The sequence below is a fragment of the Pseudomonas sp. CP-1 genome, from assembly GCF_021213715.1.
GTDB lineage: Bacteria > Pseudomonadota > Gammaproteobacteria > Pseudomonadales > Pseudomonadaceae > Pseudomonas > Pseudomonas aeruginosa.
Window position 1 is genome coordinate 167815 of record NZ_JAJQKY010000005.1, and the last position, 55053, is coordinate 222867.

The 55053-nt window shown below is 67.3% G+C and carries 54 protein-coding genes (2 of these 54 cut by a window edge); 31 read left to right on the top strand and 23 right to left on the bottom strand.

The genetic code is table 11. The annotated features are described in order from the left end of the window. Positions 1-774: the 5' portion of an acyl-CoA dehydrogenase gene (locus LT948_RS12515; RefSeq protein WP_003084682.1), read on the bottom strand. It extends 408 nt beyond the left edge of the window; the window shows 774 of its 1182 coding nt (coding positions 1-774); its start codon is at positions 772-774; the stop codon falls past the left edge of the window. Between the two features lie 220 nt (positions 775-994). Between LT948_RS12515 and gcvA the strand changes: the two genes are divergently transcribed. Beyond that, positions 995-1903 (top strand): transcriptional regulator GcvA, encoded by a 909-nt coding sequence (gene gcvA, locus LT948_RS12520; protein WP_003084684.1) that lies wholly within the window; start codon positions 995-997, stop codon positions 1901-1903. Between the two features lie 151 nt (positions 1904-2054). Beyond that, positions 2055-2459 carry an acyl-CoA thioesterase gene (locus tag LT948_RS12525; RefSeq protein ID WP_003084686.1) on the top strand — a complete coding sequence of 135 codons (405 nt, stop codon included), beginning with the start codon at positions 2055-2057 and terminating at the stop codon, positions 2457-2459. A gap of 42 nt (positions 2460-2501) precedes the next feature. Here LT948_RS12525 and LT948_RS12530 read toward each other — a convergent pair whose 3' ends face one another. Continuing rightward, on the bottom strand, positions 2502-4124 hold the full coding sequence (locus tag LT948_RS12530; RefSeq protein ID WP_019484385.1) for an inorganic phosphate transporter: 1623 nt from the start codon (positions 4122-4124) through the stop codon (positions 2502-2504). Positions 4125-4503: 379 nt separating this feature from the next. Between LT948_RS12530 and LT948_RS12535 the strand changes: the two genes are divergently transcribed. From LT948_RS12535 to LT948_RS12545, 3 genes are all read left to right on the top strand, one after another. Beyond that, positions 4504-5835, top strand: coding sequence for an NfeD family protein (locus tag LT948_RS12535; RefSeq protein ID WP_034074665.1), 1332 nt, complete (start codon positions 4504-4506; stop codon positions 5833-5835). Next, positions 5832-6626 (top strand): slipin family protein, encoded by a 795-nt coding sequence (locus LT948_RS12540; RefSeq protein ID WP_003084693.1) that lies wholly within the window; start codon positions 5832-5834, stop codon positions 6624-6626. The genes LT948_RS12535 and LT948_RS12540 overlap by 4 nt, the downstream gene beginning before the upstream one ends. Positions 6627-6733: 107 nt before the next feature. Next, positions 6734-7465, top strand: a complete 732-nt coding sequence (locus LT948_RS12545; RefSeq protein WP_003084696.1) for a substrate-binding periplasmic protein — start codon at positions 6734-6736, stop codon at positions 7463-7465. Here the strand turns inward: LT948_RS12545 and yccS are convergent. After that, positions 7462-9663 carry a YccS family putative transporter gene (gene yccS / locus LT948_RS12550; RefSeq protein WP_003084700.1) on the bottom strand — a complete coding sequence of 734 codons (2202 nt, stop codon included), beginning with the start codon at positions 9661-9663 and terminating at the stop codon, positions 7462-7464. The two genes, LT948_RS12545 and yccS, sit on opposite strands and share 4 nt — an antisense overlap. Before the next feature lie 260 nt (positions 9664-9923). Continuing rightward, entirely contained in the window at positions 9924-11300 is a 1377-nt protein-coding gene (dbpA, locus tag LT948_RS12555) for an ATP-dependent RNA helicase DbpA (RefSeq protein WP_023092317.1), read from the bottom strand. 347 nt (positions 11301-11647) lie between these two features. Between dbpA and LT948_RS12560 the strand changes: the two genes are divergently transcribed. Beyond that, a complete protein-coding gene (locus LT948_RS12560) occupies positions 11648-11857 on the top strand; it encodes a cold-shock protein (RefSeq protein ID WP_003084710.1) in 210 nt (69 codons plus the stop codon). A gap of 149 nt (positions 11858-12006) precedes the next feature. Further along, positions 12007-12531 carry a retropepsin-like aspartic peptidase RloA3 gene (rloA3, locus tag LT948_RS12565; RefSeq protein WP_003117916.1) on the top strand — a complete coding sequence of 175 codons (525 nt, stop codon included), beginning with the start codon at positions 12007-12009 and terminating at the stop codon, positions 12529-12531. 102 nt (positions 12532-12633) lie between these two features. Here rloA3 and mdtD read toward each other — a convergent pair whose 3' ends face one another. After that, positions 12634-14067: a multidrug transporter subunit MdtD gene (gene mdtD / locus LT948_RS12570; RefSeq protein WP_023092318.1), complete on the bottom strand. Its 1434-nt coding sequence runs from the start codon at positions 14065-14067 to the stop codon at positions 12634-12636. Positions 14068-14441: 374 nt separating this feature from the next. On the opposite strand from mdtD, the gene clpG reads away from it, so the two are divergent. Further along, positions 14442-17240, top strand: coding sequence for an AAA family protein disaggregase ClpG (gene clpG / locus LT948_RS12575; RefSeq protein ID WP_023092319.1), 2799 nt, complete (start codon positions 14442-14444; stop codon positions 17238-17240). Positions 17241-17341: 101 nt separating this feature from the next. Then, positions 17342-17920 (top strand): DUF2780 domain-containing protein, encoded by a 579-nt coding sequence (locus LT948_RS12580; RefSeq protein WP_003084725.1) that lies wholly within the window; start codon positions 17342-17344, stop codon positions 17918-17920. A 197-nt stretch (positions 17921-18117) separates the two neighbouring features. On the opposite strand, the gene LT948_RS12585 is transcribed toward LT948_RS12580, so the two are convergent. Continuing rightward, the gene (locus tag LT948_RS12585; RefSeq protein WP_003084727.1) at positions 18118-19005 is read right to left on the bottom strand and encodes an acyltransferase; all 888 of its coding nucleotides are present in this window, start codon (positions 19003-19005) and stop codon (positions 18118-18120) included. A gap of 142 nt (positions 19006-19147) precedes the next feature. On the opposite strand from LT948_RS12585, the gene rloA2 reads away from it, so the two are divergent. The 6 genes from rloA2 to LT948_RS12615 all read left to right on the top strand — a co-directional run bounded on the left by rloA2 (position 19148) and on the right by LT948_RS12615 (position 23850). Continuing rightward, on the top strand, positions 19148-19657 hold the full coding sequence (gene rloA2 / locus LT948_RS12590; RefSeq protein ID WP_003084733.1) for a retropepsin-like aspartic peptidase RloA2: 510 nt from the start codon (positions 19148-19150) through the stop codon (positions 19655-19657). A gap of 84 nt (positions 19658-19741) precedes the next feature. Then, positions 19742-20431, top strand: coding sequence for a two-component system response regulator CreB (gene creB, locus LT948_RS12595; protein ID WP_023092320.1), 690 nt, complete (start codon positions 19742-19744; stop codon positions 20429-20431). Then, entirely contained in the window at positions 20431-21855 is a 1425-nt protein-coding gene (gene creC / locus LT948_RS12600) for a two-component system sensor histidine kinase CreC (protein ID WP_003084735.1), read from the top strand. The genes creB and creC overlap by 1 nt, the downstream gene beginning before the upstream one ends. Positions 21856-21957: 102 nt before the next feature. Continuing rightward, positions 21958-23316 carry a cell envelope integrity protein CreD gene (gene creD / locus LT948_RS12605; RefSeq protein WP_023092321.1) on the top strand — a complete coding sequence of 453 codons (1359 nt, stop codon included), beginning with the start codon at positions 21958-21960 and terminating at the stop codon, positions 23314-23316. 49 nt (positions 23317-23365) lie between these two features. Next, positions 23366-23668 (top strand): hypothetical protein, encoded by a 303-nt coding sequence (locus LT948_RS12610; RefSeq protein WP_003084737.1) that lies wholly within the window; start codon positions 23366-23368, stop codon positions 23666-23668. Continuing rightward, a complete protein-coding gene (locus tag LT948_RS12615) occupies positions 23665-23850 on the top strand; it encodes a hypothetical protein (protein WP_023092322.1) in 186 nt (61 codons plus the stop codon). Before LT948_RS12610 ends, LT948_RS12615 begins: the two co-directional genes overlap by 4 nt. On the opposite strand, the gene LT948_RS12620 is transcribed toward LT948_RS12615, so the two are convergent. Further along, entirely contained in the window at positions 23813-24433 is a 621-nt protein-coding gene (locus LT948_RS12620) for a glutathione S-transferase family protein (RefSeq protein ID WP_023092323.1), read from the bottom strand. The two genes, LT948_RS12615 and LT948_RS12620, sit on opposite strands and share 38 nt — an antisense overlap. A gap of 18 nt (positions 24434-24451) precedes the next feature. Further along, complete coding sequence (locus tag LT948_RS12625) at positions 24452-25402, bottom strand: Vgb family protein (protein ID WP_003111755.1); 951 nt, start codon at positions 25400-25402, stop codon at positions 24452-24454. An 85-nt stretch (positions 25403-25487) separates the two neighbouring features. Between LT948_RS12625 and LT948_RS12630 the strand changes: the two genes are divergently transcribed. Further along, positions 25488-26345: a PP2C family serine/threonine-protein phosphatase gene (locus LT948_RS12630; RefSeq protein ID WP_003084748.1), complete on the top strand. Its 858-nt coding sequence runs from the start codon at positions 25488-25490 to the stop codon at positions 26343-26345. A gap of 172 nt (positions 26346-26517) precedes the next feature. On the opposite strand, the gene fiuA is transcribed toward LT948_RS12630, so the two are convergent. From fiuA to LT948_RS12645, 3 genes are all read right to left on the bottom strand, one after another. Beyond that, positions 26518-28911 (bottom strand): TonB-dependent ferrichrome receptor FiuA, encoded by a 2394-nt coding sequence (fiuA, locus tag LT948_RS12635; protein ID WP_023092324.1) that lies wholly within the window; start codon positions 28909-28911, stop codon positions 26518-26520. A 103-nt stretch (positions 28912-29014) separates the two neighbouring features. Continuing rightward, complete coding sequence (locus LT948_RS12640; RefSeq protein ID WP_023092325.1) at positions 29015-29986, bottom strand: FecR domain-containing protein; 972 nt, start codon at positions 29984-29986, stop codon at positions 29015-29017. Further along, complete coding sequence (locus LT948_RS12645; protein WP_003084762.1) at positions 29983-30501, bottom strand: RNA polymerase sigma factor; 519 nt, start codon at positions 30499-30501, stop codon at positions 29983-29985. The genes LT948_RS12640 and LT948_RS12645 overlap by 4 nt, the downstream gene beginning before the upstream one ends. A 168-nt stretch (positions 30502-30669) precedes the next feature. Between LT948_RS12645 and LT948_RS12650 the strand changes: the two genes are divergently transcribed. From LT948_RS12650 to LT948_RS12660, 3 genes are all read left to right on the top strand, one after another. Further along, positions 30670-31419 (top strand): glutathione S-transferase family protein, encoded by a 750-nt coding sequence (locus LT948_RS12650; RefSeq protein ID WP_023092327.1) that lies wholly within the window; start codon positions 30670-30672, stop codon positions 31417-31419. Positions 31420-31558: 139 nt separating this feature from the next. Next, positions 31559-31963, top strand: coding sequence for a PaaI family thioesterase (locus tag LT948_RS12655; protein WP_003084769.1), 405 nt, complete (start codon positions 31559-31561; stop codon positions 31961-31963). Between the two features lie 49 nt (positions 31964-32012). Then, entirely contained in the window at positions 32013-32582 is a 570-nt protein-coding gene (locus tag LT948_RS12660) for a TetR/AcrR family transcriptional regulator (protein WP_003084771.1), read from the top strand. Positions 32583-32615: 33 nt separating this feature from the next. Here LT948_RS12660 and LT948_RS12665 read toward each other — a convergent pair whose 3' ends face one another. Together LT948_RS12665 and LT948_RS12670 are read right to left on the bottom strand one after the other, a co-directional pair. Then, positions 32616-34343 (bottom strand): NCS1 family nucleobase:cation symporter-1, encoded by a 1728-nt coding sequence (locus LT948_RS12665; RefSeq protein ID WP_023092328.1) that lies wholly within the window; start codon positions 34341-34343, stop codon positions 32616-32618. Between the two features lie 347 nt (positions 34344-34690). After that, positions 34691-35617 (bottom strand): LysR substrate-binding domain-containing protein, encoded by a 927-nt coding sequence (locus tag LT948_RS12670; RefSeq protein ID WP_023092329.1) that lies wholly within the window; start codon positions 35615-35617, stop codon positions 34691-34693. Between the two features lie 87 nt (positions 35618-35704). On the opposite strand from LT948_RS12670, the gene LT948_RS12675 reads away from it, so the two are divergent. After that, a complete protein-coding gene (locus LT948_RS12675) occupies positions 35705-36181 on the top strand; it encodes a GNAT family N-acetyltransferase (protein ID WP_003084777.1) in 477 nt (158 codons plus the stop codon). Positions 36182-36259: 78 nt separating this feature from the next. Here the strand turns inward: LT948_RS12675 and LT948_RS12680 are convergent, their stop codons facing one another. After that, positions 36260-37198 (bottom strand): LysR family transcriptional regulator, encoded by a 939-nt coding sequence (locus tag LT948_RS12680; RefSeq protein WP_023092330.1) that lies wholly within the window; start codon positions 37196-37198, stop codon positions 36260-36262. 103 nt (positions 37199-37301) lie between these two features. Between LT948_RS12680 and pcaD the strand changes: the two genes are divergently transcribed. Both pcaD and LT948_RS12690 read left to right on the top strand, forming a co-directional pair. Further along, complete coding sequence (gene pcaD / locus LT948_RS12685; protein ID WP_003113259.1) at positions 37302-38099, top strand: 3-oxoadipate enol-lactonase; 798 nt, start codon at positions 37302-37304, stop codon at positions 38097-38099. Between the two features lie 42 nt (positions 38100-38141). Beyond that, positions 38142-38585 carry a hypothetical protein gene (locus tag LT948_RS12690; RefSeq protein WP_023092331.1) on the top strand — a complete coding sequence of 148 codons (444 nt, stop codon included), beginning with the start codon at positions 38142-38144 and terminating at the stop codon, positions 38583-38585. Positions 38586-38632: 47 nt separating this feature from the next. Here the strand turns inward: LT948_RS12690 and LT948_RS12695 are convergent, their stop codons facing one another. Further along, positions 38633-40810: a malate synthase G gene (locus LT948_RS12695; protein WP_003111109.1), complete on the bottom strand. Its 2178-nt coding sequence runs from the start codon at positions 40808-40810 to the stop codon at positions 38633-38635. A 306-nt stretch (positions 40811-41116) separates the two neighbouring features. Here LT948_RS12695 and LT948_RS12700 point away from each other — a divergent pair, with 306 nt between their 5' ends. Continuing rightward, on the top strand, positions 41117-41560 hold the full coding sequence (locus tag LT948_RS12700; protein WP_003084786.1) for a GNAT family N-acetyltransferase: 444 nt from the start codon (positions 41117-41119) through the stop codon (positions 41558-41560). Positions 41561-41591: 31 nt separating this feature from the next. Continuing rightward, complete coding sequence (locus LT948_RS12705; protein WP_003084789.1) at positions 41592-42107, top strand: glycine cleavage system protein R; 516 nt, start codon at positions 41592-41594, stop codon at positions 42105-42107. 689 nt (positions 42108-42796) lie between these two features. Here LT948_RS12705 and rarD read toward each other — a convergent pair. The 7 genes from rarD to LT948_RS12740 all read right to left on the bottom strand — a co-directional run bounded on the left by rarD (position 42797) and on the right by LT948_RS12740 (position 48263). Further along, positions 42797-43693 carry an EamA family transporter RarD gene (gene rarD / locus LT948_RS12710; protein ID WP_003103301.1) on the bottom strand — a complete coding sequence of 299 codons (897 nt, stop codon included), beginning with the start codon at positions 43691-43693 and terminating at the stop codon, positions 42797-42799. A 202-nt stretch (positions 43694-43895) separates the two neighbouring features. After that, a complete protein-coding gene (locus tag LT948_RS12715) occupies positions 43896-44870 on the bottom strand; it encodes a serine/threonine protein kinase (protein ID WP_003084794.1) in 975 nt (324 codons plus the stop codon). 61 nt (positions 44871-44931) lie between these two features. Further along, positions 44932-45690 carry a TOBE domain-containing protein gene (locus LT948_RS12720; protein ID WP_003084796.1) on the bottom strand — a complete coding sequence of 253 codons (759 nt, stop codon included), beginning with the start codon at positions 45688-45690 and terminating at the stop codon, positions 44932-44934. 67 nt (positions 45691-45757) lie between these two features. Then, entirely contained in the window at positions 45758-46084 is a 327-nt protein-coding gene (locus tag LT948_RS12725) for a YfiM family lipoprotein (RefSeq protein WP_023092332.1), read from the bottom strand. Positions 46085-46125: 41 nt separating this feature from the next. Next, positions 46126-46851, bottom strand: coding sequence for a ComF family protein (locus LT948_RS12730; RefSeq protein WP_023092333.1), 726 nt, complete (start codon positions 46849-46851; stop codon positions 46126-46128). A 138-nt stretch (positions 46852-46989) separates the two neighbouring features. Next, positions 46990-47283, bottom strand: a complete 294-nt coding sequence (locus tag LT948_RS12735; RefSeq protein ID WP_003084806.1) for a hypothetical protein — start codon at positions 47281-47283, stop codon at positions 46990-46992. Positions 47284-47336: 53 nt separating this feature from the next. Next, on the bottom strand, positions 47337-48263 hold the full coding sequence (locus tag LT948_RS12740; protein ID WP_003129068.1) for a LysR family transcriptional regulator: 927 nt from the start codon (positions 48261-48263) through the stop codon (positions 47337-47339). A 117-nt stretch (positions 48264-48380) separates the two neighbouring features. Between LT948_RS12740 and LT948_RS12745 the strand changes: the two genes are divergently transcribed. From LT948_RS12745 to LT948_RS12765, 5 genes are all read left to right on the top strand, one after another. After that, entirely contained in the window at positions 48381-49139 is a 759-nt protein-coding gene (locus tag LT948_RS12745) for a 5-oxoprolinase subunit PxpA (RefSeq protein ID WP_003111232.1), read from the top strand. Positions 49140-49215: 76 nt separating this feature from the next. Further along, positions 49216-49464: an acetyl-CoA carboxylase gene (locus tag LT948_RS12750; protein WP_003084813.1), complete on the top strand. Its 249-nt coding sequence runs from the start codon at positions 49216-49218 to the stop codon at positions 49462-49464. A 10-nt stretch (positions 49465-49474) separates the two neighbouring features. After that, positions 49475-50851, top strand: coding sequence for an acetyl-CoA carboxylase biotin carboxylase subunit (locus LT948_RS12755; RefSeq protein WP_023098381.1), 1377 nt, complete (start codon positions 49475-49477; stop codon positions 50849-50851). A 1-nt stretch (position 50852) separates the two neighbouring features. After that, the gene (locus LT948_RS12760) at positions 50853-51731 is read left to right on the top strand and encodes a 5-oxoprolinase subunit B family protein (RefSeq protein WP_021263093.1); all 879 of its coding nucleotides are present in this window, start codon (positions 50853-50855) and stop codon (positions 51729-51731) included. Continuing rightward, positions 51721-52698 (top strand): biotin-dependent carboxyltransferase family protein, encoded by a 978-nt coding sequence (locus LT948_RS12765; RefSeq protein WP_003084819.1) that lies wholly within the window; start codon positions 51721-51723, stop codon positions 52696-52698. Before LT948_RS12760 ends, LT948_RS12765 begins: the two co-directional genes overlap by 11 nt. Before the next feature lie 43 nt (positions 52699-52741). On the opposite strand, the gene LT948_RS12770 is transcribed toward LT948_RS12765, so the two are convergent. Then, positions 52742-52984, bottom strand: a complete 243-nt coding sequence (locus tag LT948_RS12770; protein ID WP_003111235.1) for a fimbrial protein — start codon at positions 52982-52984, stop codon at positions 52742-52744. Between the two features lie 313 nt (positions 52985-53297). On the opposite strand from LT948_RS12770, the gene bioB reads away from it, so the two are divergent. Next, positions 53298-54356: a biotin synthase BioB gene (gene bioB, locus LT948_RS12775; RefSeq protein WP_009315099.1), complete on the top strand. Its 1059-nt coding sequence runs from the start codon at positions 53298-53300 to the stop codon at positions 54354-54356. A gap of 105 nt (positions 54357-54461) precedes the next feature. Then, on the top strand, positions 54462-55053 hold the beginning of the coding sequence (bioF, locus tag LT948_RS12780; protein WP_073657361.1) for an 8-amino-7-oxononanoate synthase. It continues 614 nt past the right edge of the window; only the first 592 of its 1206 coding nucleotides appear in the window; the start codon lies at positions 54462-54464; its stop codon lies beyond the right edge, outside the window.

Consider the following 55053-nt stretch of genomic DNA (forward strand, 5'->3'; position numbering starts at 1 on the left):
GCCCCAGGAGATGCCGTAGCGCGCCGAGTTCAGGCAGGTGAACGGACCGCGCAGGCCGCGCACCTCGGGGAAGGCGTTCTCTTCCGGAACGAATACGTTGTCCATCACGATCTCGCCGGTGATCGAGGCGCGCAGGCCGACCTTGCCATGGATCGCCGGGGCGCTCAGGCCTTCCCAGCCCTTCTCGAGGACGAAACCGCGGATCTGCCCTTCGTCGTCCTTGGCCCAGACCACGAAGACGTCGGCGATCGGGCTGTTGGTGATCCACATCTTGCTGCCGCTCAGGCGATAGCCGCCGTCGACCTTCTTCGCCCGGGTGACCATCGAGCCCGGGTCGGAACCGTGGTTCGGCTCGGTCAGGCCGAAGCAGCCGATGTATTCGCCACTGGCCAGCTTGGGCAGGTACTTCTGCCGGGTGGCTTCGTTGCCGAACTCATGGATCGGCACCATTACCAGCGAGGACTGCACGCTCATCATCGAGCGATAGCCGGAGTCGACGCGCTCGACTTCGCGAGCGATCAGGCCATAGCAGACGTAGTTGAGGCCGCTGCCGCCGTAGGCTTCGGGAATGGTCGCGCCGAGCAGGCCGGTCTCGCCCATCTCGCGGAAGATCTTCGGGTCGGTCTGTTCGTGGCGGAAGGCTTCGAGCACGCGCGGGGCCAGCTTGTCTTGGGCGAACTGCTGGGCGCTGTCGCGAACCATGCGCTCTTCTTCGGTGAGCTGCTGGTCCAGCAGCAGGGGGTCTTCCCAGTTGAAGCTAGCTTTGGTGGCCATGCGTACATCCTCGTCAAGCGGTAGCGGAGGCTGGCGTGGGCCAGCCGGAATGGAAGCATCCTAAGAGCCTAGCGAATGGGGCGGCAAACGAGGAATTCGCACGCACTTGTGCTATTTTCTCACTCCGAGAAAATGAGTCTCGTATTTCATGCCCTTGAAGAGGCGCGAGGAATCGTGACCTGGGCGTCATAGATGCGAAACCGGCACTCCAGAGTCCTCCATGCGACGCAAGATCCCTTCCACCGCCGCGCTGGTCAGCTTCGAGTCCGCCGCGCGCCACGAGAGCTTCACCAAGGCGGCGGAGGAGTTGTCCCTGACCCAGAGCGCGATCTGCCGGCAGATCGCCACGCTCGAGGAGTTCCTCGGTGTCGAGCTGTTCCGTCGCTCGCGGCGCGGGGTCAAGCTCACCGAGGCCGGGCTGTCCTATAGCCGGCGGGTGGCGGTACGCCTCGACGCGGTGGAGCGCGACACCCTGGCGGTGATGGGGCACCAGGGCGGCGGCGCGATCGAACTGGCGGTGGTGCCGACCTTCGGCACCCAATGGCTGTTGCCGCGGCTCAAGCGCTTCCAGCGGCTGCACCCGGAGGTCACGATCAACCTGACCAACCGCACCCGCCCGTTCCTCTTCGCCGACACCGAGTTCGACGCCGCGCTGTACTTCGGCGACGCCGACTGGTCGGGTACCGTCTCGCATTTCCTGATGCGCGAGAATCCGGTGCCGGTGTGCAGCCCGGAGCTGCTGGGCGGGCGTCGAACGCTGAGCGCCGAGCAGGTCGCCGGGCTGCCGCTGATGCAGCAGAGCACCCGGCCCTACGCTTGGCGCCAGTGGTTTCACTCCCAGGGACTGAACGTCGCCCACGACATGAGCGGGCCGCGCTACGAGCTGTTCTCCATGCTTGCCCAGGCGGCCATGCACGGCATGGGCGTGGCCCTGATACCGCCCTTCCTGATCCAGGACGAGCTGGCCGACGGAAGGCTTATCGTGCCCATGCAACATGCCTATTTGAGCGAGAATGCGTATTACCTGATCATTCCCGAGCGCAGGGTCGAATCGGCGATGCTCAATGCCTTCCGCGACTGGCTGGTGGAAGAGGCCAGGCAGTACCGCGAGGCCAACGGGCTGGGCTGAACGCGCAGGAACATCGGGCGGCGCAGGCAGGACGCGCCGCCCCGGGACCGGGCCGATCCGCCGGGTCCCGCGGAGCCGCGGCGGCGATACCGCCGGGCATCCTCCACGACGGCCAGGATGGCGGCCGCGGAGCACCACACCAGGAGTTCACATGAATTTCCACACCCGCAAGTGGGTCAAGCCAGAAGATCTCAACCCCAACGGCACCCTGTTCGGCGGCAGCCTGCTGCGCTGGATCGATGAAGAAGCGGCGATCTACGCGATCATCCAGCTGGGCAACCAGCGCGTGGTCACCAAGTACATTTCCGAGATCAACTTCGTCAGCTCGGCGCGCCAGGGCGACATCATCGAGCTGGGCATCACCGCCACCGACTTCGGTCGTACCTCGCTGACCATGACCTGCCACGTGCGCAACAAGATCACCCGCAAGAGCATCCTCACCATCGACAAGATGGTCTTCGTCAACCTCGGCCCGGACGGCCTGCCGGCGCCCCACGGCAAGACCGAGATCACCTACATCAAGGACCAGTTCAAGGAAGACGAAGTCCTGCCCTGAGCGGCGCGACGAGCGGCCGGCACCCATGCCGGCCGCCGTGTTTCAGAACAGCCGGGTAAGCAGCCAGTAGAGCGAGGCCGAGAGCAGGATCGCCGCCGGCAGCGTCAGCACCCAGGCCATCAGCAGGTTGCGGATGGTCTTCCACTGTAGTCCCGAACCGTTCGCCGCCATGGTCCCGGCCACCCCGGAAGACAGCACATGGGTGGTGGAGACCGGCAAGCCATACAGGTCCGCCGCGCCAATGGTCAGCATCGCCACGGTTTCCGCCGAGGCGCCCTGGGCGTAGGTCAGGTGGGTCTTGCCGATCTTCTCGCCGACCGTCACCACGATGCGTTTCCAGCCGACCATGGTGCCCAGGCCGAGGGCGATGGCCACGGCGATCTTCACCCATAGCGGGATGAACTTGGTGGCATCGTCGATCTTCCGCTTGAACGCCTGCAACTTGCCGCGGGTGTCGGCGTCGAAGCGGCCGACGCCGTCCTTGTCCATCAGGCGGATCGCCTCGGAGGTCAGGTACATGTCGTTGCGCACGTTGCCCATGGCTTCCGCCGGTACCCGCGAGAACGCGCCATAGCCTTTCACTTCCTGGCCGATCGAGCCGGTCAGGGCGGCCAGCGCCGGGATCAGCTCAGGCGATGCCTGCTTGCTGCGCACGTAGTCGGAGAGTACCTGGCGCGGATCGGCCGGCGCCGGTTGCGGCGCGCTCTTCACCAGCGCTTGCTGGGTGACCTCGGCGACGGCGGCGAACTGCACCGCCTGGTCCGCCGGCATGGTGCGGTTCAGGGCGTAGGCCATCGGCAGGGTGCCGACCAGGATCAGCATGATCAGGCCCATGCCTTTCTGTCCGTCGTTGGAGCCGTGGGCGAAGGACACCCCGGTACAGGTCAGGATCAGCAGGCCGCGGATCCACCAGGGCGGCGGCGCCTTGCCCTTCGGCGCCTTGTACAGCGCGCGGTTCTTCACCAGCAGGCGCAGCGCCAGGAGCAACAGGGCGGCGCAGGCGAAGCCGATCAGCGGCGAGAGCAGCAGGGAGTAGCCGACCTTGGTCGCCTGGCCCCAGTCCACCCCGCTGGTGCCATCGCGCCCGTGCATCAGCGCGTTGGCCACGCCGACGCCGATGATCGAGCCGATCAGGGTGTGCGAGGACGACGCCGGCAGGCCCAGCCACCAGGTCCCGAGGTTCCACAGGATGGCGGCGATCAGCAGGGCGAAGACCATGGCGAAGCCGGCCGAGGAACCGACCTGCAGGATCAGTTCCACCGGCAGCAGGGCGATGATGCCGAAGGCCACCGCGCCGCTGGAGAGCAATACGCCGAGAAAGTTGAAGCAACCCGACCAGACCACCGCGAAGTGCGGCGGCAGCGAGTGGGTGTAGATCACCGTGGCCACCGCGTTGGCGGTGTCGTGGAAGCCGTTGACGAACTCGAAGCCGAGGGCGATCAGCAGGGCCACGCCGAGCAGCAGGAAGGGCGTCCAGGTGGTGATCGTGGAACCGACGTCATCGACGTCCTGCATCAGGCTGTAGGCGCTGAACAGCAGTCCGGTGGCGAGCACGGCGAAGAATACGAGGGCGGTGAGGCGGCCGGGACGTTGCTCGAGATGGGGCTTGTGCGCGTTGCCGGCGGCACTGGCGACGGCGTCGGCGGGAAGGACATCGGAGGTCATGGTGCGGGTCCGCGCTGGGGATGACCGGCACATGATGGGCAGGCGATTGTGACAAGTTATGTCTTGCGCATACCGGCTTCGTCTGGCGAAGAAAGGACAAGGGCCGCGGGAGGCCGCCGGAAGCCGGATGGGGTCGGGCGCCAGGCGGCCTGCCCGCTGCGGCCGCGAAGATTAATGAATTCCTGTGGCGAGTGCCATCATTTCGTCGCTAAAAAGTTGGCATGTTGAGGGATTTGCCGATCCGGACACGCGCGGGGAAGGCGAGAGCCACTGAACTAGACTGAGAAGTGCGCGGCGGGGCCGGTCGCTTGCCGGCCCGGTGCGCGGGACGAGCACCTTCGTCCCGGGGTGGCCCGGCCGGGCGGTCGGGGAGGTCGATATGGGGATGCCGTGCCGGCTCGCGCTGGCGCTGTTGCTGTGCTTCGCCGGCCCGGCCTGTCTCGCGGCCTCCGGGCCGGTTCGGGTGCTCTCGGTGGATGGTGCGATCGGCCCGGCCAGCGCCGATTACCTGGTGCGCGGCATCGAGCGTGCCGCCGAGGACGGCGCGCAACTGGTAGTGCTGGAACTGGACACGCCCGGCGGCCTGGACGCATCGATGCGGCGCATCGTCAAGGCGATCCTCGCCAGCCAAGTGCCGGTCGCCGGTTTCGTCGCGCCCAGCGGGGCGCGGGCGGCGAGCGCCGGCACCTACATCCTGTATGCCTGCCATATCGCGGCGATGGCGCCGGGCACCAACCTCGGCGCTGCCACCCCGGTGCGCCTGGGGACGCCGGACAAGCCCGCAGAGAAGCCCCCGGCGCGGGACGCCGAACCCATGGCGCGCAAGCAGGTCAACGACGCCGCCGCCTATATCCGTGGCCTCGCGCAACTGCGCGGGCGCAACGTCGAGTGGGCCGAGCGCGCGGTGCGCGAGGCGGTCAGCCTGGCGGCGCACGAGGCGGCGGCGCAGAAGGTGATCGACCTGCAGGCCCGCGACCTGCCCGACCTGCTGCGCCAGCTCGACGGCCGCAGCCTGCGCGTCGGCGAGCGCGCGCTGACCCTGGCTACCGCCGGCGCCACGGTCGAGCGCCAGGCACCGGACTGGCGCGCGCGGTTGCTGGCGGTGCTCACCGATCCCAGTGTGGCGCTGATCCTGATGATGATCGGCATCTACGGGCTGATCTTCGAACTGGCCAATCCCGGCATGGCGCTGCCCGGCGTGCTCGGCGGCATCTGCCTGCTGCTCGGCCTGTACGCCCTGCAGATGCTGCCGGTCAACTACGCCGGGCTGGCGCTGATCGCGCTGGGCCTGGCGTTCATGGTGGGCGAGGCGTTCGTCGCCAGCTTCGGCGTGCTCGGCATCGGCGGAATCGTCTCGTTCGTGGTCGGCGCGCTGATCCTGATCGATACCGAGGTGCCCGGCTACGGCATTCCGCCCGGCCTGGTGGTGGCCCTGGCGTTGCTCAGCGCCGCGCTGATCGTCGGTCTGCTGGGCATGGCCCTGCGTACTCGCCGGCAAGCGGTGGTAAGTGGCACCGCCGGATTGGTCGGCAGCCTGGCGACGGTGGCGGCGGTGGATTCCGAACAACCCTGCGCAGGCTGGGTGCTGCTCCAGGGCGAGCGCTGGCGGGTGCTCGCCGCGCGGCCGCTGGCGGTGGGCCAGCCGGTCTGGGTGCTGGCGCGCAAGGGCCTGCTCCTGGAAGTCGCGCTGGCCGATGAAGGAGGTGGATGATGGGTATTTCCTATGGTTTGGCGATGTTGCTGGTGTTCCTCGCGCTGCTGCTGTTCAGCGCGCTGCGCATCCTCCGCGAGTACGAGCGTGGCGTGGTGTTCCAGCTCGGGCGGTTCTGGAAGGTCAAGGGGCCGGGGCTGGTGCTGGTGATCCCGGCGATCCAGCAGATGGTGCGCATCGACCTGCGCACCATCGTTCTCGACGTGCCGCCGCAGGATGTGATTTCCCGCGACAACGTTTCGGTGAAGGTCAACGCGGTGGTGTACTTCCGCGTGCTCGATCCGCAGAAGGCGATCATCCAGGTGGAGAACTACCTGGCCGCCACCAGCCAGTTGGCGCAGACCACCCTGCGCGCGGTGCTGGGCAAGCACGAACTGGACGAGATGCTCGCCGAGCGCGAGCGCCTGAACCTGGATATCCAGCAAGTGCTCGATGCGCAGACCGACGCCTGGGGCATCAAGGTGGCGAATGTGGAAATCAAGCACGTCGATCTCAACGAATCGATGGTCCGCGCCATCGCCCGGCAGGCCGAGGCGGAGCGTGAGCGCAGGGCCAAGGTGATCCATGCCGAGGGCGAGCTGCAAGCCTCGGAGAAACTCATGCAGGCGGCGCAGATGCTCGGCCGGCAGAGTGGCGCCATGCAGTTGCGCTACATGCAGACCCTCGGCGCGATCGCCGGCGACAAGAGTTCGACCATCGTCTTCCCGATGCCGATCGAACTCTTCGGCGGCAAGTACGCAGGTGCCGCGCCGCGGAACGAAAAGGCCGCCGGAGAGGACGAGGAGAGGTGAACGCGCGCGGTTTGTGATGGAAATATCATCGAGCCGCGACACGGGGACATGCGTGCCCGGGGTCGGGATGGCTATGCTGTGGCGATCCACTCCCGGGACGCTCCTTCATGCTGCGATGCGCACTCCTGCTGCTGACATTGCTCCTCCCTTGCGCGCTGCCTGCCGCCAACCTGCGCCTGGTCGGCGACTCCTGGCCGCCTTTCGTCGATTCGCGCCTGCCTGGCAACGGCCTGGCGGTGGAACTGGTGACCACCGCGCTCAAGCGCGCCGGCTTCGACTCGAGTTTCCAGCAGGTACCCTGGTCGCGTGCCCTGTACGGCGTGCGCAGCGGCGACTACGACATCGCCCTGAGCGCCTGGTACGAGCCCGCCCGCAGCCTCTACGGGCAGTTTTCCCGCGCCTACCTGAGCAACCGCATCCGCCTGCTGCAACGCAAGGGGCGGGGTATCGAGTTTTCCCGCCTGAGCGACCTGCGTCCCTACCGCATCGCGGTCGTGCGCGACTATGCCTACGCGCCCGAATTCGACCGTGACAGCCGTCTGCAGAAGGTCAACGTGACCAGCTTCGCCAACGCCGCGCGGATGCTCGAGGCGGGGCGGGTCGACCTGGCGGTGGAGGACGAGCTGGCGCTGGGGGTCGCCTTCAAGGGCGAACTGGCCGATTTGCGCGACAAGCTGGAGGTACTGCCCATCCCGCTTGGCGAGAACGGCCTGCACCTGCTGGTGAGCCTGAGGAATCCCCGGCATGACGAGATCGTCGAAGGCTTCGACCTGGCCATCCGCGGCATGCGCGACGACGGCAGCTACCAGCGCCTGCTGGAGCGCTACGGCGCGCGCTAGGGCTGGCCTGGCAGCGGCTGCGCGCCGGCCAGTTCCTTCTTCAGCAAGTGCGCGGCCAGGGTGCGCAGCGGGGCGAGCTGGCGGCAGATGTGCGCCAGTTGGGTCTGTACCAGGCGATGGCTGTCGTCCATGTCCTCGGGCATCTGCTCCAGTTCCTTGGCCAGCGCTTCCTCCTCTTCGCTGTAGATGGCGACCGGGCGTTTCTGTTCCAGGCTCGCGGCGATTTCCTCGAGGCTGGCGGAGAGCCGCTCGGCGGCGCGCTCCAGGAGGCCGTCGCTGGCGTCCTCGGGCAGGCTTTCGCGGTGCGCGCCGAGACCGGATAGATAGCTGAGCAGGGTGTGCGAGAGGACCAGGAAGCGGAAGCCGATCTCGGCGTCCTTCCTGAAGTGGCCGGGCTCCAGGAGCATGTTCGACAGGGTGGTCGACAGCGCTGCGTCGGCGTTGTGCGCGTTGCGCCGGGCGGTGCGGTAGTCGAGGTCGTCGCGCTTGCCGGTGGCGTACTGCTGCATGATCTGCCGCAGGTAACGGCTGTTGCAGGCGAGGGTGTTGGCGAGCATGCGGTTGAGCCGGCGGCCCTGCCAATCGGGCAGCACCAGGAACACCGCGAGGCCGGCGATCAGGCTGCCCAGCAAGGTATCGAACAGGCGGGGCAGGATCAGCCCGTAGCCATCGCCGACCTGGTTGAAGCAGAACAGCACCAGCAGGGTGATCGCCGCCGTCGCCAGGGTATAGCGACTGCTGCGGGTGGCGAAGAAGGCGACCCCGGCGGCGACCGCGAACAGCGACTGCACCAGCGGGCTGGGGAACAGGTCGATCAGCGCCCAGCCGACCACCAGGCCGACCACCGTACCGAGGATCCGCTGCACCAGGCGCAGGCGGGTCGCGCCATAGTTGGGCTGGCAGACGAACACCGTGGTGAGCAGTATCCAGTAGCCCTGGGTCGGATGGATCCAGTGCAGCACGCCGTAGCCGGCGGTCAGCGCCAGGGCCATGCGCAGGCCGTGGCGGAACAGCAGCGAGGTCGGGGTGAGCTGCTGGCGCAGGCGCTCGAAGGCGTCCTTCAGGCTGCGCGGCGAGCGGTCGAGCAGGGCGCTGTCCTGTTCGTCGGCGATGGCGTCCGGGTTGCTCGCCCCGGCCAGCTTGCGGTCCAGCGTGGTGAGGTTGGCGGCCAGGGCGCCGAGCGAGCGAAGCAGGCCCTTCCAGGCCGGGTTGCTCTGCTGGCGCAGGTGTTCGAGCGAGGCCTGGAGGTCTTCCAGGGCCAGCTCGCGGTCGGCGTAGTCGAACGGCTGGCGCAGGCGGATAGCCCGCGCCAGGGCCTGGCAGGCCTTGCCCTGCTGGTTGAGCAGGCGCTGGCAGCGGAACAGCACGTCGCTGTGGAAGAACGCCTCGGCCAGCCGGTTGTACGGGTAGTGCGAGGAACTGGCGCGCTCATGGACGTCCTGGGCGATGAAATAGAGCTTCAGGTAGCGGCTCACCTTGGGGCCCGGCCGGCCATGGCCGAGGCGGTTGAGAATGGTCTCCTTGGCCTGGTTCAGCGCCACCACCACCTTACCGTTCTGCCGTGCCAGGGCGAGGCGCTGGCCCTCCACGTCGAGCTGGCGCAACGGTTCGAACAGGCTCGACTTGATCCTCAGGTATTCGCCCAGCTCGAAATACAGGCGGGAAAGACTCTGCTGCACCGGCTGGTTGGAGAACAGCGCGTTCCACAGCACTGAGAGCAGCCCGTACCAGGCCGCCCCGGCCACCAGCAGCAGCGGTTCGTGCCAGACATCGGCGACCTCACCACCGCGCTGGTCCACGCCGATCATGGTGTAGATCGAGAGGATCAGGGTCGCCGAGGCGATCGCCGCATAGCGCTCGCCGAGGGCGCCGAGGAGGATCATGCCGAACGCCGACAGCGCCATCCCGGAAACGAACAGCCAGGGATAGGGGAACAGCAACTCGACGGCGAAGGCGGCGACGCTGAAGCACAGCAGGGTCACCAGCAGCGCTTGCAGGCGGCCGAGCCAGTTGTCGTCGGTCTCCGCCAGGGCGCTGGCGATGATCCCGAGGAACAGCGGGATCAGCAGCTCGATGCGGTCCTGCCACCAGCACAGCAGCAGGGCGCCGGCCAGGGCGATGAACACCCGCAGGCTGTAGGCGAACTTGTCGAGGGCCCAGAGGCGGCGGAGCGTGTGTGTCAGCGAAGAGGGCGGCATGGGGCGGAGTGCTATCCGATGGTCCGTGGTTCAGCCTATGTGGCCTGTCCGGCTAATTCAATCGGCCGATTTCGCGCGACTGGAAGTCCGCTGCCCGCCGCAGTCGCAGGAAACGCTGCCGTGGGCAACTCGGTCGAGCCGGGCATCTGGCGGATGCAGGCTTCGTGCCTGCGAACGCTAAGACGTCGTCGCCGCGCCGGAAGTTACCCGGCGGCGATATCGCGCGCCGGAGCGGGCCCGGCGAGCGAAGCGGCGGCGCGTTACAGCAGGCGGACCTTGAACGAGCGCCCCTTGATCTTGCCTTCGCTCAGGCGCTTGAGGGCCTGGTGGGCGAGGCCGCGCTCGATGGCGACGAAGGCCTGGAAGTCGAAGATGGCGATCTTGCCCACCGCGCTGCCGGGCAGCCCGGCGTCGCCGGTGAGGGCACCGAGCAGGTCGCCGGGGCGCACCTTGTCCTTGCGTCCGCCGGCGATGCACAGGGTGCTCATCGGCGGCAGCAATGGCTCCGGGCTGGCCTTCAACTGGCCGAGGGCGTACCAGGCCAGCGGCTGCTTCTGCAGGTCCTCGATGGCCTGCGCGCGGCTGGCCTCGGCCGGCGCCACCAGCGACAGGGCCAGGCCTTTCTCGCCGGCGCGACCGCTGCGTCCGATGCGATGGATGTGGACCTCCGGGTCGCGTGCCAGCTCGACGTTGATCACCGTTTCCAGGGCGGCGATGTCCAGCCCGCGGGCGGCCACGTCGGTGGCCACCAGTACGTTGCAACTGCGGTTGGCGAACACCGTCAGGACCTGGTCGCGCTCGCGCTGCTCCAGGTCGCCGTGCAGGGCCAGGGCGGAAATCCGCTGCGCCTTCAGTGCGTCGGCCAGCTCCTGGCACTGCTGGCGGGTCTGGCAGAAGGCCACGCAGGACTGCGGCCGGAAATGCTGGAGCAGGCGTGCCACGGCGTCCATGCGCTGCTTCGGATCGATCTCGAAGAAGCGCTGCTCGATCTGGCTGTCGGCGTGCAGCGACTCGACCTTCACCTGTCGCGGATCGCGCATGAAGGTCTTCGCCAGCTTCTCGATGCCGTCCGGGTAGGTGGCGGAGAACAGCAGGGTCTGCCGGCGCTCGGGGAGCTGGCCGATGATCTCGGCGATGCTGTCGTAGAAGCCCATGTCGAGCATCCGGTCGGCTTCGTCGAGGACTAGGGTATTGAGCCCGTCGAGGACCAGGGTGCCTTTGCGCAGGTGCTCCTGGATGCGCCCCGGGGTGCCGACCACCACGTGCGCGCCGTGCTCCAGCGAAGCCACCTGCGGGCCGTAGGGGACGCCGCCGCAGAGGGTCAGGACCTTGATGTTGTCGGCGGCGCGGGCCAGCCGGCGGATCTCCTTGGCGACCTGGTCGGCCAGTTCGCGGGTCGGGCACAGCACCAGCGCCTGGCAGCCGAAGTAGCGCGGGTTCAGCGGGCTGAGCAGGGCGAGGCCGAAGGCCGCGGTCTTGCCGCTGCCGGTCTTGGCCTGGGCGATCAGGTCGTGACCCTGGAGGATCAGCGGCAGGCTCTGCGCCTGGATCGGCGTCATCTCCCGGTAACCGAGGGAGTCGAGATTGGCCAGGAGGTCCGCGGAAAGCGGCAGCGAGGAGAAAGCGGTGGAGGTCACGGGGCAGGGCTCGGCAGGCGATACGAGCGGCTAGTCTAGCAGCCTGCGGCGGCTTGCCGCGTGCGATCGCCGCCGGAGCAGCAGCGACAGGCAATGTATCTTTGGCCAGTACCGTTCGTCCGAAAAACGAAAAAAGCGCGTTTCTGTATTTTTATACAGGTTCGCTTTCCTCAGTTTTTTGTCGTAGAGTGCTGACACTGTGTTTGCATGGGTCGCCGTCGATCGTGACCTGATGCGGTCGGAAATTCCAGCCCGTCCTGCTCGACTCCTTGTAACTCCTTGCAACTCAGTTACCGGCTACGATTTCGTGGCTAAATCAATACCCATAGTTCCAAGGAGAACTTGCAATGTCCCGTCAGAACGGCACCGTTAAGTGGTTCAACGAAACCAAAGGCTACGGCTTCATTACCCCGGAAAGCGGCCCGGACGTTTTCGTTCACTTCCGTGCCATCGAAGGTAACGGCTTCAAGACCCTGGCCGAAGGCCAGAAGGTCAGCTTCGAAGTCGTACAAGGCCAGAAAGGCATGCAGGCCGAGCGCGTTCAGGTGATCAACTAAGATCCCTGGGCCCAGCCCGAAGAACCCGGATGGAAGCATCCGGGTTTTTTATTGCCCGGAGAAAACCGTCACACTGTCTTCGCCTGCCGTTCACCCTGTCTTGACGAGTTCCCGCCCAGAGTGGCCCGGTCCCGTTCGGAGTCGTTTCGATGAAGCCTGTGCAATCCCGTCGTCTGGCCTTCGCCGCGCTGTTGTCGCTGTCGTTCTCTTCCGCGTCCTGCCATGCCGCCACCGAGCACTGGGGCTGGATCGAGCAGTCCTGGCTGATGCCCGAGCGCATGCAGGCCAAGGCCAAGCTGGATACCGGCGCGCTGACCTCGTCGCTGGACGCGAGGAATATCCATCGCTACAGGAAGGACGGCGAGCGCTGGGTGCGCTTCGATGTCGTGCTGCCCACCGCCGACAGCAAGGCGCCGGTCAGCGTGACCTTCGAGCGCAAGGTGCTGCGGCTGATCAAGGTGCGCGGCGCCGGTGGCAGCGACAGCCGTCCGGTGGTGGCGATGGACATCTGCCTGGGCGCCAAGCTGCTGCGCGAGCAGTTCTCCCTGCGCGACCGCGGCAACATGAACTATCCGGTGCTGCTCGGCCGCCGCACGCTCGAACACCTCGGCGCGGTCGACGTGTCCCGAACCTTCACCCGCAAACCCACCTGCGGCGCGCTTGCCGCTCAGTAGAAGAACCCGCGCGGCAGTCCGGCGGCCAGCGCCAGCCGGGGCAGCACGATCAGCGCCGTCATCCACAGGTTGCGCGGGCGCGCCTCGTCCTCGCGAGCCCGGCTAGAGGTCCGGGTCCTTTTCCGGATCGACCCGGCGTGGGCTGGTGCGGCCGTCCTCGCTGCCGAGCTGGAAGAAGATCGCTGCGGCCAGCATCGACATCAGGCCGACGCTGACATAGGTGGCGTGGAAGGCGCCGAGTACGGTGTCCTGCCCCGTATCCAGGTCGGTCTGGAAACCGCCCAGCAACGCCGCCGCGCAAGCCACGCCAAGGCTGATCGACAATTGCACGACCACCGACATCAGGCTGTTGCCGCTGCTGGCGTTGCTGTCCTGCAGGTCGATCAGGGTGAGGGTGTTCATCGCCGTGAATTGCAGGGAGTTCACCGCGCCGAGCAGGCTCAGGTGCAGCAGCAGCCAGACGTAGGGGGTGTCCTGGTCGACCAGGCCGAAGCCGGCGATCAGGCAGCCGAGGATCAGGGTGTTGCCGACCAGCAGCTTGCGATAGCCGAAGAAGTCCAGCAGTGGCTTGGCCATCGGCTTGGCGACCATCGCGAACAGCGCCAGCGGGATCATGGTCATGCCCGCGGTGGAAGGCGGGTAGCCCAGTCCCACCTGCAGCAGCAGCGGGGTGAGGAAGGGCAGGGCGCCGCTGCCCAGGCGGGCGAACAGGTTGCCGAGGATGCCGACGGCGAAGGTCCGCGCCTTGAACAGGCTCGGCGGGAACAGCGGCTTGTCGATGCGTAGCGCGCGCAGCCAGTAGGCGGTGAGCAGGACCAGTCCGCCGATCAGCAGCAGGACCACGCGCAGGTGCGACAGGTGCAGCTCTCCGAGTCCTTCCAGGGCGATGGAGATCAGCACCATGGAGCCGCCGAAGAGCAGGAAGCCGATGCTGTCGAAACGGCTCGGCACCGGGCTGCGCAGGTCCGGCATCAGCTTCATCGCCATCAGGCAGCCGAGCAGGCCGACCGGCAGGTTGATCAGGAAGATCCAGTGCCAGGAGGCGTACTCCACCAGCCAGCCGCCCAGCGTCGGTCCCGCCAGCGGGCCGAGCAGGCCGGGAATGGTGACGAAGCTGAGCACCCGCACCAGGTCCTGGCGCGGGTAGACGCGCAGGATCACCAGCCGTCCCACCGGCATCATCAGCGCGCCGCCGACGCCCTGTACGATGCGCGCGCCGACCAGCAGTTCGAGGCTCGGCGACAGCGCGCAAAGCAACGAGCCGAGGCTGAACAGCAGTACCGCGCCGAGGAATACCCGGCGTGTGCCGAAACGGTCGGCGATCCACCCCGAGGCCGGTATCAGCAGGGCCACCGTGAGCAGGTAGGCGATCACCACCGCCTGCATGCGCAGCGGGTTTTCGTTCAGCGAACTGGCCATGCTCGGTAGTGCGGTGTTGAGGATGGTGCCGTCGAGGGCTTGCATGAAGAAGGCGACGGCGACCAGCCAGGGCAGTTGGCGGGCGATGCGGGGGGTGAGCTGGAACGGCTCGCTCATGGACGGGCTCCCTCGGGCGGACAGGGCCCAAGCATAGAGAAGTTCTCGCCGCGATGGGACGGCCGACGACCGGATCGGGGCGAACAGCGGGCATTGCCGCGGAAGTCGCGGGCCAGAGCGGTCGCCTTTCATTGTCCTGGGTCAAGCCGAAGCGCTGGCGCTCGCCGGCTGCTGTGCTAGTACTCAAGAGTCACCCCGTCAGTGGCTGCGGATGCGACGCCGGCGCTTCGTCATCGCACGGACATGTCCCGCGTTGCATGCTCGACGGCGCGTGCTTCACCGCCTTGTCGCGATGTTCTCCACGCAGCGCTCGGCGACCCCGGTCGCCGCCGCCGTCGCCGAAGCCCACCTTCCGTGGAAACAGGAGCCCTCCCATGGCCCAGGAACTTTGCGCTATCTGCCACGAACGTCCCGCCGTCGCCCGCGTCAGCCTGGTACAGAACGGCCAGCGCCGCGAACTCGCCCTCTGCGAACTGCACTACCGCCAGTTGATGCGCCAGCAGCGCATGCGCTCGCCGCTGGAGTCGCTGTTCGGCGGCGGCAGCCCGTTCGACGAGATCTTCTCCGGCTTCGGCGAGCAGAGCCCGGTCACCCCGGTGCGCGCCCGCGAGCCGGAGGCGGTGGACATCGCCGAGTACTTCAGCAAGCAGACCACCGAGTACCTGCAACGCGCCGCGCAGGTCGCCGCCGAATTCGGCAAGCGCGAAGTGGACACCGAGCACCTGCTCTACGCCCTGGCCGACGCCGACGTGGTGCAGGCGGTGCTCAAGCAGTTCGGCCTGTCGCCGGCCGACCTCAAGCAGTACATCGAGGCCAACGCCGTGCGCGGCGCCAGCAAGGGCGAGGCGAGCGAGGACATGACCATCTCGCCACGGGTGAAGAGCGCCTTGCAGCATGCCTTCGCCCTGTCCCGCGAACTCGGCCACAGCTATGTCGGCCCCGAGCACCTGTTGCTCGGCCTGGCAGCGGTGCCGGACAGCTTCGCCGGGACGCTCCTGAAGAAGTACGGCCTGACCGAGCAGGCGCTACGGCAGAAAGCGGTCAAGGTGGTCGGCAAGGGCGCCGAGGACGGCCGCGTGGACGGCCCGAGCAACACTCCGCAACTGGACAAGTTCAGCCGCGACCTGACCCGGCTGGCCCGCGAAGGCAAGCTCGATCCGGTGATCGGCCGCTCGAAGGAAGTCGAGACCACCATCGAGGTGCTCGCCCGGCGCAAGAAGAACAACCCGGTGCTGATCGGCGAGCCCGGCGTCGGCAAGACCGCCATCGTCGAAGGCCTGGCCCAGCGCATGGTCCAGGGCGAGGTGCCGGAGGTGCTGCGCGACAAGCGCCTGGTCGAACTGAACATCAACGCCATGGTCGCCGGCGCCAAGTACCGCGGCGAGTTCGAGGAACGCCTCAAGCAGGTGATGGACGAACTGCAGGCGGCGCAGAGCGAGATCATCCTGTTCATCGACGAGGTGCACACCATCGTCGGTGCCGGCCAGGGCGGCGGCGAAGGCGGGCTGGACGTGGCCAACGTGCTGAAGCCGGCGATGGCGCGCGGCGAGATGAACCTGATCGGCGCCACCACCCTCAACGAGTACCAGAAGTACATCGAGAAGGACGCCGCGCTGGAGCGGCGCTTCCAGCCGGTGTTCGTCCCCGAGCCGACGGTGGAGCAGACCATCTCCATCCTCCGTGGCCTGCGCGACAAGCTCGAAGGCCACCACAAGGTGACCATCCGCGACGAGGCCTTCGTCGCCGCCGCCGAGCTGTCCGACCGCTACATCGGCAACCGCTTCCTGCCGGACAAGGCCATCGACCTGATCGACCAGGCCGCCGCCCGCGTGCGCATCGCCAGCACCTCGCGGCCGGCCGAGATCCAGGAACTGGAGGCCGAGCTGGCGCAGCTCAAGCGCGAGGAGGACTACGCCGCCAGCCGCAAGTGGTACGACGAGGCGAAGGTCTTCGAGAAACGCATCCAGGAACGCAAGGAACACCTCGAGCAGATCACCGAGCGCTGGCAGCAGACCCAGGGGTCGAAGACCGAGGAGGTGCGGGTCGAGGACATCGCCGAGATCATCTCCAAGCTCACCGGCATCCCGGTCACCGAACTGACCGCCGAGGAGCGCGAGAAGCTCCTGCAGATGGAAGAGCGCCTGCACCAGCGGGTGATCGGCCAGCAGGAAGCGATCACCGCGGTCAGCGACGCCGTGCGCCTGGCCCGCGCCGGGCTGCGCCAGGGCAGCCGGCCGATCGCCACCTTCCTGTTCCTCGGCCCGACCGGGGTGGGCAAGACCGAGCTGGCCAAGGCCTTGGCCGAGGTGGTGTTCGGCGACGAAGACGCGATGATCCGCATCGACATGAGCGAATACATGGAGCGCCACGCGGTGTCCCGGCTGATCGGTGCGCCGCCGGGCTACGTCGGCTACGACGAGGGCGGCCAGCTCACCGAGCGGGTGCGCCGGCGGCCGTACAGCGTGATCCTGCTCGATGAGATCGAGAAGGCCCACGCCGACGTCAACAACATCCTCCTGCAGGTGTTCGACGACGGCCGCCTGACCGACGGCAAGGGGCGCGTGGTGGACTTCACCAACACCATCATCATCGCCACCAGCAACCTCGGCTCCGAGCTGATCATGAAGAACGCCCAGGCCGGCGAGTTCGCCCAGCCGCCGGAGAAGCTCAAGCGCGAACTGATGACTACCCTGCGCGGGCATTTCCGCCCGGAATTCCTCAACCGCCTCGACGAGGTGATCGTCTTCGAATCGTTGAGCAAGGCGCAGATCGAGGACATCGTGCGCCTGCAACTGGAGCGGGTGAAGCGCGCCGCGCACGCCCAGGACATCTACCTGCACATCGACGACAGCCTGGTCGGCCACCTCGCCGAAGAGGCCTACCAGCCGGAGTTCGGCGCCCGCGAACTGAAGCGGCAGATCCGCCAGCAGCTGGAGACGCGCCTGGCCACGGCGATGCTCAAGGGCGAGGTGAAGGAGGGCGAGACGGTCACCTTCTTCTACGACGCCAAGGACGGCGTCGGCTACCGCAAGGGCGCCGCGCCGAAGCCGGCGGCACGCAAGAAGTCCGGTGCCGGCGAGACGCCCAGGGGCCGCGCGACGGCGGCGAGGAAGCCGGCGGCGAAGAAAGGCGCCGCCGCCAAGGGCAAGGCCGACAAGCCGAAGGCCAAGTGACCCGACCAAGGTTGGGGAACAAGGCACCGGCCGGCCGGTCGAAATCTCACCCCGGCCTGCGAATGCGGCCGGGGCGTTCGATATCTCATGAGGAATTGCCGATGCGCGTCACCACTCACGCTACCCTGGCCGCGGCCCTGCTGCTCAGCGCCGCCTCCGCGTTCGCCTTCAATCTCGGGGATGCCGCCAAGGCGGTCGCCGGGGCGTCCCAGGGCGACTCCGCCCAGGTAGCCACCACCCCGCAGACCAGCGGTCTGCTCGGCGCACTCACCGGTCAGCTCGGGGTCAGCCAGGAGCAGGCGGTCGGCGGTACCGGCGCCCTGCTCGGCCTGGCCAAGAACCAGTTGGCCGGCAACGATTATTCGCAACTGGTTAAGACCATCCCCGGCCTCGACAAGCTGGCCGGCAACAACGCCCTGGCCGGTCTCGGCGGGCTCGGCAACGTGCTCGGCAAGAGCGGCGGCGACAGCAAGGGCCTCGGTTCGCTGCTCGGCAATGCGGACAGCATGGGCGACGTGAACAAGGCCTTCGGCACCCTGGGCATGGATAGCGGGATGACCGAGAAGTTCGCCCAGGTGCTGGTCGACTACTTCGGCAAGCAGGGCGCCAACAGCGAGCTGCTGGGCAGCCTGAGCAATCTCTGGGGAGTGAGCAAGGCGGGCGGCTCGTCGCTGCTCTGATCTGCCGCCAGCGGATCGGCGGATAACCGCGTTGCGGTTATCCGCCCTACGAAGTGGGTGCGGCGCCCGGGTATTCGCTGCCCGCACCGGTAGGGCGAATAACGCCCTCGGCGTTATCCGCCGCCGCTCCGTGGAAACGGCGGATAACCGCGTTGCGGTTATTCGCCCTACGAGATGGGTGTGCTTCGGCCGGTACTTCAGCGCAGTTGCCGCAAGCGGGCGATGCGTTCGTCCTTTTCTTCCCACATGCGCGAGACCCATTCCTGCACGTACTGGCGGAACACCGGGTCGTTCTCGTAGTCGCCCTGCCACAGGGCGGGATCGATCGGCCGGGTCTGGATGTCGACGATCACCTTCGGCACCCGTCCGCAGAGCAGGTCCCAGAATCCCGGCACCTTGTCGCTCGGGTAGACCACGGTGACGTCGAGCAGGGCGTCCAGCTGCTCGCCCAGCGCGGCGAGGACGAAGGCCACCCCGCCGGCCTTGGGCTTGAGCAGGTGGCGATAGGGCGACTGTTGCTGGGCCTTCTTCTGCTCGCTGAAGCGCGTGCCTTCCAGGTAGTTCACCACGGTCACCGGGATGCGCTTGAACTTCTCGCAGGCGGCCTTGGTGATCTCCAGGTCCTTGCCCTTGAGTTCCGGGTGCTTCTCCAGGAAGGCCTTGGAATAGCGCTTCATGAACGGATACTCCAGCGCCCACCAGGCCAGGCCGAGGAAGGGCACCCAGATCAGCTCCTTCTTGAGGAAGAACTTGAAGTACGGGGTGCGCCGGTTGAACACCTGGATCAAGGCGGGGATGTCGACCCAGGACTGGTGGTTGCTCACCACCAGGTACGAGGTGTCCTGGCGCAGGTCGCCGGCGCCGCGCACGTCCCAGACCGTCGGCGTGCAGGTGGCGAAGATCCACTTGTCGATCTCCGCCCAGGTCTCGGCGATCCACATCACGCCCCTGGAGCAGAGATCCTTCAGGCGCTGGCCGGGGAGCACCAGCTTGAGCAGTGCGATCAGCATCATCGGGCCGATCAGGATCAGCGTGTTGAGAAGCAGCAGAAGGCTGCTGGTCAGGCCGGTCAACAGTTCCCGCATGGTTGGTTTCCCTGTCCTGGGTGTGGGTCGACGCGGCCCATCATACGCATCCGCGCCGCGCCGCCCAAGCCGCCGGCGTGGCGAACGAAACCGCGCCGTGCTAGTCCTATGTGGACCTCGTATCACTTCAGGAGATGCCCGCGTGAAGCGTGCCCTTGCCTTGCTCTCGCTGTTCGCCCTGCCGGTCCTCGCCGCCGAGCCCAACCTCTACGGCCGCTACGAATGGGTCTCCCTGCCGGAGCTGGACCGCACCCTGCAGGCGAAGATGGACACCGGCGCCTACACCTCCTCGCTGTCGGCCAAGGACATCGAGTTGTTCCAGCGCGACGGCGAGGAGTGGGTGCGCTTCCGCCTGGCCACCAAGGAGGCCGATGGCTCGGTGTTCGAGCACAAGCTGGCGCGCATCGGCAAGATCAAGAACCGCGCCGACAACCGCAACGGCGAGGACGAGGATGAGGACCGCCTGAGCGAACGCCCGGTGATCGACCTGCAGGTCTGCCTGGGCGGAGCGATGAAGACCATCGAGGTCAACCTCACCGACCGCAGCGCCTTCAACTATCCGTTCCTGATGGGCACCAAGGGCTTGCGCAAATTCCACGTCGCGGTCGATCCCTCCGAGCGCTTCGTCGCCGACAAGCCCACCTGCAAGTAAGCGTCCTACGCCACCGGCGGCGCGATTGACGCGCGCGCCGGCTTGCGGCACCGTTCCGGCATTCCCGTCAGCCGCCGTCACACCATGCCGCATATCCTGATCGTCGAAGATGAAGCCGCGATTGCCGACACCCTGCTCTACGCCCTGCAGGCCGAAGGCTTCGCCACCACCTGGGTGACCCTCGCCGGCGAGGCGCTGGCGTTGCAGGAGCGCCAGCCGGCGGACCTGCTGATCCTCGACGTCGGTCTGCCGGACATCAGCGGTTTCGAGGCCTGCAAGCGCCTGCGGCGGTTCTCCGAGGTGCCGGTGATCTTCCTCACCGCGCGCGATGCCGAGATCGACCGCGTGGTCGGCCTGGAGATCGGCGCCGACGACTACGTGGTCAAGCCGTTCAGCCCGCGCGAGGTGGCGGCTCGGGTCAAGGCCATCCTCAAGCGCATGGCGCCGCGCCCGGCGGCGCTGGAAGGGGTCGCGCCGAGCGGGCCCTTCCAGGTCGACGAGGAGCGCGTGCGGATCCACTACCGCGACACCCCGCTCAACCTCACCCGCCACGAGTTCCGCCTGTTGCAGACGCTGCTCGGGCAGCCCGAGCGGGTATTCAGCCGCGAGCAGTTGCTCGACGCCCTCGGCGTCGCCAGCGAGGCCGGCTACGAGCGCAACATCGACAGCCACATCAAGAGCCTGCGCGCCAAGCTGCGCCAGGTGAACGAACGCGGCGAAGCGATCCAGACCCATCGCGGCCTGGGCTACAGCTACAGCCCGGACCACGCCTGATGCCGCTCGGCGTTCGGATCTTCCTGGTCTACTTCCTGTTCGTCGGTCTCACCGGCTACTTCGTGCTGAGCACGGTGATGGACGAAGTGCGCCCCGGCGTGCGCCAGTCCACCGAGGAAACCCTGGTGGACACCGCCAACCTGCTCGCCGAGATCCTCCGCCAGGACGTGAAGAACGGCACCCTGGCGCAGAGCGACCTGCCGGAGATGCTCGAGGACTACGGCAAGCGGGTGCCGCAGGCGGATATCTGGGGCTTGCGCAAGGAGGCGGTGAACCACCGCATCTACGTCACCGACGCCAGCGGCAAGGTGCTGCTGGACTCCGCCGGGGTGGCCGTCGGCCAGGACTATTCGCGCTGGAACGACGTCTACCTGACCCTCCGTGGCCAGTACGGCGCGCGCTCCAGCCGCGAAGACCCGGACGACCCGGATTCCTCGGTGATGTACGTGGCGGCGCCGATCAAGGATGCCGGGAAGATCATCGGGGTGGTTTCGGTGGCCAAGCCGAACAGCAGCCTGCAACCCTACATCGACCGCTCGCAGCGGCGCCTGGCCTGGCTCGGTGCCGGGCTGATCGCCCTCGGGCTGCTGGTCGGCGGCCTGCTCTCCTGGTGGCTCAGCGGCGCGCTGCGGCGCCTCACCCAGTACGCACAGGCGGTCAGCGAGGGGCGCCGCGCCGAGCTGCCGCGCTATCGCGGCGGCGAGATGGCGCAACTGGCCGACGCGGTGGAGCGCATGCGCACGCAATTGGAGGGCAAGGACTACGTCGAGCGCTACGTGCATACCCTGACCCACGAATTGAAGAGCCCGCTGGCGGCGATCCGTGGCGCCGCCGAGTTGCTCGACGGCGAGATGCCGGCCGAACAGCGGGCGCGCTTCGTCGGCAACATCGCCGGCGAGAGCGAGCGCCTGCAACAACTGATCGAGCGCCTGCTGAGTCTGGCCCAGGTGGAGCAGCGGCAAGGCCTGGAGGAGGTCGGCAAGGTCGACCTGCGGGAGATCGCCGCGTCCTTGCTGGAAGGCCAGGCGGCGCGTATCCAGCGCCAGCGATTGCGGGTGGAGAACCGCCTGGAAGGTCCCTGCGAGGTTCGCGGCGAGCAGTTCCTGCTGCGCCAGGCGCTGGCCAACCTGCTCGACAACGCCCTCGACTTCACCCCGCCCGGCGGCATCCTTCGCCTGCTCGCCGAGGCCGACGGCGAGGGTATCGCCCTGCGCCTGTTCAACCAGGGGCCGGCGATTCCCGACTACGCCCTGGCGCGCCTCACCGAACGCTTCTACTCGCTGCCGCGCCCGGCCAGCGGGCGCAAGAGCACCGGGCTGGGACTGAACTTCGTCGCCGAGGTGGCGCAACTGCATGGCGGCCGGTTGCAGGTCGGCAACCGCGACGACGGCGTCGAGGCGCTGCTCTGGCTGCCGCGCGGCTGAGGCGTCTCCACGGAAACTCCATCAACTCTCCACACGGCGACCCGAAGCCCGCCATCGCGGCGCCGCAGACTTTCCGCCATCACCCCGACGGAGAGTCCCCCCATGAACCGCACGCTGGCCTACAAGCTCGGCGCCATCGCCCTACTCATCCTGCTATTGCTGATTCCCCTGTTGATGATCGACGGCCTGATCCGTGATCGCCAGGAGGTTCGTGACGGCGTGCTGCAGGATATCGCCCGCAGCTCCAGCTACAGCCAGCGCCTCACCGGCCCGCTGCTGGTGGTGCCGTACCGCAGGACGGTGCGCGAGTGGGTCACCGAGGAGAAGACCGAGAAGCGCGTGTTGCAGGAGCGCGAGCAGCGCGGCGAGCTGTACTTCCTGCCCGACCGCTTCGCCCTCGACGGGCAGATGCGCACCGAGCTGCGCTACCGTGGCATCTACCAGGCGCGCCTGTACCACGTCGACAACAAGGTCGCCGGCTACTTCCAGGTGCCTGCGCACTATGGCATCGAAGAAGACCTGGAGGACTACCAGTTCGAAACGCCGTTCCTGGCGATGGGCATCAGCGACATCCGTGGCATCGAGAATGCCCTGCGCCTGTCCCTCAACGGTGCCAGCGTCGACTTCGAACCGGGTAGCCGGGTCGGCCTGCTCGGCAGCGGTGTGCACGCACCGCTGCAAGGCGTCGACGGGCGCCAGGCGCAGCGCCTGGAGTACGCCTTCGACCTGTCGTTGCTCGGCAGCGAGCGGCTGGACATCGTGCCGGTGGGCCGCGACAGCCAGGTCATCCTGAAGGCCGACTGGCCGCACCCGAGCTTCGGCGGCGAGTTCCTGCCCAGCGAGCGGGAGATCACCGCCCAGGGCTTCACCGCGCGCTGGCAGACCAGCTTCTTCGCCACCAACATGGAAGAGGCGCTGCGCAGTTGCGTGGAGGAGCAGCGCTGCGACGGTTTCCAGGCGCGCGCCTTCGGCGTCGGCCTGGTCGATCCGGTGGACCAGTACCTGAAGGCCGACCGCGCGATCAAGTACGCGCTGCTGTTCATCACCCTGACCTTCGCCGGCTTCTTCCTCTTCGAGGTGCTCAAGCGCCTGGCGGTACACCCGATCCAGTACGCGCTGGTCGGCCTGGCGCTGGCGTTCTTCTACCTGCTGCTGCTGTCGCTGGCCGAGCATGTCGGCTTCGAGCTGGCCTACCTGGTCTCCGCCGGAGCCTGCGTCGGCCTGATCGGCTTCTACCTGTGCTTCGTCTTGCGCAGCGTGGCCCGAGGACTGGGCTTCAGCGCCGGCCTGGCAGGGCTGTACGGCCTGCTCTACGGCTTGCTGAGCGCGGAGGACTACGCCTTGCTGATGGGCTCGCTGCTGCTGTTCGCGGTGCTTGCCGCGGTGATGGTGCTGACCCGCCGCCTGGACTGGTACGGGGTCGGCCGCAAGGACCTCCCGGCGGTACCCGCCAGGGCCTGACGACGAGGGCGGCGGCGCCGGCCGCCGCCGATTTCCAAGGAGGAAAAGCATGCGCCTGTTCTTCGAGTTCACCCTCTGTGCCGCCCTCGGCCTGCTGGTCAGCGGCGTGATCCTGATCTTTCTGCTGTTCTTCGGCAAGTTCGGCCTGATCGAGTACTGGATCGCCAGCGGCAAGCCCCTGGCCCACGCCATGCTGGTGCTGATGCCGGACGGATTCTGGGAAGGCCTCAGCGGCATCGAGGGCGCCGCCGGCAATCCGCACGTGCGCTCCTTCCTGGAGCTTTGCATGGGGCTCGGACAGAGCGCGCTGTTGCTGGGCCTGCTGCTGTTCCGCCTGGTGTGCTGGAAATGAACGGCTATGTCGGCCTGCGCGACGACCGTCGCGACGGCGAGCGCCTGGCGATGCGGATCGGCCTGCTGTTCCCCGGCCCCTCGGCGGCCTGGCTGCAACGCGCCGAACGTCTGCGGCGGCAGCAGGCGTCGGCGGGCCTCGGGGTCAGGCGCGGGTGGCCTGCATCGACGGGCGCTGGCTGACTTCGGCGAACCAGGCGGCGAGTCGCGGGTAGCGGCCGCGCCAGTCCCACTCCGGCTGGCGCAGGTCGAGATAGCCCAGGGCGCAGGCGACGCCGATGGCGGCGATGTCGAAGCGCGCCTGCAGTTCGGCGATGCAGTCGCTCTCCAGCCATGCCAGGGACCGCGCGATCTTTTCCCGCTGTGCCTCGAGCCAGGCGTCCCAGCGCTTCTCCTCGGGGCGGACGAAGGTCTCGTAGCGGGTCAGCACCGCGGCGTCGAGGACGGCGTCCGCCAGCGAGGCGATGGTCAGGCGTCGCCAGCGGGCGCTGCCTTCGCGGGGGATCAGCGGTTCGCCGACGTGCTGCTGGTCGAAGTAGTCGCAGATCACCCGGCTGTCGTGCAGCACCTGGCCGTCCGGCAGGCGCAGGGCGGGAATCTTGCCGGCCGGGTTGCTGGCGTTGAGCTGCCGGATGGGCGCGACCGGCGTCGGCGTGACTTCCTCGAGCGCCACGCGCTCGCGTTGGCTGGTTTCGTGGAGCAGGACCAGGACCTTGCGCACGAAGGGCGAGGCGGCGGCGTAGAACAGCGTATGGGTAGCGCTCATGCGGGCTCCTTGGAAGGATCAGTCGCGGACGACGCGCAGACGATCGGCGGCAGGCTCGGCGCTCCAGGTTTCTCCGGGGCGACCGCCGAGCAGGGCGTTGCCGGGCGCCGGCCGGTCGCTGGGCAGGACGCGGAATGTCGCCTGCTCACTGTCGAAACGCAAGAGCGCCCCGCTGGCGGCGTCGTGCAGCCAGACACGGTCCATGGCGTCGACCCGCAGGCTGTCCGGGCGGGCCTGGCTGTCCGGCAGCGGCCAGCTCTGCCACGAGGCATCGCTGGGATCGTAGCGGTACAGCCGGGCGCCACCGCTGTCGCTGGCCCAGAGCCTGCCGATGGAGTCGGCGCCGATCCCGCGCAAGGCCTTCGTGCCTTCAGGCGCGGGCAACCGCTCGGCGCTGCCGTCGAGCGGATCGACATGCACCAGCGCGTCGTCCTGCGCGTACCAGACCTCGCCGTCCGGGGTGACGCAGATGCCGTTCGCCGCCTTGCCCTGGGGCGAGGGCCAGACCTCCACCAGGCGCCTGGCTGGGTCGAGGCGACCGTGGAAGCCGCGGCTGCCGGTGAACCAGAGGCGCCCGTCGTCGTCGAATACCGCGGACTCGAGCCCGGCCGGCGCGGCCTTGGCCGGTAGCGGGAAACGTTCGCTGCCCAGGCGCTCGCCGCCGATGCGAAGGATGGCGTTGAGGCCACTGTCGAGCACCCAGGCGTTGCCGCTCTCGTCGCTGACGATGGCTCGCGGCCGCGCGCCTTCGCCGAGCGGCACCTGCACGCTCTCGCCACTGGTCGGGTCGAGGCGCCCCAGCGAATGCCCGCCGTCCGCGCCGTACCAGACCGCACCCTGTGCACTGGGCGCGACCGCGTAGGGCGCGGAGCCCTTGTCCAGCGGGTAGTACTGTTCGCCGGCCAGGGCGGCGCCGGTCGACGACAGGGCCAGGAGCAGGCCCAGCAGCGGGTAGGGCAGGTGACGCATACGGTTCTCCCGGAACGACGAGCGGAACGTGGAAAGGCTCTGTCTTGCTATTCTGGCAGCGCATTGAGCATAGGAGGAACTGCGAATGGCCACAGTGGAAATACTCGGGGCGGAATGCCGCGCGGGGGGCGCGGTGAACGACGATGCGCTGGGCTGCACGGCGCAGGCCGCCTGGGTGATCGACGGTGCCACCAGCATCGGTCGCAGCGTGCTGGGCGTGGAAAGCGACGCGCGCTGGCTGGCCCAGGCGGTGGACCGGCACCTGCGGTTGCTGCTGGAAGTCGAGCCCGAGCAATCCAGCGAGACCCTGCTGCGGCGCCTGCTCAACGATATCCAGGGCGACTTCCGCGCCCAGAGCGGCCGCGACTGGCACGACCTCGAAGACATGCCGGCGGCCTGCCTGAGCCTGCTGCGGATTCGCGGCGGAGAAATCGAACTGCTCAACATCGGCGACAGCCGGATTCTCGTCGAAGGCGCCGACGGCCAGGTACGCAGCTTCGGCGATTCGGCCCTGTACGAACTGGATCGGCAATCCCTGGCGCATTTCTGCCGGATGCGCGAGGAACATCCGCAGTGGGATCACGCCGAACTGTTCAAGGCCAGCCGCCCGCGCGTGCGGCAGAACCGCCTGCTGATGAACAAGCCCGAGGGCTACTGGGCGCTGGACATCAGCGACCGCTGGCTCGGCCAGGTGCAGCGCGAGACCTTGCCGCTCGCCGCGTTGCGTTCCTTCGTGCTGATGACCGACGGCTTCGACCGGCTGGTCGAGCCTTTCCGCCGCTATACCGACGAACAGTTGCTGCGGCGCCTCGAGGACGTCGGAGTGAGCGCCATGCTCGACGAGTTGCGCGAGATCGAACAGGGCGACGACCAGGCCCTGGCTTTCCCGCGTTTCAAGATCCACGACGACGCCAGCGCGCTGTGGGGTCGGATCGCGGGGTGAACGACGATCTCCGGCGCCCGGAATGCAGGTCCTCCCCGATGCGCCGGCTACCGATATCCCGGCCCTCTCCCACAGGCGGGAGGAGGGCATCCGGTGCCCGGAAGGTACGTTCTGCGGTAGGGCGGATAACCGCGAAGCGGTTATCCGCCGTTGCGCACCTGTGACGCGTCGCTTACCACTTGTAGCTGACGCTGCCCACCACGCTGCGCTGGTCGCCGTAGTAGCAGTAGTAGCCGTCGCAGGACGCCAGGTAGTCCTTGTTGAACAGATTGTTGGCATTGACCGCCACGCTGACGCCTTTCAGGCTGCCGTTCAATTGGCCCAGGTCGTAGCGCACGGCGGCGTCGTACAGGGTGTACGAGCCGGCGTAGCCGTCGTAGGTGTTGGCCTGGTCGCCGTAGGTCGAGCCTACGTAGCGGGCGCCGGCACCCACGCTGAAACCGTTCAGCGCCCCCTCGTGCCAGGTGTAGTCGGCCCATAGCGAGGCCTGGTTGCGCGGCGCCTGTTGCAGGCGGTTGCCTGCGTACTGGCCTTTTTTCACTTCGGTGTCGGTGTAGCTATAGGCGCCGATCATCTTCAGGTTGTCGGTGACGTTGCTGGTGGCTTCCAGCTCTATCCCGGAGACCTTCACTTCGCCCGTCTGCGAAGTGACCGGCGTGCCGCCTATGTTCTGCGACACGCTGACGTTCTCCTGGCGCAGGTCATAGACCGCGGCGGTGAACAGCGAGTCGGAGCCCACCGGCTGGTACTTCACACCGATTTCCCATTGCTTGCCTTCGGTCGGCTTCAGCGAACTGGTGCTGTTCATATCGGCGCCAGTGGTGGGCTGGAACGACTCCGCATAGGAGATGTAGGGCGCCACGCCATTGTCGAAGATGTAGCTGAGCGCCGCGTTGCCGCTGAACTTCTTGTCGCGGCTGGTATTGGTGGCGTCGCCCTTGTTGTAGAAGGTGGCCCCGGTGTGCACCCAGTCCTCGCGACCGCCGAGGGTCAGGCGCCAGTTGTCGAGGGCGATCTGGTCCTGGACGTAGAGGCCGGTCTGGTAGGTCTTCTGCTTGTAGTCGTAGAAGGCCGTCGAACGATCCGGTTTGACGATCGGCTGGCCGTAGATCGGGTTGTTGACGTTGCTCGGCGGCGCGCTGCCAAAGATTGATGTGTATTGATTGTCGGTGCGGTTGTGATCCAGGCCTAGCAGCAGGGTGTGGCGCAGGGCGCCTGTTTCGAAGTCGGCCTGGAAGTTGTTATCTACTACGAACTGACTGACGTCTTCATCCACCGAGGTGGTGCTGCGTTCCAGTGTGCCGTCGGCATGAGCTGTGCCCGCTGTAACCGCCTGGAACGACAGGTCGTTGCGCAGGTAGCGCAGGTTCTGGCGGAACTGCCAGACATCGTTGATCCGCCGCTCGAAGGCGTAGCCCAGCCAGTAGTAGGTGCGGTCGTAGTATTCCCAGTCCGGATCGCCGAGGTTCTTGTGGTGGGAAACCTTGCCGAACGGCGCGTCGTACTTGGTTCCGCGCAGCGGCAGGAACTGGCTGGTGATGCCGGTATCGTCGCGGTTGAACTGGCCGAGGAAGGTCAGCCTGGTGTCGTCGTCGATGTTCCAGGTCAGGCTCGGGGCTATGTTGTAGCGCTTGTCGTCGATATGGTCGACCTGGGTGTTGCTGTCGCGCACCACGCCGGAGACGCGATAGAGAAAGCGTCCCTCGTCGTCGAGCGGGCCGGTGCTGTCGAAGCTGACCTGCTTGTGGTTGTAGTTGCCGACCTCGGCCTTCACCTCGTGACTGGTGACGTTCTGCGGACGCAGGCTGACCATGTCGAGCATGCCGCCGGGCGGGGTCTGGCCGTAGACCGAGGAGGCCGGGCCGCGCAACAGGGCGACACGCTCCAGGTTCCAGGTTTCCAGCTTCGGGTTGTTGTAGACGCCGACCGCCATCGGCAGGCCGTCGAGGAACTGGGTCGGCTTGAAGCCGCGCACCTTCAACCAGTCGGAGCGGGTGTCGCTGCCGAAGCTGCTGGCGACGACGCCGGGCATGTAGCGCACCGCGTCGTCGAGGTTGTGCACGGCGCGGTCGGTCATCTGCTGGCGGGTCGCCACCGAGATCGAGCGCGGGGTCTCGAGGATCGGCGTATCGGTCTTGGTCCCGGTCATGCTGCGCTTGGCCACGTAGCCGCTGGTCGGCCCCAGTGGGTCTTCCTCGGCGCCGCTGACCGTCATCGCCTGCAACGACAGGGTGTCTTCCGGCACCTTGCGCAGGCTGTAGGTGCCGCCGGCATTTTCCACCAGCTCCAGGCCGCTGCCCTTGAGCGCTTCGCGCAATGCGCCGGGCGCGTCGAAGCGACCTTGTACGGCGTGGGCGCTGCGTCCTTCGGCGAGCGCCGGGTCCAGGGTGAGGACCAGGCCGGCCTGGGCCGCGATGCGGTTCAGGGTGCCTGCCAGCGGCCCGGCGGCGATGCGGTAGTCGCGCACGCTGGCCTGTTCGGCCGGGGCTGCGTGGAGGAACGGTGCGGGAACGGCGAGGGCGATGGCTAGGGCGAGCAGGCCGGGACGGAACGTCGGGCGGGGCATGTGCGGGGCTCCTGGATGGAAACGAGTCTCAATGCCTCCTTGCCGGACGAGTTGGAAAAAGTGATAGGGCCGGCGGGAAAAATTTTTCGCCGGCCCGTTCGGTTCAGCGTGGCACCACTTCGAACCACCAGGCGTTGTGTCTCACGCTGCGCACCGGCAGGCTCGGCTCCAAAGCCTGAAGGGCGAGGCGGGTGTCCTTCAGCGGGAAACTGCCGGTGACGCGCAGGTCGGCGATGCTCGGGTCGACCTGCAGCAGCGCCGGCGAATAGCGCCCCAGTTCCGCCACCAGGTCGGCCAGCCGGGCGTTCTCCACCACCAGCATGCCTTGTGCCCAGGCGCCGGCCAGGGCGGGGGCCGCTTCGCTGGCCTGCAGGCCTTGCGGCAGGATCAGCACCTGCTGGCCTTCCTTGATCACACGCTCTTCGCTGAGCGTTTCCGCGCGCGCGGCCACCGCCGACTGCAACACGGTGAGGCGCGTGCCGGGTTCCTCGCGGCGCACCAGGAAGCGCGTGCCGAGGGCGCGCATGTCGCCATCGGCGCTGCTGACCACGAAGGGGCGCGGGTCGCCATGGGCGGTTTCCACCAGGATCTCGCCGGCCAGTAGCACGACCTGGCGGCGTTCGCCGTCGAAGCGGACGTCGATGGCGCTGCGGCTGTTCAGGCGCACATGGGTGGCATCCGGGAGGGTCAGCTCGCGCTGCTCGCCGGTGGCGCTGTAGGCATCGGCCAGCAGGTAGCGGACCGGGACGTAGCGGTTGGCCACGCCGAGCCCGACGCCCAGCGCCAGCACTAGCCCCAGGGCGCTGCCGCCGAGCCGGCGCAGGCGGCGCTTGAAGCGTGCGTTGCCGGACAGCAGGGCGTTGCGTGCCGGCCCGTTGGCGGCTCTCGCCAGGTGCCGGTCGAGGCCGCCGAGCTGTTCCCAGGCGCGTTCGTGTTCGGGATGCGCCGCGTACCAGCGGTGGAAGGCGCGGTGATCGTCGGGATGGGCTTCGCCGGAGTCGAGCAGCAATTGCCAGGCGATGGCTTCGTCGAGCACCCGCGCGCGTACCGGCGAATGACGATCGTCGGCGTTCACCGGGGCTCTCCGTAGAGGGCGATGTAGCACTGGCGCAGGCCCTGGGCCAGGTATTGGCGCACGCGCGGCACCGAGACTCCGAGACGCTCGGCGATCTCCGCGTGGGGCATGCCGTCCAGGCGGCTATAGAGAAACGCGCTGCGCGCCTTCAGCGACAGCGTGCCAAGCAGGCGATCAATCTCGCGGAGATCCTCGAGAATCAGGTACTGCTCTTCGGCCGAAGGCTGCTCCGCTTCCGGAACCAGCGCCAGTTCGGCGAGATAGGCCTGCTCAAGGGCGGCGCGGCGGAAGTGGTCGATCATCAGGCCGCGCGCCACCTTCGCCAGGAACGCGCGCGGTTCGCGCAGGCCGGGCAGCTCCGGGCGGCCGAGGAGGCGAACGAAGGTATCCTGGCTGAGGTCTTCGGCGCGCTGGCGGCAGCCGAGGTTGCGGTTCAGCCAGGCAAGCAGCCAGCCGCGGTGGTCCCGGTACAGGCTACCCACGAATTCGCTGTTGCTGACGTCACCCGCCGACACGGCCGCTCCCCATCCCGAAACGGGATTGAATGGAAAAACGAGAATTATTCGCAAATGATCGCAAAGTGCGACTATCCCTGCAATTGGCGTCCGTCGGGAAGCCACTTGAGTCGTCCCACCGGTTTGCCGGAGGATCGGCGTTCCCATAACAAGAACAGGAGTCTTGCCGTGGCCGAACCTTTGCTGATCATCGGTTCCTATCTGTCCCCCTATGTGCGCAAGGTGCTGGTGCTGCTGGAACTGAAAGGCATCGCCTACCGCATCGACCCCATCGTGCCGTTCTTCGGCGACGAGGCCTTCGAGCGCCTCAGTCCGTTGCGCCAGATTCCGGTGCTGGTGGACGGTGACTTCGTCCTCAACGATTCCAGCGTGATCTGCCAGTACCTGGAGGAGCGCTACCCGCAGCCGAGCCTGTATCCCACCGACATCGGCCAGCGCGCCCAGGCCCGCTGGCTGGAGGAGTACGCCGATTCGCGGCTGGGCCAGGTGATCATCTGGCAGTTGTTCCACCAGTTGGTGATCAACCGCGGCATCTGGCAGCGCGAACCCGACCAGGCGATCCTGCAACGCACCTACGACGAAGACCTGCCATCGATCTGCAACTACCTGGAAGGGCGGGTCCCGCCAAGCGGCTGGCTGTGCGGCGAGCTGTCCATCGCCGATGTCGCCGTCGCCTGCCTGTTCCGCAATGCCCAGTTGGCGCGCTACCAGGTCGACGGCGAGCGCTGGCCGCGCCTGGCGCGCCTGTTGGCTGACGCTTTCGCCCTGCCGGCCTTCCAGCATCTGGCGCGTTTCGAGAAGGCCACCGCGCAGACCCCGGTCGCCGAACAGCGCCAGGCGCTGCGCGAGGCCGGCGCGCCGCTCAGCGCGACCAGCCACGCCCGCGAGCGGCCGGTGCGCGGTCCGATGAGCCGCTGAGAGGGAGTGCGGGCGGCGCCCAGGGCGCCGTCCTGATGAAGCGCCATTCAGCGCCTCGATAAGACCTTCGCGGCGCTGGTGGATCCAGCGTCCGGGCATATTTTATATAGACCAGTCTATATAAAACGGAGGCCGCACCGTGATGAACGTCCCCGAAGGGTTCCAGCCGCTGTTCCGCAGCAGTCCGTTGCTCGACCTGCTCGGTCCTTTCTTCTGCCGGCACGACGCCCAGCGCCAGTTGGTGGTTGCGCTGCGCATCGACGAAAAGCACTGCAACCACGGTGGCACCGCCCACGGCGGCCTGCTCTCGACCCTGGCCGACGTTGGCCTCGGCTACGCCATGGCGTTCTCCCGCGAACCGCCGCAGCCGATGGTCACCGTCGGCCTGCGCCTGGACTTCTGCGGGGTCGCGCGGGTCGGCGACTGGCTGGAGGTGCATACCCGGGTCGACAAGCTCGGCCAGCGCATGGCCTTCGCCTCGGCCCGGCTGCACAGCGGCGAGCGCCTGGTGGCCAGCGCCAGCGGCGTGTTTCATCTGCCCTGAGGCTCGGGCATGCTTGCCCGGTCGTCTGCCGTGAGTTGGGGAGTCAGGTTTGCCGAAGAAGTCCAATGCCGCCGAACGGATCGTCCATGCCACCGCCTCGCTGCTGGCCAGCCGCGGGTATTTCGGCACCGGGCTGAGCGACATCATTGCTCGCGCCGAGGCGCCGAAAGGCTCGCTCTATCACTATTTCCCCGAGGGCAAGCCGCAGATCGCCAGCGCCGCGATCGGCTTCGTCGCCGACGAGGTGGCATCCTTCCTCGACCGCGCCGGGACCCAGGCCCCCCATGCGCGCAACGTCCTCCGCCAGTTCACCGCGACCCTGCGTGGCTGGCTGGAGCATTCGCGTTTCGAAGAGGCCTGTCCGGTGCTTTCCACCAGCCTGAGCATCGACGCCGAGCTGGCCCCGGTGCACGCTGAATGCCGCCGGGCGCTCCGCGCCTGGCACGCCAGCATCGAGCGTGCGTTGCGCGCCGACGGACTGGCGGAAAAGCTCGCCGCCTCGCGCGCCTGGCTGATCCTCGCGGCGCTGGAGGGGGCGGTCGCGGTGGCCCGCGTCGAGCGGTCGTTCCAGGCGCTGGATGCGATCGAGGAAGAATTGCAGGCGCTACTGCCGGCCTAGGCGGGTGTCGCGCCCAGGCCGGCCAGGTATCCGTCAGTGCTGCACGCTGTCCACCGCGATCGCTTCGCCGGAAACTTCGCGGTAGGCCGTGCGGCGCTTGGCCAGGGCGTAGTGGATCAGGCCGGCCAGGCCGGCGCCGAAGAACCAGGAGAACGGCGATAGCTCGGCGAATGCCGGCAACAATGCCAGCAGGGTGGAGATGATCGCCGCCGGGACGAACGCGGCGATGGCCCGCGGGTTCACCCCTCGCGCGTAGTGATAGGCGCCGGCGCGGCTTTCGGTGTACAGCTCCGGCAGGTTCACCCGGCCTTTCCGCACCAGGTAGTAGTCGACCATGATGATCCCGTACAGCGGGCCGAGCAGCGCGCCGAGGCCGCCGAGGAAGTAGAGGATCACCCCGGGGCTGTTGTACAGGTGCCAGGGCAGGATCAGCACCGCGATGGTCGCGCTGATCAGCCCGGCGCGGCGGAAGTTCAGCAGGTTCGGCGCCAGGTTGGTGAGTACGTAGGCCGGGGCGACGAAGTTGGCCATGATGTTCACCGCCACGGTGACGATCAGCAGCGCCAGGCTGGCCAGCACCAGGAATAGGGTGTCGGGGATCGCGGCGACGATGTCGGTGGGGCTCTGGATGAGCTGGCCGTCGATCCTGAACTGGGCGCCGGCGAGGACCACCGCGAACAGGCCGAACAGCAGGATGTTCACCGGCAGCCCCCAGAAGTTGCCGACGCTGATGGTGCGCCGGTCCGGGCAGCCGCGGGCGAAGTCGCAGAAGTTCAGGATCATGGTGCCGTACAGGGTCACCCAGAACGCCGCGCCGCCGAAGATCTTCAACCACATCTGCGAACCGCTCATGGGTTCGCCGCTGGACCAGGCGATGGAGGCGCCGGCGCGCAGGTACATCCAGGCGGCGAGGGCGGCGACGGTGAGCAGGATCACCGGTCCGGCGAAGGATTCGTAGCGACGCACCATCTCCATGCCGTAGGCGAAGATCAGCAGTTGCACGCACCAGATGGCGACGAAGGTCGTCCAGCCCAAGCTCGACAGGCCGAGGATGGCGTCCTGGTCGTAGGCTGCGAGCCCCGGCCAGATCGCCGTCAGCAGCACGCGCAGGACGATGGAGGCGAGATAGGTCTGGATGCCGAACCAAGCGATGGCGATCACCGCGCGGATAAGCGCGGGGAGTTGTGCGCCGTGGATGCCGAAGGCGATGCGGCACATCACCGGGTAGGGCAGCCCGGTCTTCTGGCCCATGTAGCCGGACAGGTTCATCAGCCCGTAGACCATCAGCGCGCCCAGGGCCAGCGCGGCGAGGATCTGCGCGCCGCTCATGCCGAGGGCGAAGAGGCCGATGGCGAAGGAGTAGTTGGCGATGTTGTGCACGTCGTTGGTCCACAGCGCGAACAGGCTGTAGCGTCCCCAGCGGCGCCCTTCGGCCTTGGTCGGGGCGAGATCGGCGCTGTACAGGCGCGGGCTCAGCGGCGGCAGTTCGTGGCCGGCGTGATGGCTGGCGCGGGGCAGGCAATCGAGACTGGCGGGAGTGCCGAGGTCCAGGCGCGCCGCCGAGAACTCCGCTGCGCGCAGCCCGGCGCGTGGCAGGCAGTCGAGACTGGCCGGAGTGCCCAGGTCGAGCAGCGAGGCGGAGAACTCCGCGCTCCGCTGACCGGCGCGCGGCAGGCTGTCGAGGCTTTCCAGGGTGCCGAGGTCGAGCAGCGAGGGAGAAAACTCGCGGGGCGAGGCGGGCGGCTTCGGGGTGCTGGACATGGCGGTCTCCTCCGGCAGTCGGAAGAACTCGGCGCGAGGTCGGGTTCGTCTGTTGTTTTTGTATACAAGAATTTCGAATATTTAAGCCAGTTGTGTGCCAACCGATTCTCGATCGAATTTTCCGCGCTCTGCGGAAACCGGCCTTTCGGCGGCAAGCCCCTGAAACCGCTTGGGAAAAAGCTGTCGCTTCGATCAGGTAAGAATTTCGAACCGATTCATAGGCTTATGCGGACGGACGAGGGAGAGGGGAAAAAAGCGGGACGCCAGGAGGCCGTATTGGGAAAATTGTGCACAATAATTGTGCCCAGTGTTACCGCCGCGCCCGTCGACGGTGCGCGGCGCGAAGCTCAGCCCGTCCGGGAAATATCCAGGCCCTTCAACTGCCCGATCATCCACGCATGGGCGTCACGCCCGACATGCTGGACGTGGCTGTAGAGCCGCAGCACGTAGGGCGGAATGTCGAACGGCGCGGGATACAGGGCGAGGCCGGCGGCTTCCGCCAGTGCCTGTGCGGCATGTCGGGGAGCGGTGAGCAGGAAATCGGTGGAGCCTGCCAGGAACAGCGCCGCCAGCACCGTCGGCAGTTGCACCACCACTTCGCGACGCAGGCCGGAGCGGGCCAGCAGCCGGTCGATCACCCCACTGTCCTCGTTCCACGGCGTCACCACCGCATGCCGTTCGGCCAGGTAGCCCTCCAGCGTCGGCGCCCCGGCGAGGCGCGGGTGGTCGCGCCGCGCCACCACCACGTAGCGGTCGGCGAACCAGTCATGGGCCTGGATGCCTTCGGGCAGGCGCTCGTGTTCCTCGTCGTAGCCGAGGGCGAAATCGATCCGCCCGCTGGCCAGGGCCTCTACCGACAGCTTGCGTTCCGCGTTGACCAGGCGCAGGCGCACTCCGGGCGCGCTGTGCTGCAGGCGGTTCATCAGCGGCGGAAGCAGGGCGAAGGCGGTGTAGTCGGTGGCGGCGAAGACGAAGGTGCGCTGGCTCTGTCCCGGTACGAACGGCCGCCACTCTTCCAGCCCCTCGCCGAGGGCGCGCAGGGCGGCGGCCACCGCAGCGGCCAGGTGCTCGGCACGCTGGGTCGGCTGCATGCGATTGCCCTGGCGCAGGAACAGTTCGTCGTCCAGCCCCTGGCGCAGGCGCCCCAGCGCATGGCTGAAGGCCGAGGCGCTGATCGCCAGTTCGCTGGCTGCGGTGCCGACGTTGCGGTGGCGATACAGGGCGTCGAAGACAAGCAGGAGGTTGAGATCGAGACGGCGCAGCAGGGGATGCATGTTATTCAGTTGCCGATGAGAAGAATGCACTTCATGCATCTTAGCAGGCGCACTAGGATGGCCGGATCCTCCACCGGAAGGTTGCCCATGACTCTCGAAATCCGTCCCGCCGTACCGGCCGACGCCGAACAGATCCTTGCCTTCATCATTGAACTGGCCGACTACGAGCGCGCCCGCCACGAGGTGGTCACCGATGTCGAAGGCATCCGCCGCAGCCTGTTCGCCGAAGGCTCGCCGACCCGCGCACTGATGTGCCTGAGCGAAGGCCGGCCGATCGGCTATGCGGTGTATTTCTACAGCTACTCGACCTGGCTGGGGCGCAACGGCATCTACCTCGAAGACCTCTACGTCACCCCTGAGTACCGTGGCGTCGGCGCCGGTCGCCGGCTGCTCCGCGAGCTGGCCCGCGAGGCCGTGGCCAACGACTGCGGACGCCTGGAGTGGAGCGTGCTGGACTGGAACCAGCCGGCCATCGACTTCTACCGCTCCATCGGCGCGCTGCCGCAGGACGAGTGGGTGCGCTACCGGCTGGATGGCGAGGCGTTGCGCAAGATGGCGGAGTAGCTGGCGGCAAGCCGGCGTTGATGCCGGGGGAGTGTGTGGGGGTAGGGCGAATAGCGCCTGGCGATATCCGCCAGTTTCTCACCGAGGACGCCTGGCGCCCTCCGCCCTGTCGCCGCTTTTCCCCCGCAACGTCGTAGCGTTGTCCCGCAGGAGCGCCCACAGGCGTTCCGCTACCGGGCCCTGCGCGCGATCGCGCCGGCGCGCCGCCACCACCTCTTCGCTGCGTTCTGGCAGATGCGGCCCGGCCAGGGCGAGCAGGCGGCCGTCGGCCAGTTCCTCGTCGACCAGGAAGTCCGGCAGATGCCCCCAGCCGAGGCCCTGGAGGATCACCTCTTTCTTCGTTCGCTGGTCCGGCACGCTGCACTGTCGCGCGCCGGCGAGCATGAAATAGTCCGTCGGCGGAGAATGGCGGGCGCTGTCGCGCATCACGCACTGGGCGAAGGGGCGCAGTTGTTCCGGGCGCACCGGTCGCGGCGGAGGATCGCCGAGCAGGCCCGGCGCGATGACCGGGACCAGCCCGACCCTGCACAGGTCGAGCCATTCCAGGCGTGGGTCGGACTTGTCCACGCGATGCAGGATCAGGTCGGCCTCGCCGTCCAGCAGGCGCTCCAGCGGGCCGCTGACGGTTTCGAACAGCAATTGCAGGCGGGTCTGCGGCTGGCTGCCGAAGAACCCTGCGAGCAGCGCCAGGGCCGGGCGCGGCGGGCAGAGGTCGCCCAGTACCACGCGCAGCTCGCATTCCTCGCCCTGGGCCAGGTGCGCGGCGTGGCCCCGCAGCCCTTCCAGTTCGTAGAGCAGGGACTGGGCACGCTGGTGGAAGGAGCGACCGGCGGCGGTCAGGCCGACCCGGTAGCCGCCCCGTTCCAGCAGCACCAGGCCGAGCTGGCGCTCCAGCCGGGCAACGGCGGCGAACACCGCCGGATGGGAGCGGTGCAGGCGCTGTGCGGCGGCCTGGAAGCCGCCGGCGTCGACCACCGCGTCGAAGCATTGGAGGTCGTGGAGGGTGAAATCGTGCATGTCAGCTTCCCTGACAGAGTCGTTCCATTCTTTGTAGTTTTTCCCAGGGGCCGTCGCAACTAGCCTGGCGTGCATGGCAATCACCCTGACCCCGGAGGCTCCCATGGGCAACCTGTCTTTTCTCGCTACCAGCGATGGCGCCAGCCTCGCCTATCGCCTGGACGGTGCGGCGGAGAAACCGCTGCTGGCGCTCTCCAACTCCATCGGCACCACCCTGCACATGTGGGATGCGCAACTCCCGGCACTGACCCGGCACTTCCGCGTCCTGCGCTACGACGCCCGTGGCCATGGCGCCTCCAGTGTGCCGCCGGGGCCCTACACCTTGGCCCGGCTGGGCGAGGACGTACTGGAGCTGCTCGACGCGCTGGAGGTACGGCGCGCGCATTTCCTCGGCCTGTCCCTGGGCGGGATCGTCGGCCAGTGGCTGGCGCTGCATGCGCCGCAGCGGATCGAGCGGCTGGTGCTGGCCAACACCTCGGCCTGGCTCGGCCCGGCGGCGCAGTGGGACGAGCGCATCGCCGCGGTGCTGCAGGCCGAGGACATGAGCGAGACCGCCGCGGGCTTCCTCGGCAACTGGTTTCCGCCGGCGCTGCTGGAGCGCGCCGAGCCCGTCGTCGAGCGCTTCCGGGCGATGCTCATGGCCACCAACCGGCACGGCCTGGCCGGCTCCTTCGCGGCGGTGCGCGATACCGACCTGCGCGCGCAACTGGCGCGGATCGAGCGGCCGACCCTGGTGATCGCAGGGGCGTACGACACGGTCACCGCCGCCAGCCACGGCGAGCTGATCGCCGCGTCGATTGCCGGGGCCAGGCTGGTTACGCTGCCGGCGGTGCACCTGTCGAACGTCGAGTTCCCGCAGGCGTTCGAAGGCGCGGTGCTGAGCTTTCTCGGCGCAGCCTGATTAGGCTATCGTCGCGCCTTTTCCCTCGGCGCAGGAGCCGACATGAACGAGCCGGGCAGTTTCATCTGGACGTGGTACGGGCAGGATGAGCATCGATGGGTCCTGCTCAGCGCAGAGGCGTTCCTGGCGCTCGATTTCCTGGCCCTTGACGGTGCCATGCAGAGAGAGACCGTCGGCAGTTGCCCGGGCTGCTCTACCTGGTCGGAGAAGATCGTGCCGTTGCACGAGTGGCTCGAAGGCTGTCCGGGTCACCAGGCCGGGAGTTTTCGCGATGCCTTGAGGCGTGTCTGGGCGCTGTGCAACGAGCTGCCCGAGGAAGCGCTGGGCTGCTTCGACTTTGACATCTATGCCCACCCCGGATGGCAGGTGGTACGTCGAGAGGCCCGGGAGGCGCTGCGGCAGAACGGTTGGGGCAGCATCCGTAGCCACGCCGAGGAGCTGCGCGACGACTGTTGGGAGCGTGTGCATGGCTACCCGAAGAAATGAGAAAGCCGCCCCTCGGGGCGGCTTTTCGTTGCGCTGCGGCGAACGGCCTACAGCCCGTTCTTCGCCTTGAACTCACGGCGGCGGCGATGCAGGACCGGCTCGGTATAGCCGTTCGGCTGCCGGGTGCCTTCCACCACCAGCTCCAGGGCGGCCTGGAACGCGACGTTGTCGTCGAAGTTCGGCGCCATCGGCCGGTAGGACGGGTCGCTGGCGTTCTGCCGGTCGACCACCACGGCCATGCGCTTGAGGCTCTCGACCACCTGCTCCTGGCTGATCACGCCGTGACGCAGCCAGTTGGCCAGCAGCTGGCTGGAGATGCGCAGGGTGGCGCGGTCTTCCATCAGACCGACGTCGTTGATGTCCGGCACCTTGGAGCAGCCGACGCCCTGGTCGATCCAGCGGACGACATAGCCGAGGATGCCCTGGGCGTTGTTGTCCACCTCGTTCTTGATCTCTTCCGCGGTCCAGTTGGTGTTCGGCGCCAGCGGAATGGTCAGGATGTCGTCCACCGAGGCCGGGGTGCGCTTGGCCAGCTCGGCCTGGCGGGCGAACACGTCGACCTTGTGGTAATGCAGGGCGTGCAGGGTCGCGGCGGTCGGCGACGGGACCCAGGCGGTGTTGGCGCCGGCCAGCGGATGGCCGATCTTCTGCTCGAGCATGGCGGCCATCAGGTCGGGCATGGCCCACATGCCCTTGCCGATCTGCGCCTTGCCTTGCAGGCCGGTGGCCAGGCCGACGTCGACGTTGTTGTTCTCGTAGGCGCCGATCCACTTCTCCGACTTCATGGCGCCCTTGCGCACCACGGCGCCGGCTTCCATGGAGGTGTGGATCTCGTCGCCGGTGCGGTCGAGGAAGCCGGTGTTGATGAACACCACGCGATCCTTGGCCGCCTTGATGCAGGCCTTCAGGTTCACGGTGGTGCGGCGCTCCTCGTCCATGATGCCGACCTTCAGGGTGTTGCGCGGCAGGCCGAGGACGTCCTCGACGCGGCCGAACAGCTCGTTGGTGAAGGCGGCTTCTTCCGGACCGTGCATCTTCGGCTTGACGATATACACGCTGCCGGTGCGGCTGTTCTTGCGGCTGGTGTTGCCGTTCAGGTCATGAATGGCGATCAGGCTGGTGAACAGACCGTCCTGGATGCCTTCCGGCACTTCGTTGCCGTCCTTGTCGAGGATCGCATCGTTGGTCATCAGGTGGCCGACGTTGCGCACGAACAGCAGCGAGCGGCCGTGCAGGGTCAGTTCGGAACCGTCGGCCCTGGTGTAGACGCGGTCCGGGTTCATGGTGCGGGTGAAGGTGCTGCCGCCCTTGCTGACTTCCTCGGCCAGGTCGCCTTTCATCAGGCCCAGCCAGTTGCGGTAGATCACTACCTTGTCGTCGGCGTCGACCGCGGCGACCGAGTCCTCGCAGTCCATGATGGTGGTGAGGGCGGCTTCCATCAGCACGTCCTTCACGCCTGCGGCATCGGTCTGGCCGACCGGGCTGCTCGGGTCGATCTGGATTTCGAAGTGCAGGCCGTTGTGCTTGAGCAGTACCGCTTGCGGCTTGGCGGCGTCGCCCTGGAAGGCAAGGAACTGGCCAGCGTTCTTCAGGGCGGTTTCGCTGCCGTTCTTCAGCGCGACGACCAGCGCGCCGTTCTTCACGCTGTAGGAAGTGGCGTCGACATGGGAGCCGGACTCCAGCGGCGCGGCCTCGTCGAGGAAGGCGCGAGCGAAGGCGATGACCTTGTCGCCGCGAACCTTGTTGTAGCCCTTGCCTTTCTCGGCGCCGCCTTCTTCGCTGATCACGTCGGTGCCGTAGAGCGCGTCGTACAGCGAGCCCCAGCGGGCGTTGGAGGCGTTCAGGGCGAAGCGCGCATTCATCACCGGCACCACCAACTGCGGGCCGGCCATGCGGGCGATCTCGTCGTCGACGTTCTGGGTGCCGGCCTGGAAGTCTTCCGCCTCGGGCAGCAGGTAGCCGATTTCCTCGAGGAAGGCCTTGTAGGCAGCGGCGTCGTGGGCCTGGCCGGCGCGAGCCTGGTGCCAGCCGTCGATCTTGGCCTGGAGTTCGTCGCGCTTGGCGAGCAGGGCTTTATTCTTCGGCGCCAGGTCGTTGATCACGGCCTCCGCACCGGTCCAGAACGTGTCGGCAGAGACGCCGGTTCCGGGGATGGCTTCGTTGTTCACGAAGTCGAACAGGACTTTGGCGACCTGCAGGCCACCGACTTGAACGCGTTCAGTCATTGTTTGCCTCACTCTGCTCTAGACCAGCTCTGGACCCGGGCCGCACGGCCTTGTAGTCCGAGCCGCGGCATACTACATGATGCCGCGGGAAAAATCAGTGGTTACGCGTCGCGTTACGACTGGATGACGCTTCACGGTCACGTTGGCCAGGCTCAATGTTCGCAAAAAAACTGTACTTTGTTCCAGATAAATCTAAAAACAGTACACGATTTATCGTGAGCCCAACTGCGGCGCGGCGTCGCAGGATGTTTCACTGCGCTGCGAGCGCCTTGCCTATACTCCCGGAATCGCCCCAGGAGCCTCGCCATGCCCGTCCATGCCGCATCCCTCGCCGATCTCGCCGACCTGGTTCCGCTGTTTTCCGCCTACCTCGACTTCTACGAAGTGCCGGCGCCGGAAGAGCAGGTCCGCGCATTCCTCGCCGAGCGCCTGCGCCAGGGCGATTCGACCCTGTTCCTGGCCAGGGATGCCGAGGCGCGGGCGCTGGGCTTCGTCCAACTCTATCCGCTGTTCGCCTCCCTTGCGCTACGACCTTCGTGGCTGCTCAGCGATCTCTACGTCCGTCCGGAGGCGCGCCGCCAGGGCGTCGGCGAGGCCCTGATGAACCAGGCCCGGGGTTTCGCCGAAAGCATGGGCGCCTGCGGCCTGCAACTGGAGACGGCGAAGACCAACCACGCCGGGCAGTCGCTCTACGAGCGCCTCGGCTATGTCCGTGACGAACAGTTCTACACTTACTGGCTGCAGCTCTGAACTCCCATTCGTCCCAGCAGGAGGCAAGCTCATGGATCACCTGGTCCTGACCGTGATCGCCACCGACCATCCCGGCCTGGTCGAGCGCATCGCCCAATGCATCGCCTCCCACGGCGGCAACTGGCTGGAAAGCCGCATGTCGCGGATGGCCGGGCAGTTCGCCGGGATACTGCGGGTGGCCGTGCCGGCGGAGGGCTACGACGAACTGGTGGAAGGGCTACAGGGCCTGTCCAGTCACGGCATTCGCGTGCTCCTGGCGGAAAGCGGGATCGAGCCGGTATGCAACTGGAAGCCTATCCACCTCGACCTGGTGGGCAACGACCGCCCCGGTATCGTGCGTGACATCACCCGGCTGCTGGCCGAGCACGGGGTGAACCTGGAGAGCCTGTCCACCGAAGTGCGCCCGGCGCCGATGAGCAGCGAACCGCTGTTCCATGCCGATGCGCTGCTGGCGGTGCCGCTGACCCTGTCGCTGGACACCCTGCGCGAGCGACTGGAAGACCTGGCCGACGACCTGATGGTGGAATTGGTGCTGGACGCGTCCTGAAGTTGTTCAGGAAAGCCGGGGACGGGCCTGTGGAAAAGCCTTGGGTGAAACCCTGAAGCCCAGGCGCCGCTAGGCTTGGAGGTCGTAGCGCGTTTTTTGACCAGCTGCGTTGCGGTTATTCCCAAACCAGGTGGACCAGCCTGTGGGTATTCTGTGTGGATAACCTTGCAGGCCTTCATCCATGGGCAATACAAGGGTTTGATCGTTTTCTGAGCAGCCTCTCTTGCGCTTTTGCTTGTGGATTAACCTTCGCCGCTATCGTTGCCCCTGTGCACAAATAACGTGGAGCAGTCTGTGGGTAAGCCGGGGAAGAATCCATGCAGGCCTTTATCCATCGGTACTCCAGGTGTCAGTACGTTTTTTGATCGATGGCTTTTCCGGTTCATCCACAGTTGCTCACAAAAGCCTTGGGCAGATTTGTGGATAAGCCTTGTGTATATCGTTGTAACCCTTGTTAATACTGGCATGCAGCGGTGTGCTCAAAGACTGATCAGGCGCTTTGCAGGGCTTCTTCCGACGAGTTATCCACGCGCCTGCGGGGAGGAGAAGGCAGGTCTATGCACAAAGTACGTGCATGAACCTGTGGAAAAGCCTGGGGTGGATCGCTGAGCGTCAGTATTGGCGGGAGATAGGAAGGAGTGCGTGTTTTTTCGCCAGGCTTGCGGAGTTCCGCAAGCCTGGGGATAACGTCAGCCCGGCTGGGGAAGGCGGCGCAGGCTGCGCCAGGCGTCGAAGCTGTAGACGGCCAGGGCGAGCCAGATGAAAGCGAAGGCGGTCAGGCGGCTGGAGTCCAGATGCTCGCCGAACAGCAGGATCGCCTGTAGCAGGACCAGCGTCGGCGCCAGGTATTGCAGGAAGCCCAGGGTGGCGTAGGGCAGGTGCCTTGCCGCAGCGTTGAAGCAGACCAGCGGAACCAGCGTCACCGGGCCCGCGGCGACCACCCACAGGGCTTCCGGGGTGCTCCAGAAAGCCGTTTCGCTGGTCGGCCCGTCGGCGAAAAACAGCAACCAGACCAGCGCCAGCGGCAGCAGCAGCCAGGTTTCCACCACGAGTCCGGGCAGCGCGGCGACCGGCGCCTTTTTGCGGATCAGGCCGTAGAAGCCGAAGGTCAGGGCCAGCACCAGCGACACCCAGGGCAGGCTGCCGAGTTGCCAGACCTGCTGCGCCACGCCCAGCGAAGCCAGGGCCACCGCCAGCCATTGCAGGGGACGCAGGCGTTCCTTGAGCAGCAACATGCCGAGCATCACGTTGATCAGCGGATTGATGTAGTAGCCCAGGCTGGCTTCCAGCATGTGGCCGTTGTTCACCGCCCAGACATAGGTCATCCAGTTGCTGGCGATCAGCAGTCCGCTGGCGGCCAGCACGACGAAGCGCTGCGGATTCTGGCGCAGCTCGCGCCACCAGCCCGGGTGCTTCCAGAACAGCAGCAGGACGGCGCCGAACAGGGCCGACCAGACCGCGCGCTGGACGATGATTTCCACCGCGGGAATGCGTTCGAGCAGTTTGAAGTAGAGCGGGAACAATCCCCAGATCACATAAGCCGTCAGGCCGAGGACATAGCCCCGACGGAGGTTGGCGGTCGCCATGGAGAATCCTTGAAACGTCAGGCAGGTAAGAATGGCCGTGCACGGCATGCACGAGCGGATGACCTGTGAATTCTAGTAGGGGGGTGACGGGGTTGTCTGCGCACAGTTCCCGCGGAAAAGCACCGGCACACTTGCCGTTCCCTCGCCTGCCCCGCGGCGGGACGGATAGCGCCGCGCGCCATTCGTCCCGTCCGCAGGAGGCTCAGAACAGCCGCAGCGGTTCCTCGTCCAGCGCCGCCAGTTGTTCGCGCAGCACCAGCACCTGCTCGCCCCAGTAACGTTCGCTGCCGAACCAGGGGAAGCTCGGCGGGAACGCCGGGTCGTCCCAGCGCCGCGCGAGCCAGGCGCTGTAGTGCATCAGGCGGAGGCTGCGCAGGCCTTCGAGCAGCGGTAGCTGGCGCGGGTCGAAGTCGTGGAACTCGTTGTAGCCGTCGACCAGTTCGGCAATCTGCGCCAGGCGTTCGTGGCGCTCGCCGGCGAGCATCATCCACAGGTCCTGGAGGGCCGGGCCCATGCGGCAGTCGTCGAGATCGACCATGTGGTAGACCTCGTCGCGGCACAGCAGGTTGCCTGGATGGCAGTCGCCGTGCAGGCGGATCGGCTGGTAGGGCACCTCGGCGAACAGGGCGTCGAGGCGTTTCAGCAGGTCGCGGGCGACCGACTCGTAGGCCGGCAGCAGGCTCCTGGGGATGAAATTGCCTTCCAGCAGGGTGGCCAGCGAGGCGTGGCCGAAGTTATCCACAGCGAGCGCCTCGCGGTGCTCGAACGGCCGCGTGGCGCCGACCGCGTGCAGGCGGCCGAGCAACTGGCCGAGGCGGTAGAGCTGGTCGAGATTGCCCGGCTCGGGCGCGCGCCCGCCGCGCCGGGGGAACAGGGCGAAGCGGAAGCCGGAGAATGCGAACAGGCTTTCGCCGTCGCGCGACAGCGGCGCCACCACCGGCACCTCGCATTCCGCCAGCTCGGCGGAGAAGGCGTGCTCCTCGCGGATCGCCGCGTCGCTCCAGCGGTCCGGTCGGTAGAACTTGGCGATCAGCGGCTCGCCGTCCTCGATGCCGACCTGGTACACGCGGTTTTCGTAGCTGTTGAGCGCCAGCACCCGTGCGTCGCTGAGATAGCCGAGGCTTTCCACGGCATCCAGGACGAGGTCGGGGGTCAGTTGGTCGAAGGGATGGGACATGACGGGGCATCCAAGGCTCGAAAGACCCCTAGTGTACGCAAGCCGGCGCGGGCCGGCAGGTTCACAGCGGCGTGCCGAGCAGGACCTGGGCCGGATCGAAGGAGGCGATCACCTTCTGACCCTTCTTCAGCCCCAGGCTGGCCAGGCGTTCGCCGGACAACAGCGCGCAGAGGGTAAGACCGCTGCCCAGGGCGATGCGCACCTCGCTGGGACCGGCCTTGGCCGCGAGGATTTCCTCCAGGGTGCCGTGCAACTGGTTCGGCTGGTCCTCGCGCGGTTCCAGCCCGACGTCCAGCCAGCCGGCCTTGATCAGCGCCAGTACCGGGCGGCCGCGACCGAGTTCGAGTTGCTCGGTGCTGGCGCGGGTGATCAGCGCCTCGATGCGTTGCTGGCCTGGCAGCTCGATGGCGATGCGGTCGTGGAAGCCTTCGCCATGGATCGACAGGACCCGCCCGTGCAATTGGTTGCGTGCGCTGGTGCGGAGCATCAGGCGGCCGATCAGGTTGAGGTCCTCGGCGTCTTCCGCGGCCTGCAACACCTGCGCTTGCAAGGCTTCCAGGCGCCGGTAGAGAGCCAGCAGGCGTTCGCCCTCGGCGGTCAGCCGGGCGCCGCCGCCGCCCTTGCCGCCGACGCTACGCTCGACCAGCGGACGCTCGGCCAGGTTGTTCAGTTCGTCGATGGCGTCCCAGGCGCCCTTGTAGCTGATGCCCACGGCCTTCGCCGCACGGGTGATGGAGCCCAGTTCGGCGATCTGCGCGAGCAGGGCGATGCGTTGCGGGCGACGGGTGACGTGCTGGGCGAGAGTGGAGAGTGCGGACATGGAGGCTTCGCTATGAGCGGACGTATACGGCGAAGGCTCCAACAGCCATGGGCAAAACGCAAGGGCGTCACTCGGCGGCCTGGTAGAGACCGTAGCCGGCGGCGGCGCCGGCCAGGTCCCAGGCGAGGTCCTTCCAGCTCCAGCCGCTGCCGGCGGAACGGCTGTCGTAGAGTTCCTTGCCGACGCCGAAGGCGAGCGAGAAGCTCAGGCCGAAGCGTGCCTGGCGAGCACCGTGCAGGCCGCGGTCGTGGGCCATCTGCATGCCCGCCGCGGTAAGGGCCGCGGAACTGGCGAAATGCAGGGCCTTGTCTTCGCCCAGCCAGTCGTCTTCGGCGAAGTGGCTGCAACCGCCGAGCAACAGGCAGGCCGCGACCAGCAGTAGCAGTGCGCGCATGGATCCTCTCCCGTATCGGTTGCGCGGCAGTTTAGCCCAGCTCAGCCGGGCTTCGGCGTGCGCGCCAGGCAGTAGACGTCGACCCGCGCGGCGCCCGCCCGGCGCAACAGACGGGAAAGGCACTCGGCGGTGGCCCCGGTGGTGAGCACGTCGTCCACCAGTGCCAGGTGCAGCCCGCGAACATCGCTGGCGGGCGCCAGGGCGAAGGCGTGGCGCAGGTTGCGCCGCCGCACCGTCGCGTCCAGGCCCTGCTGGGCCGGAGTATCCAGCACTCGCCGCAGGCTGTACGGATCGCAGCGCAGGTCCAGCTCGCCGGCCAGTCGCTCGGCGAGCTGTTGCGCCTGGTTGAAGCCGCGACGACGTTCGCGCCGTGGCGCCAGCGGGACCGGCAGCAGGCGTGCCGGGCGCGGCAGGCCTTCGGCGTAGCGTTGCCGCAGGTGTTCCGCCAGCAACTCGCCGAGCAGCCGCCCCAGCGGCCAGGCCGCCTGGTGCTTGAAGCGGTTGATCAGGCTGTCGAGCGGAAAGGCGTAGCGCCAGGGCGCGATCGCCTGTTCATAGGCCGGCGGGCGGCGCAGGCACTCGCCGCACACCTGGCCGTCCAGCGGCAGGGGCAGGGCGCAGCGCCGGCACTGCTGGCGCGACCAGGGCAGGTCGGCGGCACAGGCGCGGCACAGCGGGCGGGGCGGCTGGTCGCTGCGGGCGGCGCAGAGCAGGCAGGCCGGCGGCGGCAAAAGCCAGCGCGTGAGAGGACGAAGCGGGAACGACATGGCGGGACTTCCTGGCGGATGTCGCACCATGCAACCGCAGGCGCGCGCCGCCGACCAGCCGTTGCCAGCGGGTTCGGAACTCGCCTGTGGATAACCGAAACCTTCCTTCGCTCCTTGCGGAAACGGCCGACGCGTGGATCAGTGGATGAGCCAGCTCATGACGATCAGGCCGAGCACCGTCCAGATCACCCCGCCGACTATCGAGCGGCGCATGAAGGCGCGTATGCCGCTGTAGAGCAGCAACAGGCCGAGCACCAGGAAGACGAAGCTGAACAGCGATGCGTCCATGCCGATGGCCCTGGCCAGGCCGTGGAGGAAGTCGTCCATGGCGCCCCAGATGCCGCCCAGCAGGCCGGAGAGCAGGTCCACCACGAAGCGGATCGCCCTGCCCAGCATCTCGCCCAGTCCGTCGAAAAAGCCTTCTGTACCCATGAGTGTCCTGTCCTGAGTGTTCCCAGCGTTGGATCAGAGATTAGCCGCCGGGTTCAGCGCCGGCTGCTGCTTTGCTGCGGAGCGAGGAACGACTGGCGGAAGTATTCGCGGAACGCGCGCATCCCGGCGCTCGCTTCGGTGTCGCGGCGCCAGGCCAGGCCGACGCTCATCGACGGCACCGGGTCGACCAGCGATAGCGTCTCGATGCGTTTGCCTTCCAGCGACCAGGGCCGGTACACCAGATCGGAGAGGATGGCCACGCCGGAGCCGTTGGCGACCATGCTGCGCACCGCTTCCACCGAACTGGTATGGAGGATCACCTGCGGCCGGTGGCCGCTCTGTTGCCAGTAGCGCAGCGCGCTCTGCCCGGCCTCGTCGACGGTGAGCATGATGTAGGGCTCGCCGGCCACGTCGGCCAGGCCCAGGTCGGCCTTCTCACCCAGCGGATGGCGGCTGGGCAGCCACAACCGGCGCTCGGAGTTGAACAGGGTTTCGGCGGCGATCCCGGGCTCGGTGAGATTGCCGGTGAGCAGCACGGCGATGTCGTAGCGACCGTCGAGGAGGCCGCGCTCGATGCTGGCGCGCTCGTCCTCGAACAGTTGCAGCTCCAGTTCCGGGTACCACTGCGCCAGGCGTTGCAGGTGGTGGGGGAGGAAATAGCCCATCACGGTATAGCTGGCGGCGACCTTCAGGGTGCCGTCGACCCGGGTGTCCGGTTGCGGGCTGTTGAGCGCGTCGTCGACGCTGCGCTGGATCGAATAGGCGTGGTTGAGGAAGTGCCGGCCGCTGTCGGTCAGGTTCATGCCCTGGGCCGTGCGGGTGAACAGGGCGACGCCGAGCATGCCCTCCAGTTCCTGGATCGCGCTGGTCACCGCCGACTGCGAGATGTTCAGGTGGATGGCGGCCTGGGAGATCTGGCCGAACTCGGCGGTGGCGATGAAGTAGCGAACCTGGCGGAGGGTCAGGGCCATGGGCAGCATCCGGAAGAGGTATCTGTTTTTCAGAAACCAGTCTATCGAATAATAAATCTACCCAATACCTTTCCCGGCTTTTACCGTGGCTCCATCCAACAACAAGACAGATGAGGCCAGCCGGCAATGACTGAAGTCGACCTCAATTCCGACATGGGCGAAGGCTTCGGCCCATGGACCATCGGCGATGGCGTGGACGCGGCGATCATGCCGCTGATCAGCAGCGCCAACATCGCCACCGGTTTCCATGCCGGCGACCCGAGCAGCATGCGCCGCACCGTGGAGATGGCCGCCGAGCATGGCGTGGCCATCGGCGCCCATCCGGGCTTCCGCGACCTGGTCGGCTTCGGTCGCCGGCACATCGCCGCGCCGGCCATCGAGCTGGTCAACGACATGCTCTACCAGCTTGGCGCCCTGCGCGAATTCGCCCGGCTGCAGGGCCTGTCGCTGCAACACGTCAAGCCCCACGGCGCGCTCTACATGCACCTGGCGCGCGACGAGGCCGCCGCGCGCCTGTTCGTCGAGACCCTGCAACGCCTGGAACCGGAACTGCTGCTCTATTGCATGCCCGGTTCGGCCACCTGGCGCATCGGTCGGGAACTGGGCCAGCCGCTGGTGCGCGAGTTCTACGCCGACCGCGACTACGACCGCAGCGGCTCCATCGTCTTCACCCGGCGGGTCGCCGCCCTCGATCCGCAACAGGTCGCCGACAAGGTCCTGCGCGCCTGCCGCGAGGGCAAGGTGCGCACCGTCGAGGGCGAGGACCTCGACATCGCCTTCGACTCGGTGTGCATCCACAGCGACACCCCCGGCGCCCTGGAGCTGGTCGCCAGCACCCGGGCGCGCCTGGAAGGCGCCGGCATCCGCATCAAGGCGCCGCGTTGAGCGCCGCTCGCCTCGGCGAGCCTCGCGACAAGCTTTTCTGCCATTTCCTACAACGTTCGAATAATGAGGATTCGTCATGGCCGAACATAACGTGCAGTCCCCCTTGCCCGGCACCTTCTATCGCAAGGCCAGCCCCGACGCGCCACCCTACGCGGAGGTCGGGCAGGCGGTCGAGGCCGGCAGCGTGATCGGGCTGATCGAGGTGATGAAGCAGTTTTCCGAAGTGCAGGCCGGGCAGGCCGGCATACTCCAGGCGTTCCACGTGGAAGATGGCGAGGCCATCGAGCCGGGACAGGTGCTGGCGGTGATCGCCAGCGCTACCTGAGGAGGACGCCATGCACAAGCGACTGAACAAGCTGCTGGTGGCCAATCGCGGCGAGATCGCCGTGCGCATCATCCGCGCCGCGCAGGCACTGGGCATTCCCACGGTAGCGGTGTGCAGCGAGGCGGATCGCGATTCGCTGGCCGCGCGGCTGGCCGATGAGGTACGTCTGATCGGCCCTGCGCGGGCCGAGCGGAGCTACCTGGATATCGAGGCGATTCTCATGGCGGCGCGGGAAACCGGTGCCGACTCGATCCATCCCGGCTACGGTTTCCTCTCCGAGAACCCTGCCTTCGCCGAAGCGGTGCAGACGGCCGGACTGGTCTTCGTCGGTCCGGATGCGCAGACCATCCGCCGCATGGGCGACAAGGCCGAGGCGCGGCGTACCGCGATGGCCGCCGGGGTGCCGGTGGTGCCGGGCTCGCCCGGCGAGCTGGACGACCTCGACGCGGCGCTGGCCTGCGCCGAAGAGGTCGGCTATCCGCTGCTGGTCAAGGCCTCCGCTGGCGGCGGCGGGCGTGGCATCCGTATCGCCCACGACGCCGACGAACTGCGTCGGGAATTCCCCATCGCCCAGCGCGAGGCGCAGGCCGCCTTCGGTTCGCCGGCGGTGTACCTGGAGCGCTTCATCCGCCAGGCGCGGCACATCGAAGTGCAGATCCTCGGCGATGGCGAGCGCGCGGTGCATCTGTTCGAACGCGAATGCTCGCTGCAGCGGCGGCGCCAGAAGGTCTTCGAGGAGGCACCTTCGGCGGCGCTGGACGGCGCGCAGCGCCAGGTCCTCTGCGAGAGCGCGGTGCGCCTGGCGCAGAGTCTCGGCTATCGTGGCGCGGGCACCCTGGAATACCTGTTCGACGCGCACAGCGGCGAGTTCTTCTTCATCGAGATGAACACCCGTATCCAGGTCGAGCATCCGGTCAGCGAGATGGTCACCGGCATCGACCTGGTCCAGGCCATGCTGCGCATCGCCGCCGGCGAGGCGCTGCCCTGGCGCCAGGAGGACATTCGCCTGAACGGCGCGGCGCTGGAGATGCGGATCAACGCCGAAGACCCGGCGCGCAATTTCTTCCCCAGCCCCGGCACCGTGGAGCGCCTGGAATGGCCGCAGGGCGAGGGCGTGCGAGTGGACAGCCACCTGTATCCCGGCTACCGGGTGCCGCCGTACTACGATTCGTTGCTGGCCAAGCTGATCGTCCATGGTCGCGACCGCGACGAAGCGTTCGCCCGCGCGCGCCAGGCGCTGGAGCGCACCGTGCTGGCCGGCATGGCCACTACCCTGCCGCTGCACCGCTGGCTGCTCGCCGATGCGCGGGTACAGGCCGCGCAGTTCGATACCGCTACCCTGGAAACCTGGCTCGCCGAGCGGACCGCCGCCGCGCAGGAGGTTTGAGATGCACGCCAACATCCGCTACAGCTTCGGCGGCGACGAGCACCTGTTCGCCGAGGTCGCCGAAGCCATGTCGCTGGAAGCCTTCTTTCGCGGCATGGCGATCACCCGCGCGATCGAGGCCCTGCAATTGCCCGGGGTGCTCGACGTGTGCCTGGCCAACGCCTCGTTCCAGGTCCGCTTCGACCCCGACCGGCTGGCCCCGCAGGCGCTGCTGGAGACCGTGCGCGGCCTGGAAGCCGAGGCGGTCGCCGCGCGCAGCATCGAGACGCGTATCGTCGAAGTGCCGGTGTTGTACAACGATCCCTGGACCCACGAGACCCTGATGCGCTTCCGCGACCGTCACCAGGACCCGGACTCCACCGACCTCGAGTACGCCGCGCGGATCAACGGCTACGCCGACGTGCAGGCGTTCATCCAGGCGCACAGCGGCACGCCGTGGTTCGTCTCGATGGTCGGTTTCGTCGCCGGCCTGCCGTTCATGTACCAGATGGTCGAGCGCGAGCGGCAGTTGCAGGTGCCCAAGTACCTGCGTCCGCGCATCGACACGCCGAAGCTGACCCTCGGCCACGGCGGTTGCTTCGGCTGCATCTATTCGGTGCGCGGTGCCGGCGGCTACCAGATGTTCGGCGTGACTCCGGCGCCGATCTTCGATCCCCGCCAGGGCCTGCCCTATCTCGAGGAATCGATGGTGTTCTTCCGCGCTGGCGACATCGTCCAGTTCCGCCCCATCGAGCGGACCGAATACGAGCGCATGGCGGCCGAAGTCGAAGCGGGCACATTCGACCTGCGCATCCGTCCGGTGAGTTTCGATCTCGACGCGTTCCTCGCCGATCCGCGAGGCTGCACGCAACGTCTGCAGGAGGTGCTGTATGTCGATTAAGGTGCTCAAGCCCGGCCTCGCCACCTCGGTGCAGGACGCCGGCCGCGAAGGCCACTATCACCTGGGTATCCCGCCGTCCGGCGCGCTCGACCAGTACGCCCTGCGCGCGGCCAACCTGCTGGTGGGCAACGCACCGACCGCCGCCGTGCTGGAGTGCGCGCTGCTGGGTCCGCAGCTGGAGTTCCAGCGCGACGCCCTGGTGGCCGTGTGCGGGGCGCGCATGACGCCTCGCCTGGAGGGCGCGGAGATGCCGCTGGATACTTCCTTCCGGGTTCGCGCCGGCCAGGTACTGGGGTTCGACTTCATCCGTGCCGGCGCCCGTGGCTATCTCGCCATCGACGGCGGCATCGCGGTACCCGAGGTGCTGGGCAGCCGTTCGACCTACGGTCTGGGGGCGATCGGTGGCTTGCAGGGACGACGGCTGGCGGAGGGCGACCTGCTGCCCCTGGGGCCTGCCTCGCCCTCTGCCGTGGAGGGCTTGGCGCTGCCGCGTTCGCTGCAGGTGGAGGTCGGCGGCGAGGTGAGCTTGCGGGTAGTTCCCGGACTCTACGTCCATCGCCTGACTCCCGACGCGGTCGAGCGTTTCTTCGCCGAGACCTGGACCGTCGGCTCGGAGGCGGACCGCACCGGCTACCGCTTCAAGGGCGGCACGGCGCTCCGGTTCGAGCCGCGCGAACAGCCATTCGGCGCAGGCTCGGACCCGTCCAACATCGTCGACGCCTGCTATCCCATCGGCTCGATCCAGGTACCGGGCGGGCTCGAACCCATCGTCCTGCATCGTGATGCGGTGTCCGGTGGGGGATATGCCACGCTGGGCACGGTGATCAGCCCCGACCTGAACCGGCTGGCGCAGATGCAACCGAACCAGAAGGCGCGTTTCGTCGCCGTCAGCCTGGAGGAAGGTCTCGAGGCGCGTCGCCGTTACAACTGGCAAGTGCAACGACTCCAGCACTTCTTCCTGCGCTGAGTCGTCGATACCGGCCGCTGCCGTCTGCGAAGCGGCCTCCCGCTCACTTGTAGTAGATATCTATCGCAGCGGTGGCATTGAATCGACCCAACGTAGGTGCGTTGGTCATCCATTTCAGTTGGGCCAGGAAGTTCTTCACCACGACCTGGTCTTTGCTGTGTTCCACCAATTGGAATTCTTTGTTGAAGGGGACGATGCGACGGTCTTCTTGCCTGAGCACGGTGATGCCTACGGACTTGTTGTCTTCCGGCACCAACGTGTCGCCTACGGTGCTGGAAGAATTCACGGGTCTCAGAAGTGCTCCCAGGCCATAGGCGCTATGCAGTTCTTGCTTGCAGTGATCTGGAAAGGCTTCTCCTTGAGGGTCTGGTTGGTGGCGGCTTGAAGCGCTTAAGTAGGCCGAAGTCGAGTGTCTTGGGTGAAATGCTCAGGGGCGACGATCGCCGATGAAATGATCAAATATTGATCAGATGTATACCTGTGTCCTGGTCTGGGTTGACAGCGTCCTAGAGCCACTTATGATGCCCCTTAAGCCTGACCCCGGCGTGCCGGGGCTCCCCGACAAAAGGCGCCATGCAAGCGTCGAAGGAATCTTCCCCATGAGTGCAACCGCTTCCGTCGCCACCCGTCACGACTGGTCCCTCGCCGAAGTCCGTGCCCTGTTCGAGCAGCCATTCAACGACCTGCTGTTCCAGGCGCAGACGGTGCATCGCGCGCACTTCGACCCGAACCGCGTACAGGTCTCGACGCTGCTGTCGATCAAGACCGGCGCCTGTCCCGAGGACTGCAAGTACTGCCCGCAGTCCGGCCACTACAACACCGGCCTGGACAAGGAGAAGCTGATGGAGGTGCAGAAGGTCCTCGAGGCGGCGGCCGAGGCCAAGGCCATCGGTTCGACCCGCTTCTGCATGGGCGCTGCCTGGAAGCACCCGTCGGCCAAGGACATGCCCTACGTCCTGGAGATGGTCAAGGGCGTGAAGAAGCTCGGCCTGGAGACCTGCATGACCCTCGGCCGCCTGACCCAGGAACAGACCCAGGCGCTGGCGGACGCCGGCCTCGACTACTACAACCACAACCTGGATACCTCGCCGGAGTTCTACGGCAACATCATCACCACCCGCACCTACAGCGAGCGCCTGCAGACCCTGGCCTACGTGCGCGAGGCGGGGATGAAGATCTGCTCCGGCGGCATCCTCGGCATGGGCGAGTCGGTGGACGACCGCGCCGGCCTGCTGATCCAGTTGGCGAACCTGCCGGAGCACCCGGAGTCGGTGCCGATCAACATGCTGGTGAAGGTCAAGGGCACGCCGTTGGCCGAGGAGAAGGACGTCGATCCGTTCGACTTCATCCGCACCCTGGCGGTGGCCCGGATCATGATGCCGAAGTCCCACGTGCGCCTGTCCGCTGGCCGCGAGCAGATGAACGAGCAGATGCAGGCGCTGGCCTTCATGGCCGGGGCCAACTCGATCTTCTACGGCGAAAAGCTGCTGACCACGAAGAACCCGCAGGCCGAAAAGGACATGCAGTTGTTCGCCCGTCTCGGCATCAAGCCGGAAGAGCGCGAAGAGCACGCCGACGAAGTGCACCAGGCCGCCATCGAGCAGGCGCTGGTGGAACAACGCGATTCGCAGCTGTTCTATAACGCCGCTTCCGCCTGACCATACTGGAAGGGAGGGCGCCGCCGTCCCTTCGTTGCAGCCGCTGATGTCGGCCCTGCGTGGACGGGTGCGCCTGCGTCCGTCCAGCAACACGAGCGACCTGCCATGTCCTTCGATCTCGCTTCCCGCCTCGCCAGCCGGCGCGCGGAAGACCTCTACCGCCAGCGGCCGCTGCTGGAGTCGGCCCAGGGCCCGGACGTCGTGGTCGACGGCCAGCCGCTGCTGGCCTTCTGTTCCAACGACTACCTCGGCCTGGCCAACCATCCCGAAGTGATCGCCGCGTTACGCGCCGGCGCCGAGCGCTGGGGCGTGGGCGGCGGCGCCTCGCACCTGGTGGTCGGCCACAGCGGTCCGCACCACGAACTGGAGCTGGCCCTCGCCGAATTCACCGGGCGGCCGCGCGCGCTGCTGTTCTCCACCGGCTACATGGCCAACCTTGGCGCGGTGACCGCGCTGGTCGGCAAGGGCGACACGGTGCTGGAGGACCGCCTCAACCACGCTTCGCTGCTGGATGCCGGATTGCTCTCCGGCGCGCGTTTCTCGCGCTACCTGCACAACGACCCGGCAAGCCTCGCCGCGCGCCTGGACAAGGCCGAGGGCAATACCCTGGTGGTCACCGACGGGGTCTTCAGCATGGACGGCAATCTCGCCGACCTGCCGGCCCTGGCCGCCGTGGCGCAGGCCCGCGGCGCCTGGC

Excerpts from the sequence above, each read along its gene's own strand:
- gcvA (WP_003084684.1), top strand. The coding sequence starts at position 995 with ATGCGACGCAAGATCCCTTCCACCGCCGCGCTGGTCAGCTTCGAGTCC.
- LT948_RS12525 (WP_003084686.1), top strand. The coding sequence starts at position 2,055 with ATGAATTTCCACACCCGCAAGTGGGTCAAGCCAGAAGATCTCAACCCC.
- LT948_RS12530 (WP_019484385.1), bottom strand. The coding sequence starts at position 4,124 with ATGACCTCCGATGTCCTTCCCGCCGACGCCGTCGCCAGTGCCGCCGGC.
- LT948_RS12535 (WP_034074665.1), top strand. The coding sequence starts at position 4,504 with ATGGGGATGCCGTGCCGGCTCGCGCTGGCGCTGTTGCTGTGCTTCGCC.
- LT948_RS12540 (WP_003084693.1), top strand. The coding sequence starts at position 5,832 with ATGATGGGTATTTCCTATGGTTTGGCGATGTTGCTGGTGTTCCTCGCG.
- LT948_RS12545 (WP_003084696.1), top strand. The coding sequence starts at position 6,734 with ATGCTGCGATGCGCACTCCTGCTGCTGACATTGCTCCTCCCTTGCGCG.
- yccS (WP_003084700.1), bottom strand. The coding sequence starts at position 9,663 with ATGCCGCCCTCTTCGCTGACACACACGCTCCGCCGCCTCTGGGCCCTC.
- LT948_RS12560 (WP_003084710.1), top strand. The coding sequence starts at position 11,648 with ATGTCCCGTCAGAACGGCACCGTTAAGTGGTTCAACGAAACCAAAGGC.
- rloA3 (WP_003117916.1), top strand. The coding sequence starts at position 12,007 with ATGAAGCCTGTGCAATCCCGTCGTCTGGCCTTCGCCGCGCTGTTGTCG.
- mdtD (WP_023092318.1), bottom strand. The coding sequence starts at position 14,067 with ATGAGCGAGCCGTTCCAGCTCACCCCCCGCATCGCCCGCCAACTGCCC.
- clpG (WP_023092319.1), top strand. The coding sequence starts at position 14,442 with ATGGCCCAGGAACTTTGCGCTATCTGCCACGAACGTCCCGCCGTCGCC.
- LT948_RS12580 (WP_003084725.1), top strand. The coding sequence starts at position 17,342 with ATGCGCGTCACCACTCACGCTACCCTGGCCGCGGCCCTGCTGCTCAGC.
- LT948_RS12585 (WP_003084727.1), bottom strand. The coding sequence starts at position 19,005 with ATGCGGGAACTGTTGACCGGCCTGACCAGCAGCCTTCTGCTGCTTCTC.
- creB (WP_023092320.1), top strand. The coding sequence starts at position 19,742 with ATGCCGCATATCCTGATCGTCGAAGATGAAGCCGCGATTGCCGACACC.
- creC (WP_003084735.1), top strand. The coding sequence starts at position 20,431 with ATGCCGCTCGGCGTTCGGATCTTCCTGGTCTACTTCCTGTTCGTCGGT.
- creD (WP_023092321.1), top strand. The coding sequence starts at position 21,958 with ATGAACCGCACGCTGGCCTACAAGCTCGGCGCCATCGCCCTACTCATC.
- LT948_RS12610 (WP_003084737.1), top strand. The coding sequence starts at position 23,366 with ATGCGCCTGTTCTTCGAGTTCACCCTCTGTGCCGCCCTCGGCCTGCTG.
- LT948_RS12615 (WP_023092322.1), top strand. The coding sequence starts at position 23,665 with ATGAACGGCTATGTCGGCCTGCGCGACGACCGTCGCGACGGCGAGCGC.
- LT948_RS12620 (WP_023092323.1), bottom strand. The coding sequence starts at position 24,433 with ATGAGCGCTACCCATACGCTGTTCTACGCCGCCGCCTCGCCCTTCGTG.
- LT948_RS12625 (WP_003111755.1), bottom strand. The coding sequence starts at position 25,402 with ATGCGTCACCTGCCCTACCCGCTGCTGGGCCTGCTCCTGGCCCTGTCG.
- LT948_RS12630 (WP_003084748.1), top strand. The coding sequence starts at position 25,488 with ATGGCCACAGTGGAAATACTCGGGGCGGAATGCCGCGCGGGGGGCGCG.
- fiuA (WP_023092324.1), bottom strand. The coding sequence starts at position 28,911 with ATGCCCCGCCCGACGTTCCGTCCCGGCCTGCTCGCCCTAGCCATCGCC.
- LT948_RS12665 (WP_023092328.1), bottom strand. The coding sequence starts at position 34,343 with ATGTCCAGCACCCCGAAGCCGCCCGCCTCGCCCCGCGAGTTTTCTCCC.
- LT948_RS12670 (WP_023092329.1), bottom strand. The coding sequence starts at position 35,617 with ATGCATCCCCTGCTGCGCCGTCTCGATCTCAACCTCCTGCTTGTCTTC.
- LT948_RS12675 (WP_003084777.1), top strand. The coding sequence starts at position 35,705 with ATGACTCTCGAAATCCGTCCCGCCGTACCGGCCGACGCCGAACAGATC.
- LT948_RS12680 (WP_023092330.1), bottom strand. The coding sequence starts at position 37,198 with ATGCACGATTTCACCCTCCACGACCTCCAATGCTTCGACGCGGTGGTC.
- pcaD (WP_003113259.1), top strand. The coding sequence starts at position 37,302 with ATGGGCAACCTGTCTTTTCTCGCTACCAGCGATGGCGCCAGCCTCGCC.
- LT948_RS12690 (WP_023092331.1), top strand. The coding sequence starts at position 38,142 with ATGAACGAGCCGGGCAGTTTCATCTGGACGTGGTACGGGCAGGATGAG.
- LT948_RS12695 (WP_003111109.1), bottom strand. The coding sequence starts at position 40,810 with ATGACTGAACGCGTTCAAGTCGGTGGCCTGCAGGTCGCCAAAGTCCTG.
- LT948_RS12700 (WP_003084786.1), top strand. The coding sequence starts at position 41,117 with ATGCCCGTCCATGCCGCATCCCTCGCCGATCTCGCCGACCTGGTTCCG.
- LT948_RS12705 (WP_003084789.1), top strand. The coding sequence starts at position 41,592 with ATGGATCACCTGGTCCTGACCGTGATCGCCACCGACCATCCCGGCCTG.
- rarD (WP_003103301.1), bottom strand. The coding sequence starts at position 43,693 with ATGGCGACCGCCAACCTCCGTCGGGGCTATGTCCTCGGCCTGACGGCT.
- LT948_RS12715 (WP_003084794.1), bottom strand. The coding sequence starts at position 44,870 with ATGTCCCATCCCTTCGACCAACTGACCCCCGACCTCGTCCTGGATGCC.
- LT948_RS12720 (WP_003084796.1), bottom strand. The coding sequence starts at position 45,690 with ATGTCCGCACTCTCCACTCTCGCCCAGCACGTCACCCGTCGCCCGCAA.
- LT948_RS12725 (WP_023092332.1), bottom strand. The coding sequence starts at position 46,084 with ATGCGCGCACTGCTACTGCTGGTCGCGGCCTGCCTGTTGCTCGGCGGT.
- LT948_RS12730 (WP_023092333.1), bottom strand. The coding sequence starts at position 46,851 with ATGTCGTTCCCGCTTCGTCCTCTCACGCGCTGGCTTTTGCCGCCGCCG.
- LT948_RS12735 (WP_003084806.1), bottom strand. The coding sequence starts at position 47,283 with ATGGGTACAGAAGGCTTTTTCGACGGACTGGGCGAGATGCTGGGCAGG.
- LT948_RS12740 (WP_003129068.1), bottom strand. The coding sequence starts at position 48,263 with ATGCTGCCCATGGCCCTGACCCTCCGCCAGGTTCGCTACTTCATCGCC.
- LT948_RS12745 (WP_003111232.1), top strand. The coding sequence starts at position 48,381 with ATGACTGAAGTCGACCTCAATTCCGACATGGGCGAAGGCTTCGGCCCA.
- LT948_RS12750 (WP_003084813.1), top strand. The coding sequence starts at position 49,216 with ATGGCCGAACATAACGTGCAGTCCCCCTTGCCCGGCACCTTCTATCGC.
- LT948_RS12755 (WP_023098381.1), top strand. The coding sequence starts at position 49,475 with ATGCACAAGCGACTGAACAAGCTGCTGGTGGCCAATCGCGGCGAGATC.
- LT948_RS12760 (WP_021263093.1), top strand. The coding sequence starts at position 50,853 with ATGCACGCCAACATCCGCTACAGCTTCGGCGGCGACGAGCACCTGTTC.
- LT948_RS12765 (WP_003084819.1), top strand. The coding sequence starts at position 51,721 with ATGTCGATTAAGGTGCTCAAGCCCGGCCTCGCCACCTCGGTGCAGGAC.
- bioB (WP_009315099.1), top strand. The coding sequence starts at position 53,298 with ATGAGTGCAACCGCTTCCGTCGCCACCCGTCACGACTGGTCCCTCGCC.